The sequence below is a fragment of the Kocuria rhizosphaerae genome (assembly GCF_044462265.1).
GTDB classification, from domain to species: domain Bacteria; phylum Actinomycetota; class Actinomycetes; order Actinomycetales; family Micrococcaceae; genus Kocuria; species Kocuria rhizosphaerae.
The window spans coordinates 1-54621 of the sequence record NZ_JBISWL010000069.1 but is presented as its reverse complement, the minus strand read 5'-3'; the positions used below and the strand labels follow the sequence as shown (position 1 = coordinate 54621).

The 54621-nt window shown below is 72.3% G+C and carries 58 protein-coding genes and 1 pseudogene (1 of these 59 only partly in view); 31 read left to right on the top strand and 28 right to left on the bottom strand.

Going from position 1 to position 54621, the window contains the following annotated elements; translation table 11 throughout:
• On the bottom strand, positions 1-355 hold the 5' portion of the coding sequence (locus ACH9EU_RS07835) for a helix-turn-helix domain-containing protein (protein ID WP_396413377.1). It extends 314 nt beyond the left edge of the window; 355 of the gene's 669 nt are visible here — the first part of the coding sequence; the start codon lies at positions 353-355; the stop codon falls past the left edge of the window.
• A gap of 255 nt (positions 356-610) precedes the next feature.
• On the opposite strand from ACH9EU_RS07835, the gene ACH9EU_RS07830 reads away from it, so the two are divergent.
• On the top strand, positions 611-1126 hold the full coding sequence (locus tag ACH9EU_RS07830; RefSeq protein ID WP_396413376.1) for an NAD(P)H-binding protein: 516 nt from the start codon (positions 611-613) through the stop codon (positions 1124-1126).
• Positions 1042-1254 carry a hypothetical protein gene (locus ACH9EU_RS07825; RefSeq protein ID WP_396413456.1) on the top strand — a complete coding sequence of 71 codons (213 nt, stop codon included), beginning with the start codon at positions 1042-1044 and terminating at the stop codon, positions 1252-1254. The genes ACH9EU_RS07830 and ACH9EU_RS07825 overlap by 85 nt, the downstream gene beginning before the upstream one ends.
• Positions 1255-1274: 20 nt before the next feature.
• Here the strand turns inward: ACH9EU_RS07825 and ACH9EU_RS07820 are convergent, their stop codons facing one another.
• Together ACH9EU_RS07820 and ACH9EU_RS07815 are read right to left on the bottom strand one after the other, a co-directional pair.
• Complete coding sequence (locus ACH9EU_RS07820) at positions 1275-1475, bottom strand: LysR family transcriptional regulator (RefSeq protein ID WP_396413375.1); 201 nt, start codon at positions 1473-1475, stop codon at positions 1275-1277.
• Positions 1476-1497: 22 nt separating this feature from the next.
• The gene (locus tag ACH9EU_RS07815; protein ID WP_396413374.1) at positions 1498-2322 is read right to left on the bottom strand and encodes an MBL fold metallo-hydrolase; all 825 of its coding nucleotides are present in this window, start codon (positions 2320-2322) and stop codon (positions 1498-1500) included.
• 105 nt (positions 2323-2427) lie between these two features.
• Here ACH9EU_RS07815 and ACH9EU_RS07810 point away from each other — a divergent pair, with 105 nt between their 5' ends.
• Together ACH9EU_RS07810 and ACH9EU_RS07805 are read left to right on the top strand one after the other, a co-directional pair.
• Positions 2428-2760, top strand: coding sequence for a metalloregulator ArsR/SmtB family transcription factor (locus ACH9EU_RS07810; protein WP_396413373.1), 333 nt, complete (start codon positions 2428-2430; stop codon positions 2758-2760).
• On the top strand, positions 2757-3530 hold the full coding sequence (locus ACH9EU_RS07805) for a cation transporter (protein WP_396413372.1): 774 nt from the start codon (positions 2757-2759) through the stop codon (positions 3528-3530). The genes ACH9EU_RS07810 and ACH9EU_RS07805 overlap by 4 nt, the downstream gene beginning before the upstream one ends.
• A gap of 21 nt (positions 3531-3551) precedes the next feature.
• Here the strand turns inward: ACH9EU_RS07805 and ACH9EU_RS07800 are convergent, their stop codons facing one another.
• From ACH9EU_RS07800 to arsB, 6 genes and pseudogenes are all read right to left on the bottom strand, one after another.
• On the bottom strand, positions 3552-3917 hold the full coding sequence (locus ACH9EU_RS07800; RefSeq protein WP_396413371.1) for a hypothetical protein: 366 nt from the start codon (positions 3915-3917) through the stop codon (positions 3552-3554).
• Between the two features lie 241 nt (positions 3918-4158).
• Positions 4159-5571, bottom strand: a complete 1413-nt coding sequence (locus tag ACH9EU_RS07795) for an NAD(P)-binding protein (RefSeq protein ID WP_396413370.1) — start codon at positions 5569-5571, stop codon at positions 4159-4161.
• Entirely contained in the window at positions 5564-6559 is a 996-nt protein-coding gene (gene trxB, locus ACH9EU_RS07790; RefSeq protein ID WP_396413369.1) for a thioredoxin-disulfide reductase, read from the bottom strand. Before trxB ends, ACH9EU_RS07795 begins: the two co-directional genes overlap by 8 nt.
• Positions 6560-6573: 14 nt before the next feature.
• Positions 6574-7023, bottom strand: a complete 450-nt coding sequence (locus ACH9EU_RS07785; RefSeq protein WP_396413451.1) for an arsenate reductase/protein-tyrosine-phosphatase family protein — start codon at positions 7021-7023, stop codon at positions 6574-6576.
• 21 nt (positions 7024-7044) lie between these two features.
• A pseudogene (locus ACH9EU_RS07780) lies at positions 7045-7455 on the bottom strand (arsenate-mycothiol transferase ArsC); the annotation flags it as partial.
• Between the two features lie 10 nt (positions 7456-7465).
• Positions 7466-8557 (bottom strand): ACR3 family arsenite efflux transporter, encoded by a 1092-nt coding sequence (gene arsB, locus ACH9EU_RS07775; RefSeq protein ID WP_396413368.1) that lies wholly within the window; start codon positions 8555-8557, stop codon positions 7466-7468.
• 84 nt (positions 8558-8641) lie between these two features.
• On the opposite strand from arsB, the gene ACH9EU_RS07770 reads away from it, so the two are divergent.
• Both ACH9EU_RS07770 and ACH9EU_RS07765 read left to right on the top strand, forming a co-directional pair.
• Positions 8642-9031, top strand: coding sequence for a metalloregulator ArsR/SmtB family transcription factor (locus ACH9EU_RS07770; RefSeq protein WP_396413367.1), 390 nt, complete (start codon positions 8642-8644; stop codon positions 9029-9031).
• Positions 9032-9103: 72 nt separating this feature from the next.
• Positions 9104-9640, top strand: coding sequence for a DinB family protein (locus ACH9EU_RS07765; RefSeq protein WP_396413366.1), 537 nt, complete (start codon positions 9104-9106; stop codon positions 9638-9640).
• 31 nt (positions 9641-9671) lie between these two features.
• Here ACH9EU_RS07765 and ACH9EU_RS07760 read toward each other — a convergent pair whose 3' ends face one another.
• Positions 9672-10202 carry an SRPBCC family protein gene (locus ACH9EU_RS07760; RefSeq protein ID WP_396413365.1) on the bottom strand — a complete coding sequence of 177 codons (531 nt, stop codon included), beginning with the start codon at positions 10200-10202 and terminating at the stop codon, positions 9672-9674.
• Between the two features lie 165 nt (positions 10203-10367).
• Here ACH9EU_RS07760 and ACH9EU_RS07755 point away from each other — a divergent pair, with 165 nt between their 5' ends.
• Both ACH9EU_RS07755 and ACH9EU_RS07750 read left to right on the top strand, forming a co-directional pair.
• Positions 10368-10892, top strand: coding sequence for a flavodoxin domain-containing protein (locus ACH9EU_RS07755; RefSeq protein ID WP_396413364.1), 525 nt, complete (start codon positions 10368-10370; stop codon positions 10890-10892).
• Positions 10893-10925: 33 nt separating this feature from the next.
• Positions 10926-11447 carry a hypothetical protein gene (locus ACH9EU_RS07750; protein ID WP_396413363.1) on the top strand — a complete coding sequence of 174 codons (522 nt, stop codon included), beginning with the start codon at positions 10926-10928 and terminating at the stop codon, positions 11445-11447.
• Positions 11448-11489: 42 nt separating this feature from the next.
• Here ACH9EU_RS07750 and ACH9EU_RS07745 read toward each other — a convergent pair whose 3' ends face one another.
• Positions 11490-11714 carry a hypothetical protein gene (locus ACH9EU_RS07745; RefSeq protein WP_396413362.1) on the bottom strand — a complete coding sequence of 75 codons (225 nt, stop codon included), beginning with the start codon at positions 11712-11714 and terminating at the stop codon, positions 11490-11492.
• Between the two features lie 240 nt (positions 11715-11954).
• On the opposite strand from ACH9EU_RS07745, the gene holA reads away from it, so the two are divergent.
• The gene (holA, locus tag ACH9EU_RS07740) at positions 11955-12956 is read left to right on the top strand and encodes a DNA polymerase III subunit delta (protein WP_396413361.1); all 1002 of its coding nucleotides are present in this window, start codon (positions 11955-11957) and stop codon (positions 12954-12956) included.
• A gap of 102 nt (positions 12957-13058) precedes the next feature.
• Here holA and rpsT read toward each other — a convergent pair whose 3' ends face one another.
• The 3 genes from rpsT to ACH9EU_RS07725 all read right to left on the bottom strand — a co-directional run bounded on the left by rpsT (position 13059) and on the right by ACH9EU_RS07725 (position 15012).
• Entirely contained in the window at positions 13059-13319 is a 261-nt protein-coding gene (rpsT, locus tag ACH9EU_RS07735; RefSeq protein ID WP_396413360.1) for a 30S ribosomal protein S20, read from the bottom strand.
• 215 nt (positions 13320-13534) lie between these two features.
• Positions 13535-14065: a type II toxin-antitoxin system PemK/MazF family toxin gene (locus tag ACH9EU_RS07730; RefSeq protein ID WP_396413359.1), complete on the bottom strand. Its 531-nt coding sequence runs from the start codon at positions 14063-14065 to the stop codon at positions 13535-13537.
• A 137-nt stretch (positions 14066-14202) separates the two neighbouring features.
• Positions 14203-15012, bottom strand: a complete 810-nt coding sequence (locus ACH9EU_RS07725; protein ID WP_396413358.1) for a methyltransferase domain-containing protein — start codon at positions 15010-15012, stop codon at positions 14203-14205.
• A gap of 330 nt (positions 15013-15342) precedes the next feature.
• Between ACH9EU_RS07725 and lepA the strand changes: the two genes are divergently transcribed.
• The gene (gene lepA / locus ACH9EU_RS07720; protein ID WP_396413357.1) at positions 15343-17196 is read left to right on the top strand and encodes a translation elongation factor 4; all 1854 of its coding nucleotides are present in this window, start codon (positions 15343-15345) and stop codon (positions 17194-17196) included.
• Positions 17196-18440, top strand: coding sequence for a radical SAM family heme chaperone HemW (gene hemW / locus ACH9EU_RS07715; protein ID WP_396413356.1), 1245 nt, complete (start codon positions 17196-17198; stop codon positions 18438-18440). The genes lepA and hemW overlap by 1 nt, the downstream gene beginning before the upstream one ends.
• 45 nt (positions 18441-18485) lie before the next feature.
• Here hemW and ACH9EU_RS07710 read toward each other — a convergent pair whose 3' ends face one another.
• Together ACH9EU_RS07710 and ACH9EU_RS07705 are read right to left on the bottom strand one after the other, a co-directional pair.
• The gene (locus tag ACH9EU_RS07710; protein ID WP_396413355.1) at positions 18486-18950 is read right to left on the bottom strand and encodes a DUF4870 domain-containing protein; all 465 of its coding nucleotides are present in this window, start codon (positions 18948-18950) and stop codon (positions 18486-18488) included.
• 142 nt (positions 18951-19092) lie between these two features.
• Entirely contained in the window at positions 19093-19956 is an 864-nt protein-coding gene (locus tag ACH9EU_RS07705) for a DUF3097 domain-containing protein (protein ID WP_396413354.1), read from the bottom strand.
• Between the two features lie 195 nt (positions 19957-20151).
• Here ACH9EU_RS07705 and hrcA point away from each other — a divergent pair, with 195 nt between their 5' ends.
• The 3 genes from hrcA (at position 20152) to ACH9EU_RS07690 (ending at position 23194) form a co-directional block, all read left to right on the top strand.
• On the top strand, positions 20152-21165 hold the full coding sequence (gene hrcA, locus ACH9EU_RS07700; RefSeq protein WP_396413353.1) for a heat-inducible transcriptional repressor HrcA: 1014 nt from the start codon (positions 20152-20154) through the stop codon (positions 21163-21165).
• Positions 21166-21272: 107 nt separating this feature from the next.
• Positions 21273-22424 (top strand): molecular chaperone DnaJ, encoded by a 1152-nt coding sequence (dnaJ, locus tag ACH9EU_RS07695; RefSeq protein WP_396413352.1) that lies wholly within the window; start codon positions 21273-21275, stop codon positions 22422-22424.
• Positions 22421-23194: a 16S rRNA (uracil(1498)-N(3))-methyltransferase gene (locus tag ACH9EU_RS07690; RefSeq protein ID WP_396413351.1), complete on the top strand. Its 774-nt coding sequence runs from the start codon at positions 22421-22423 to the stop codon at positions 23192-23194. The genes dnaJ and ACH9EU_RS07690 overlap by 4 nt, the downstream gene beginning before the upstream one ends.
• Before the next feature lie 32 nt (positions 23195-23226).
• Here ACH9EU_RS07690 and ACH9EU_RS07685 read toward each other — a convergent pair whose 3' ends face one another.
• Positions 23227-24156, bottom strand: a complete 930-nt coding sequence (locus ACH9EU_RS07685) for a hypothetical protein (protein WP_396413350.1) — start codon at positions 24154-24156, stop codon at positions 23227-23229.
• A gap of 312 nt (positions 24157-24468) precedes the next feature.
• On the opposite strand from ACH9EU_RS07685, the gene ACH9EU_RS07680 reads away from it, so the two are divergent.
• The 8 genes from ACH9EU_RS07680 (at position 24469) to ACH9EU_RS07645 (ending at position 33689) form a co-directional block, all read left to right on the top strand.
• Positions 24469-25578 (top strand): PhoH family protein, encoded by a 1110-nt coding sequence (locus tag ACH9EU_RS07680; RefSeq protein WP_396413349.1) that lies wholly within the window; start codon positions 24469-24471, stop codon positions 25576-25578.
• Entirely contained in the window at positions 25578-26084 is a 507-nt protein-coding gene (gene ybeY / locus ACH9EU_RS07675) for an rRNA maturation RNase YbeY (protein ID WP_396413348.1), read from the top strand. The genes ACH9EU_RS07680 and ybeY overlap by 1 nt, the downstream gene beginning before the upstream one ends.
• A 6-nt stretch (positions 26085-26090) precedes the next feature.
• Positions 26091-27413, top strand: coding sequence for a CBS domain-containing protein (locus ACH9EU_RS07670; protein ID WP_396413347.1), 1323 nt, complete (start codon positions 26091-26093; stop codon positions 27411-27413).
• The gene (locus ACH9EU_RS07665) at positions 27406-28464 is read left to right on the top strand and encodes a GTPase (protein ID WP_396413346.1); all 1059 of its coding nucleotides are present in this window, start codon (positions 27406-27408) and stop codon (positions 28462-28464) included. Before ACH9EU_RS07670 ends, ACH9EU_RS07665 begins: the two co-directional genes overlap by 8 nt.
• A gap of 143 nt (positions 28465-28607) precedes the next feature.
• Positions 28608-30101, top strand: coding sequence for an LCP family glycopolymer transferase (locus ACH9EU_RS07660; protein WP_396413345.1), 1494 nt, complete (start codon positions 28608-28610; stop codon positions 30099-30101).
• A 174-nt stretch (positions 30102-30275) separates the two neighbouring features.
• Positions 30276-32021: a 2-isopropylmalate synthase gene (gene leuA, locus ACH9EU_RS07655; RefSeq protein ID WP_396413344.1), complete on the top strand. Its 1746-nt coding sequence runs from the start codon at positions 30276-30278 to the stop codon at positions 32019-32021.
• A 118-nt stretch (positions 32022-32139) separates the two neighbouring features.
• Entirely contained in the window at positions 32140-32892 is a 753-nt protein-coding gene (recO, locus tag ACH9EU_RS07650) for a DNA repair protein RecO (protein WP_396413343.1), read from the top strand.
• A gap of 2 nt (positions 32893-32894) precedes the next feature.
• Positions 32895-33689: an isoprenyl transferase gene (locus tag ACH9EU_RS07645; protein ID WP_396413342.1), complete on the top strand. Its 795-nt coding sequence runs from the start codon at positions 32895-32897 to the stop codon at positions 33687-33689.
• On the opposite strand, the gene ACH9EU_RS07640 is transcribed toward ACH9EU_RS07645, so the two are convergent.
• Complete coding sequence (locus tag ACH9EU_RS07640; RefSeq protein WP_396413341.1) at positions 33620-34699, bottom strand: alpha/beta fold hydrolase; 1080 nt, start codon at positions 34697-34699, stop codon at positions 33620-33622. The genes ACH9EU_RS07645 and ACH9EU_RS07640 overlap by 70 nt on opposite strands.
• A gap of 90 nt (positions 34700-34789) precedes the next feature.
• Here ACH9EU_RS07640 and ACH9EU_RS07635 point away from each other — a divergent pair, with 90 nt between their 5' ends.
• Positions 34790-35869: a quinone-dependent dihydroorotate dehydrogenase gene (locus ACH9EU_RS07635; RefSeq protein WP_396413340.1), complete on the top strand. Its 1080-nt coding sequence runs from the start codon at positions 34790-34792 to the stop codon at positions 35867-35869.
• Between the two features lie 136 nt (positions 35870-36005).
• Here ACH9EU_RS07635 and ACH9EU_RS07630 read toward each other — a convergent pair whose 3' ends face one another.
• On the bottom strand, positions 36006-36611 hold the full coding sequence (locus ACH9EU_RS07630; RefSeq protein WP_396413339.1) for a DUF3043 domain-containing protein: 606 nt from the start codon (positions 36609-36611) through the stop codon (positions 36006-36008).
• A gap of 60 nt (positions 36612-36671) precedes the next feature.
• Here ACH9EU_RS07630 and ACH9EU_RS07625 point away from each other — a divergent pair, with 60 nt between their 5' ends.
• The 5 genes from ACH9EU_RS07625 (at position 36672) to ACH9EU_RS07605 (ending at position 41918) form a co-directional block, all read left to right on the top strand.
• A complete protein-coding gene (locus ACH9EU_RS07625) occupies positions 36672-38156 on the top strand; it encodes a dipeptidase (RefSeq protein ID WP_396413338.1) in 1485 nt (494 codons plus the stop codon).
• 84 nt (positions 38157-38240) lie between these two features.
• Complete coding sequence (locus ACH9EU_RS07620) at positions 38241-38612, top strand: iron-sulfur cluster assembly accessory protein (protein WP_396413337.1); 372 nt, start codon at positions 38241-38243, stop codon at positions 38610-38612.
• Between the two features lie 298 nt (positions 38613-38910).
• Positions 38911-39789 (top strand): aa3-type cytochrome oxidase subunit II, encoded by an 879-nt coding sequence (gene ctaC / locus ACH9EU_RS07615; protein ID WP_396413336.1) that lies wholly within the window; start codon positions 38911-38913, stop codon positions 39787-39789.
• A 9-nt stretch (positions 39790-39798) separates the two neighbouring features.
• Positions 39799-41511, top strand: a complete 1713-nt coding sequence (gene ctaD, locus ACH9EU_RS07610) for an aa3-type cytochrome oxidase subunit I (RefSeq protein ID WP_396413335.1) — start codon at positions 39799-39801, stop codon at positions 41509-41511.
• 2 nt (positions 41512-41513) lie between these two features.
• On the top strand, positions 41514-41918 hold the full coding sequence (locus tag ACH9EU_RS07605) for an aa3-type cytochrome oxidase subunit IV (RefSeq protein WP_396413334.1): 405 nt from the start codon (positions 41514-41516) through the stop codon (positions 41916-41918).
• Positions 41919-42735: 817 nt separating this feature from the next.
• On the opposite strand, the gene qcrB is transcribed toward ACH9EU_RS07605, so the two are convergent.
• The 4 genes from qcrB to ctaE all read right to left on the bottom strand — a co-directional run bounded on the left by qcrB (position 42736) and on the right by ctaE (position 47058).
• Positions 42736-44397: a cytochrome bc1 complex cytochrome b subunit gene (gene qcrB, locus ACH9EU_RS07600; RefSeq protein ID WP_396413333.1), complete on the bottom strand. Its 1662-nt coding sequence runs from the start codon at positions 44395-44397 to the stop codon at positions 42736-42738.
• Complete coding sequence (qcrA, locus tag ACH9EU_RS07595) at positions 44397-45491, bottom strand: cytochrome bc1 complex Rieske iron-sulfur subunit (protein WP_396413332.1); 1095 nt, start codon at positions 45489-45491, stop codon at positions 44397-44399. Before qcrA ends, qcrB begins: the two co-directional genes overlap by 1 nt.
• A gap of 72 nt (positions 45492-45563) precedes the next feature.
• Positions 45564-46355, bottom strand: a complete 792-nt coding sequence (gene qcrC / locus ACH9EU_RS07590; protein ID WP_396413331.1) for a cytochrome bc1 complex diheme cytochrome c subunit — start codon at positions 46353-46355, stop codon at positions 45564-45566.
• A 64-nt stretch (positions 46356-46419) separates the two neighbouring features.
• Positions 46420-47058: an aa3-type cytochrome oxidase subunit III gene (ctaE, locus tag ACH9EU_RS07585; protein ID WP_396413330.1), complete on the bottom strand. Its 639-nt coding sequence runs from the start codon at positions 47056-47058 to the stop codon at positions 46420-46422.
• A 240-nt stretch (positions 47059-47298) separates the two neighbouring features.
• On the opposite strand from ctaE, the gene trpD reads away from it, so the two are divergent.
• Positions 47299-48357, top strand: a complete 1059-nt coding sequence (gene trpD, locus ACH9EU_RS07580) for an anthranilate phosphoribosyltransferase (RefSeq protein WP_396413329.1) — start codon at positions 47299-47301, stop codon at positions 48355-48357.
• A gap of 84 nt (positions 48358-48441) precedes the next feature.
• On the opposite strand, the gene ACH9EU_RS07575 is transcribed toward trpD, so the two are convergent.
• Positions 48442-48720, bottom strand: a complete 279-nt coding sequence (locus ACH9EU_RS07575) for an Lrp/AsnC ligand binding domain-containing protein (RefSeq protein ID WP_396413328.1) — start codon at positions 48718-48720, stop codon at positions 48442-48444.
• 60 nt (positions 48721-48780) lie between these two features.
• A complete protein-coding gene (locus ACH9EU_RS07570) occupies positions 48781-49194 on the bottom strand; it encodes a DUF3054 domain-containing protein (protein ID WP_396413327.1) in 414 nt (137 codons plus the stop codon).
• A 205-nt stretch (positions 49195-49399) separates the two neighbouring features.
• Here ACH9EU_RS07570 and ACH9EU_RS07565 point away from each other — a divergent pair, with 205 nt between their 5' ends.
• Positions 49400-49963 carry a dihydrofolate reductase family protein gene (locus tag ACH9EU_RS07565; RefSeq protein ID WP_396413326.1) on the top strand — a complete coding sequence of 188 codons (564 nt, stop codon included), beginning with the start codon at positions 49400-49402 and terminating at the stop codon, positions 49961-49963.
• Positions 49964-50563: 600 nt separating this feature from the next.
• The gene (locus ACH9EU_RS07560) at positions 50564-51046 is read left to right on the top strand and encodes a hypothetical protein (RefSeq protein ID WP_396413037.1); all 483 of its coding nucleotides are present in this window, start codon (positions 50564-50566) and stop codon (positions 51044-51046) included.
• A 323-nt stretch (positions 51047-51369) separates the two neighbouring features.
• Here ACH9EU_RS07560 and ACH9EU_RS07555 read toward each other — a convergent pair whose 3' ends face one another.
• From ACH9EU_RS07555 to ACH9EU_RS07545, 3 genes are read right to left on the bottom strand one after another with little or no spacing between them, the layout of a single operon-like run.
• The gene (locus tag ACH9EU_RS07555; RefSeq protein ID WP_396413036.1) at positions 51370-52926 is read right to left on the bottom strand and encodes a hypothetical protein; all 1557 of its coding nucleotides are present in this window, start codon (positions 52924-52926) and stop codon (positions 51370-51372) included.
• Positions 52919-53260, bottom strand: coding sequence for a helix-turn-helix domain-containing protein (locus ACH9EU_RS07550; protein WP_396413035.1), 342 nt, complete (start codon positions 53258-53260; stop codon positions 52919-52921). The genes ACH9EU_RS07555 and ACH9EU_RS07550 overlap by 8 nt, the downstream gene beginning before the upstream one ends.
• Entirely contained in the window at positions 53257-54369 is a 1113-nt protein-coding gene (locus tag ACH9EU_RS07545; RefSeq protein WP_396413034.1) for a tyrosine-type recombinase/integrase, read from the bottom strand. The genes ACH9EU_RS07550 and ACH9EU_RS07545 overlap by 4 nt, the downstream gene beginning before the upstream one ends.
• Between the last annotated feature and the right edge of the window lie 252 nt (positions 54370-54621).

The following is a 54621-nucleotide window of genomic DNA, read 5'->3' as shown; positions in this document are numbered from 1 at the left end:
CCCGGCCCGCCCGCTCGGTCATCGCCGCCGATCCCGGCACCTGACGGTCCAGGACTCCCGCCAGCAGCTGCGCCAGATCCTGGAGGTCACGGCCTTCGCGATCGGGCTGCGGGACGGCCGTGAACCGCAGCGAGGGCCGACCGGGAGTGTCGTGGTGCGCCAGCTGACGCCGGACGAGCCCGTGGTGCTCCAGCCGGCCGAGGTGGAACCGCACCGTGTTGGGGTGCAGGCCGACGTCGTCGGCCAGCTCGTCCACGCCCCGGGCCTCCGATGCGCGCCGCACCGCCCACAGCACCCGCATCCGGCTCGACGGCGCACCGGAGGGCCTGTCGTTCGCGTCCGCGCTCGCGTCCATCCGGCCATTGTCCCACTTCCCGCTGCCGGAGAACGGGGCGGTGCCCCGGCCCGGGCACGGCAGCCCGGGGACCACGGGACGCGAGGAGCTCACGGCCCGCGAGACGAAGCCGCGGCCCGGGACCACGGTTCCGACGGCCCGGCGGGCCCGCCTCGATGACGCACACGGGGCCATATCGCGCATCCGGCCCGAAATCCATGCACTATCGGCTAGTGTGCGACCAGAACCCGGGGGGACGAAAGGGGCGCGGAGCACATGCGAGTGACGGTGTTCGGGGCGAGCAACGACGTGGGGCAGGCCGTCGTCGACCATCTGGTCGGCCGGGGGTTCGAGGTCCTGGCGCACATGGCCGATCGGGCACCGGGGCCCCGCCGCTGGGGACCGGACGTCGCGGTGACGACGGGGGAGATCACCGACGCGGCGTCGGTGGCGGAGGCCGTGGCACGGGGCGACGTGGTCGTCAACGCCCTGGATCCCCGCCTGGACCGGCGCGCACGGGACGGCGACCTCGTGGAGGGCACCGGCCACATCGTGGCCGCGATGCAGGCCCACGGAGTGCGCCGCTACATCGGCCTGGGGGGCCGGTCACGGGACTGTACTCCCACGAGCGGCCCTCCGCGTGGCTGCGCACCCACCGTGCCCTGGCGACCACTCTCCACCCCCGACGGTGCCGGCAGAAGCACCAGATGCTGGCCGTGGTCACCGGCGCGGACCTGGACTGGACGATCGTGCGCTTCGCCCACTGCTTCCCAGGATCGGGGCGAGGGGTGAACTATGTCGGCTACTTCGGTCGTGACCACGTGGGGAGCTGGGCCACGGCCGCCGACATCGCCGGTTTCGTCGCCGCGCAGGTGCTGAGCACCCGCTTCATCGGCGCCGCCCCCGCCATCAGCCACTGAACGGAGCGGGCCGGCGCACCTCAGGAGGTGTTCGGCGCCCCGGCCAGGGCCTCGACGACGGCCCGGGTGACCTCTGCGGTTGCGGCGGTGTCCACGACGCGGTGCCCGTCGAGGTCCTTGACGGTCTGGGACAACGACGGCTGGGCGATGAGCAGGTGCTCGGCGGCCCGGGTGAACCCGCCGTGGTCGACCACGGCCAGGAAGTACGTCAGCTGCCTCACGTCCGTGCCGGTCCCCCGGGGGTCACGTCAGATCGTCGTGGTCGCCGCGGACCCACGCCACGTGCCGCCGTGCCGAGCGGTGCACGGCTTCCCGGGCCCCGGTGTCGATGACCCCGCCCGTGTTGGCGTAGATCCGGTCGAAGGACAGGTCGCCGACGGCTCCGGCGATCCGCTCCACGACCGCCGCCGAGAGCGGGTAGGGGTTGACGTAGCTGCGCATGAACGCGACCGTGCGCCGGTCGGGGTTCACGAACAGGGTGTCCCCGGACAGCAGGACCCCGCGCCCCTGGGCCCCGGCCGGCCAGTGGACGACGGCGCTGCCCGGGAAGTGCCCGCCGAGGGTGTGGAGGGTGAGGCCGGGCAGCGGCCGGCGCCGCCCGGTCCAGTACTCGACCTCCGGGCCCGACCGCTGCAGCCAGTGGCGGTCGGCCTCGGCCACGAGCACGGGGATCCCGCCCAGGGCCCGGGACCACTCGATCTGGACCCCGTACATGTGGGGGTGGCTGGCGACGATGCAGTCCGCCCCGCCCAGGTCCCGCACGCGCTCGACCGCGGACCGGTCCAGGTAGCCGGTCGGGTCCCACAGCAGGTTCCCTTCCGGGGTCCGCACCAGCAGGGCCCGCTGGCCGATCCCGAACCGGGGGACGACCCTGATGCCGTACAGGTCCGGCTCGAGCTCCTCGACCCGCGTCTCGTGACCGGCGTCGCGCAGCTGGTCCGGCGTCGTCCACCGCGGGCCCTCGAGCAGTTTGTCCTCCCGGTCGTCGGCGCAGATCGCGCACTCCTCGGGCGGATCGGCGGCGGGGGCGTGCTCCACGCCGCACGAGCGGCAGATCCAGACGGGCACAGGTCCTCCTCCGGCGACTCGACGCTGCCCACAGGGTACAGGCCCGACCGCTGCGGGCCGCGGGCGTGGTTCCGGACGGTACACGACGGCGTGTACCGTGGGGGCATGACCACGGTGACCCTCGCTCACACCGCCGCCCTGACCCGGCTCGGCCACGCCCTCTCGGAGGGCGTGCGCACCCGGATCCTGCTCTCGCTGCGCGGCGCCCCCGCCCGGCCCTCCGAGCTGGCCGAGGAGCTGGGAGTCTCCCGGCAGGTGGTCTCCAACCAGCTGGCCTGTCTGCGCGGCTGCGGTCTCGTGGAGGCCGACCGTCAGGGCCGCTGCACCTGGTACCGGCTGGCCGACCCCCTGCTGGGCGAGGCGCTGGACCACCTGCTGCAGCTCGTGGTGACCGTGGATGCCGACTGCTGCTCGCCGGAAGGATGCACCTGCACATGAGTTCCCTCTCGATCGGGTCCCGCCCGGTCTCCGTCGCCCGCCGGGCCGTGCTGCACCGGCGCGTGCGCCTCATCGTCGGTGCGACGATCGCCTACAACGTGGTCGAGGCCGTCGTCGCCCTGACCGCCGGATCCATCGCGTCCTCCTCGGCGTTGATCGGCTTCGGCCTGGACTCCGTCGTCGAGGTCCTCTCGGCCGCCGCGGTCGCCTGGCAGTTCGCCGCCCCCGACCACCATCGGCGCGAGCGGGCCGCCATGCGCCTGATCGCCGTCTCCTTCGTCGGTCTGGCCGTCTTCGTCACGGTGGACGCGGTCCGCGCGCTGACCGGGGCCGCCGAGCCGGAGCACTCGCCGGTCGGCATCGGCCTGGCCTCCGTGAGCCTGGTGGTCATGCCGTTCCTGTCCTGGTTCGAGCGCCGCACGGGCCGGGAGCTGGGCTCCGCCTCCGCGGTGGCCGACTCCAAGCAGACCCTGCTGTGCACGTACCTCTCCGGAGTGCTGCTCGTGGGCCTGGTCCTCAACAGCACCCTCGGCTGGTCCTGGGCGGACCCGCTCGCCGCGCTGGTCATCGCCGGGTTCGCCCTGAAGGAGGGGCTCGAGGCCTGGCGCGGGGACGCCTGCTGCTCCCCGGTGGCGGTGCTGGTCGGCGACGAGGACGGCCACGCGAACGGCGGCGACGCGGGCTGCTGCGTCCGGAACGCCGACCCCGTGCGCGGGGCGGCCGCGCAGGACGACGGGTGCGGCCCCGGCTGCACGTGCCCCCACGACTGACCCGCCCGGCGCCGGGGACGCTCAGGGCGCCAGGGCCTCCAGGGCCTCGGGGCTGATCATCCCCAGCTTCCTGACGGCGGCCTTCAGCGCCGCGACCTGCCGGTCGGCGGCGTCCGGCACGGCGGCCGCCGTCCCGGTCAGCCGGAAGCCGATCACGTGCCCGGGGACGCTGACGCCCGGCACGTGGGAGGGCACCGGCAGTGGCGCCAGCGGCACGGCCATGTGGACGGGGTCCACACGCTCCGTGAGGATCCGGAGGTGCCGGGCGGCGTCTTCGTAGGCCTCGAACACGAGACGGGACCCGATCGCGCCCAGGTCACCGGCCGGTCCGTCGTCGGGCACGGGCCGGACGTAGAAACCGGGGTCCAGGAGCAGCACAGGGCTCATGACTGGAAGTCTAGGGCCCCGCCGGGACCTGCGCCGCGCACGCAGGGCAGTGGCCCGGCGCCGAGGACCACCACGTCCGCCTGCGGTCCCGACGCGGCGGGCGCCGGCTCCCCGGTCGAGGCCGCGCGTGCGCGCGTACCGCTGCGCGAGGGGGCCCCGGCTGTGCACCGCAGGACATGCGTGTCCACGGTGCCGGAGGCGAGAACGCGACCGCCCCTTCGGGGGAGCGCTCGGGACGCGGTCAGCGGCAGGGTGCGGGCACGGGGGCCGGGGCCGGCCCGGCGTCGAGGGGCTCGGCGCCCGGGCAGCAGGCCCCGGCAGGTCGGCCGGTGTCGGTCGCGCCCGGCCGCTCGCTCCCGGGGCGGGGGGTGCTTCCCCGCTCGGGCGGATCGCAGGAGCCGCCCAGGTCCGTGGCGCAGACCCCCGTCTCGGGCAGCTCCAGCCGCACGTCGTCGGCCGCGGCGCGGTCCCCGGCCAGGGCCGCGGCGACGGAGCGGACCTGCTCGTAGCCGGTGGCCATGAGGAAGGTCGGCGCCCGCCCGTAGCTCTTCATCCCGACGACGTAGAACCCCGGCTCCGGATGGGCCAGGAGGCGCTCCCCGTGCGGGGGCACCGTGCCGCAGGAGTGGAACTCGGGATCGATCAGCGGCCCGAGCCGCCTCGGGGCCTCGACGGCCGGGTCGAGCTCCAGGCGCAGCTCCGAGAGCATCGTGAGGTCGGGGCGGAACCCGGTGGCCGGGACCAGCACGTCCACGGTCAGCTCCCGCGGCCCGCCGGGGGTCTCGGCGCGGACGGTGAGTCCGTCGTCGGCGGAGGCGAAACCGGTGATCCCGAAGGAGGTGTGCACCTCGACCGCCCCGGAGGCCACGAGGAGCCGCAGGCGGGTGCCGAGGGCGCCGCGGGCCGCCAGCTCGTCCCGCTCCTGCCCGCCGTAGGCACGGGTGACGCCGGCCGAGCGGAGGGCCCAGCCGATCCTCGTGCCGGGCTCCCGCCGGGCCAGTTCGCCCAGCTCGAGCAGCGCGTTGGCCGCCGAGTGCCCGCCGCCCACGACCAGCACCCGCCGGCCGGCGAACCGGTCCCGGTCCCGGCCGCTGATGTCGGGCAGCGGGGCGGTGATCCGGTCGGCCGCCTCTGCCTCGCCGAGAGCGGGCAGACCGGCCCGGCCCAGCGGGTTGCGCCGGCCCCACGTGCCGGAGGCGTCGAGGACCGCGGCCGCCAGGAGGTCCTCGACCGTTCCGTCGGGACGCCGGACCCGCACCAGGAACGGCGCGCGCTCGCGGCCGGCGGTGCGGGTCCTGTCGAGGCCCGCGCGGCTGACGGCGAGGACCCGGGTGCTCGTGCGCAGGTGCGGGGCGAGCAGGGCGGACAGAGGAGCGAGGTAGTGCGCGACGAGCTCGGCGCCGGTCGGCAGGACGGCGGGGTCCGGGGCGGTCCAGCCGTGCCGGCGGAGCAGGCGGACCGCGGCGTCGTCGACGTCGTAGCGCCACGGGGAGAACAGCCGGGTGTGGCCCCACGCGCGGACCGCCGCGCCGGCCCCGGCGCCGGCCTCGAGGACGAGCGGGTCGAGCCCGCGCTCCAGCAGGTGCGCGGCGGCGGCGAGGCCGACGGGCCCCGCCCCGATGACGACCACCGGCCGGCCCGCGGTCTCAGCCATGGGTGTCCTCCTCCACGAGGGCGGTGGCGATGGAGTCGGCGTCCTCGAGGGCGGCGAGGTAGCGCTCGGCGTCGAGGGCGGCCGCGCAGCCCGTGCCGGCCGCGGTGATGGCCTGCCGGTAGCGGTGGTCCACGGCGTCCCCGCACGCGAAGACGCCCGGCCTGTTCGTGACGGTCGTGGGGGAGTCGACGACGATGTACCCCTCCTCGTCCAGCTCCAGCTGCCCCTTGACGAGGTCCGTGCGCGGGAGGTGGCCGATGGCCACGAACACTCCCGTGGCCTCCAGCTCACGGGTCGCCCCGTTCGTGGTGTCGGTCAGCGTCACGCCGGTGACCTTGTCCTGGCCGTGGACGGCGGTGACCGCGCTGTTCCACGCGAAGCGGATCTTGTCGTGGTCGTGCGCGCGCTGGGCCATGATCCGCGAGGCGCGCAGCGTGTCCCGGCGCACGACCACGGTCACGGAGGCGGCGAAGCGGGTCAGGAACAGGGCCTCCTCCATGGCGGAGTCCCCGCCGCCGACGACGACGATGTGCTGGCCGCGGAAGAAGAACCCGTCACAGGTGGCGCACCAGGAGACGCCGTGGCCGCTGAGCCGCTTCTCCTCCGGCAGGCCCAGCTCCTTGTAGGCGGAGCCGGTGGCCACGATGACCGCGGGGGCCCGGTAGGCCGCGCCCTCCAGCGTGGTCACCTCCTTGAGGTGGCCGGTGAGCGTGACGGTCGCGGCGTCGTCGTACTCGACGGCCGCGCCGAAGCGCTCGGCCTGCTCGCGCAGTCCCTCCATCAGCTCCGGGCCCTGGATGCCTCCCGGGAAGCCGGGGAAGTTCTCGACCTCGGTCGTGGTCATCAGGGCGCCGCCGTGGCTGACGGAGCCGGCGATGACCCGCGGCGCGAACCCTGCCCGTGCGGCGTAGATCGCCGCGGTGTAGCCGGCGGGGCCGGACCCCACGATGATCAGCTGGTCCGTGGCCGCGGTGGTCTCCTGGCTCATGGTGCTCTCCGTTCTCAGTGGGCGGTCGTGGTGCCGGCGGGCAGCAGCTCGGTGATCAGCGCCTGCACGCGGGCCCTGATCTCGTCGCGGATGGGCCGGACGGCCGCGACGCCCTTGCCGGCCGGGTCCTCCAGCTTCCAGTCCTCGTAGCGCTTGCCGGGGTGGAACGGGCAGGCGTCGCCGCAGCCCATGGTGATGACGACGTCGGAGTCCTGGACCGCCTCGTCGGTGAGCACCTTGGGGGTCTCGGCGCTCAGGTCGATGCCCTCCTCGGCCATGGCCTCCACGGCCGCCGGGTTGACGGCGTCGGCGGGGGCGGAGCCGGCCGAGCGGACCTCGATCCGGCCCCCGGAGAGGTGGGTCAGGTAGGCCGCGGCCATCTGGGAGCGGCCGGCGTTGTGCACGCAGACGAACAGGACCGACGGCTTCCCGCCGGCGGGCTCCTCGGGGGCCGTGCGGGTCAGCTCCGCGAGCAGCCCCCGCACGCGGGCGTCGATGTCGTCGCGGACGAGCCGCATCCGCGCGGCGCCCTCGATCCCGCGTGCCGAGGGCTCGTCGGTCCGCCAGGTCTCGATCGTGCCGGCCATGCCCTCGACCGGGTCCACCGTCGCCTCGTCGCCGAGGACGACGACGCGATCGACGCGGCGCAGCAGCACGGGGTCGATCGGCTTGGGGAAGCCCCCGGACATGTCGGCGCCGAGCTCGGCGACCACCTCGGCGGACAGGGCGTTGATCGCCCGGCCCGGCCTGGTGCCGGCGGAGTGGACCTCCACCGCCCCGTGGGCGCGGTGCTCCATGAGGGCCGCGGCCATCTGGGACTTGCCCCCGTTCTTGGCGCAGACGAACAGGACGGACGGTGTGGACCGGGGCACGGGGAGCTCCTGACTCGTGGACATCGGTGCTGGATCAGCGGGTCGGGACGGTGGCGTCGTCCGGGAACAGTCTGCGGGCCGTCCACAGGGACACGTAGACGAGGCCCACGAGGACCGGGACCTCGATGAGCGGACCGACGACCCCGGCGAGGGCCTGTCCGGAGGTCACGCCGAACGTGGCGACGGCAACGGCGATGGCCAGCTCGAAGTTGTTGCCCGCGGCGGTGAACGCGACGGTCGTGGAGCGGGCGTAGTCCAGGCCCAGGGCCCGGGAGGCCAGCAGGCCCACGCCGAACATCAGCACGAAGTAGACGAGCAGCGGCAGGGCGATCCGCACGACGTCCATCGGGCTGGAGGTGATGGCCTCGCCCTGCAGGGCGAACAGCACCACGATGGTGAACAGCAGGCCGTACAGCGCCCACGGACCCAGCCGGGGGAGGAACCGGTTCTCGTACCACTCCCGGCCCCTGGCCTTCTCCCCGAGGGTGCGGGTGAGGAATCCGGCGACCAGGGGGATGCCCAGGAAGACCAGCACGGAGACGACGATCGACCACACGGAGAACTCCGCGGACGTGGTGGGCAGGTCCAGCCAGCCGGGCAGCACCTGGAGATAGAACCAGCCCAGCGCGCCGAAGGCGAAGACCTGGAAGACGGAGTTGATCGCCACCAGCACGGCCGCGGCCTCGCGGTCCCCGCAGGCGAGGTCGTTCCAGATCAGGACCATGGCGATGCAGCGGGCCAGTCCCACGATGATCAGGCCCGTCCGGTATTCGGGCAGGTCCGGCAGGAAGACCCAGGCGAGGGCGAACATGAGGGCCGGTCCCACGATCCAGTTCAGGACCAGGGAGGCGCCCATCAGGCGGCGGTCCCCGGCGATCCGGTGGGTCTCGTCGTAGCGGACCTTGGCCAGGACCGGGTACATCATCACCAGCAGACCGATGGCGATGGGCAGGGAGACCTCCCCGATCCGCACGGCCTCCAGGGCGGTGTCCAGGCCGGGGACGAGCCGTCCGAGCAGGAGCCCGGCGGCCATGGCCAGCAGGATCCAGGCGGGCAGCCAGCGGTCGAGGAAGGACAGCTCCTTCATCACCGCCTGGTGGGCGGGGGGTGTGGTGGTGGTGCTCATCGGCGGCATCGGCCCTTCGTATTGACGGTCATCTATCGATAACACTATGGGTCACATCGACGGGCGTCAATGTACAATGGGGTGATGACTCTCGCACGCGACGTCGACCTCGAGGCCTCCGCCGACCGTCCGTGCGCGCCGTGCGCGCCGTGCGCGCCGGACGAGCGGTGCTGCGCGCTCTCGGGCGGACCGGTGGACACCGGCGACGCCCAGCGGATCGCCGGGGTGCTCAAGGCCCTGGCCGACCCCATGCGCCTGCGCCTGCTCTCCCACGTGGCCGCCCAGGGCTGTGAGGCGGTGTGCGCCTGCGACCTCACCGACGAGCTGGGCATCAGCCAGCCGACGGTCAGCCACCACATGAAGAAGCTCGTCGACGCCGGCCTGCTCGTCCGGGAGCAGCGCGGCCGGTGGGCGCACTACAGTGTGGTCCCGGAGGCCTTCGCCGAGCTGAGGGCGTTCCTGGACCTGCGCTGAGTCCGGCGCCCCGGGCCCTGCCGGGGCACGCCGGCGTGGCCGTCCGGGCCGCCGTGGGAGAGGACGAGGACGATGGACGAGGCCGCGGACATCCGCAGGACGATCCACCTCGAGCTGGACCGGGCCCGGGACGACTTCCACGCCCTCGTCGCCGCTGCCGGCCCGGCCGATCTGCGCCGCCGGTCGGCGGGCACCCGGTGGACCAACGGGCAGCTGCTCTTCCACATGTACTTCGGCCACCTGGTCGTGCGCCGGCTGCTGCCGCTCGTGCGCCTCCTGGGACGGCTCCCACCGGTGGTCGGCCGCGTGTTCTCCCGGGTGCTGGACGCCGGGACCCGTCCCTTCCACGTCATCAACCACCTCGGCTCCTGCGGCGGGGCCCTGGTCGTCCGGGGCCCCCGCCTGACCCGGTGGTTCGACCGCACCGTCGACGTCCTGCACGACCGGATCGAGCACGAGTCCGCCGACGCCCTGGCGCGGGGGATGCACTTCCCGGTCCACTGGGACCCGTACTTCCAGGACTGGATGAGCCTGGCCGACGTCTACCGCTACGCAGCGGTGCACTACGACCACCACCGTCGGCAGCTGACGCTCCACGGGCACTCCTGAGCTCGCCCCGGCACGCCGAGCGGATCCCGGCTCACGTCCGGCGCTCCGACCGTCCGGTGCCTGCCGGCCGGACGCGCCGTCCCGGTGGCGCGGCGGGCCCGTGGCGCTCGACGTGGCGGGCCAGGTTCGCCAGGGAGGAGGCGAGGCCGGCCGCGTGGTCGGCGGCGGAGATGCCGGCGGGCACGTCGTCGGCGCGGACCTCGACGCGCGTGCCGGTGCCGGCGGGAGCGAGCTGCCACGTGAGGGTCATGGTCCCGGCGTACGCCGGGTCCGCGGCCACGAACTCCACGGCCTGGACGATGCGCACCCCGGGCACGATCTCCGCGAAACGTACCTCCACGACGTCGGTGTCCGCCGAGGCCTTGCCCGGGCTGCCGGAGGAGTCCGCGTAGGTCAGGACCAGTCGGTAGGAACCACCCGGCCGGGGGTCGAAGTGCTCGAACCACCCGCTCATGCCTTCCGGCGGGAGCCACTCGGCGAGGGCGTCCTCGTCGAGGAGGGCCGCCCAGACGTCTCCGGCCGGGGCGGGGATCACCCGGGATGCGGTGTCCGTGCGGGTCATGGCGCCATCGTAGGGCATGGAGTCGGGCCCGGAGCGGACGCCCCGGACCGCTCGCACCGCCCACCGTCTCCGTGGCCGACGTGACACTCGGTCACAGATGGCTCGGGCCGGGGAACGGTCTTACGCTGGGGCCACGCCCGAGGGGAGGCACGGATGCGGGTTTTGGTGGCACATGCCAGCGCACACGGATCGACGACAGAGATCGCGCAGCGGATCGCCGACGTGCTGCGGCACGAGGGGGCCGTGGCCGATGTCGTGCCGGTCGGGCGGATCGAGGAGCTGGAGGCCTACGACGCCGTCGTGCTGGGCAGCGCCGTCCACGGACAGGCCTGGCTGCCCGCGGCCACGGAGTTCGTCCACCGCCGTGCGGCGGAGCTGCGGGCCCGCCCGGTGTGGCTGTTCAGTGTCGGGATGTCCGGCGGACTGCCCCGCATCGTCCGCGGAGCGGCTCGCTCGGGGCAGGACCGTCGCCTGGCGGACGCGCTGCGCGACGTCGCGCGCCCGCGAGGGCACCGCCTGTTCTCGGGGGTCTGCCGCCAGGACCAGCTGCCGCGCTGGGGCGGCGTCCTCTTCCGCGGGATGGGCGGACACTTCGGCGACTACCGCGACTGGACCGCGATCGAGGCCTGGGCCCGGGAGATCGCCGAGGAACTGGCACCCGGTCCCGCGACGCCCCCCGGCAAGCCCTGACCGCGGCACCGGCCGTACACGGAAGGACAGGCCATGACCGCAGCACCGGCTCCGCCGACCGCGGGGCGATACCGCCACGAGCTCTTCGCCCTCGTCGTCGGCGTCAACCGCTGGGTCTACCGAGTGCTGGCCCACATGCTGCTGCTGCGCCACGAGTACCCGCCGTTCCGCCTCGACCAGGGCCCCGTGGACCCGCGCGCGCCGTCGGGCCACGGCTCCCCGGGCGGGCCCGGGGTGGGGAGCCGACCCGGGACCGGCCCGTCAGGAGGCCGATCGGGCACGACCAGGAGGAGCATCATGAACGCGAACAGGAAGCACGCCGTCCGGTGGCAGGACCTGAGCCCGGGACGGCGGACGGCGCTCCTGGCCCTGGCCTCGGTGGAGATCTCGCTGGCCGCCACGGCGTGGGCCGACCTGGCGCGGCGCCCGGCCTCGGAGGTCAACGGGTCCAAGGCGAAGTGGGCGGCCGTGATCGCCGTCAACTTCGTGGGACCGGTGCTCTACTTCCGTCGCGGACGCCGCAGGACGGACCGCCGTCCGGCCGGACGCGCCTGACCCCGAACCGCAGGCCCCGGCGCCCGCCGCCCGTCCGGACGGTCAGCGGGCGCCGTCGCCGCGGCGTCGTGCCACCACGGCGGAACCGACCACGGCCAGCACGCCGGCCCCGGCCACGGCGATCCCCGGAGCGCTGGACGGGGCGGGGGCCGTCTCGGTGATGGACTCGGTGGCGGATCCGCCCTGGTCGGCCACAGCGGGGGAGGCGGTCATGCCCAGGAGTCCGAGCGCCAGAGCGGGCACGGCGAGGCGGGGAAGTGTGGTCATGGGGTGTCCTTCCGGTGGGGGTGACGGGGATCACACATGCCGTTCCCGACCGTACAGCAAGGCGACTGTCCATTCCACCGACACCGGGGAGCGAACCCCCGGGTCCACGTCCGGCCGGCCCTCCCGGGGCCCCGCCCGCGCGGCGGACCGCGCGGACCGGTGTCCCCGGGCCGTGAGAAGCTGGGGACCATCCCAGGAGAGCACGCGGCCGCCGGGTCGCCAGCACAGGAGGACGCGGCCATGACCCCAGCCCGACGCCCAGCCCCCGCCACCGGCCCGACGTGGCGGGACGTCGGGCCCGCGCCCCTCGTCCTGCTCACGGGCCCCGAGGAGTACCTGGCCGGCCGGGCCCGCGACCGCGTCCGCGAGGTCCTCAAGGAGCAGCGGGGCCCGGTCGAGCTGTCCGTGGTCGACGCCTCGGCCTACGTTCCGGGGCAGCTGGCCGCGCTGGCCAGCCCGTCCCTCTTCGACGAGGCCAAGCTGATCCACGTGACCAACCTCGCGGCCATGAACGACGACTGCCTGGCCGACGGTCTCGCCTACGTCCGGGCCCCGGACCCCGACGTCGTCGTGCTCTGGGAGCACGCGGCCGGCAACCGCGGCAAGAAGCTCCTCGACGCGCTGAGGGCCGCCGGCGCCGTCGTCGTCGAGTGCAAGCCCCTCATGAACGACCGTGACAAGACCGACTTCATCGTCACCGAGTTCCGCGCACACCGCCGCCGCATCGACCCCGACGCGGCCCGCGCTCTGGCCGCCGCCGTGGGGAGCAGCACCGCGGAGCTCGCCGCCGCGTGCGCCCAGCTGCTCTCCGACGGACCGGAAACCATCACCTTCGACGACGTCGAGAAGTACTACGGCGGCCGGGTCGAGGCGACCGCCTTCAAGGTGGCCGACGCCGCGCTGGCCGGGCGCGCCGAGACCGCCCTGAAGCTGTGGCGACAGGCCCTGGACACCGGTGTGGACCCCGTGCCCATGGTCGGGGCGCTGGCGGCGAAGCTGCGCACGATCGCCCAGGTGCACGGCACCCGGGGCGGGGCGGGGCAGCTGGCGCAGCGGATCGGGGCGGCCCCGTGGCAGGTGGAGCGGGCGCAGGACGAGGCGCGCCGTTTCTCCGAGGCGGACCTCGTGCGCGCCCTGCGCGCCCTGGCGGAGGCCGACGCCCAGGTCAAGGGCGAGGGGCGGGCCCCGGCCTATGCGGTCGAGCGCGCGATCACGACCATCGCGCTCTCCGGCCACCGCTGAGGGCGGCCGCTCCCGCACACGACGGAGGCCCCGTCCCTGAGCGGGACGGGGCCTCCGGACGGTGCCGCCCGTGGGGCGGGTGCCGTTCGCGACGGACGCGGATCAGATCTTGGCGACCAGCTTGGCCAGGCCGGACTTCTTGTTGGCCGCGTTGTTCTTGTGCAGCACGCCCTTGCTGACGGCCTTGTCCAGCTTGCGGGACACCACGCGCAGCGCGTCCTGGGCGGTCTCCTTGTCCGAGGTCTTGACGGCCTCGTCGACCCGGCGGACCAGGGTCTTCAGCTCGGACTTGTAGGCGTTGTTGCGAAGACGCGCCTTCTCGTTCGTGAGGTTGCGCTTCTTCTGGGACTTGATGTTGGCCACGTGAAACTCCTTGGCGGTGAGTGCGGAATTCGGTCAGTGAGGGCAAACAGGCCGGCCATGAGACTGATCGGGAGCGGGGACACCCTTGTGGCGACCGTCCTGCAGTGCCCGACGACCAGCGCGGACACACAGCAGGACAGTCTAGCAGACGATCGCCCGCGGCCCGGGGTTGCCGTGCGGCGTCCGGCCCCGGGCCCGGTGACGGACGCGCGGCGTCACTCCCTGCGCCGCCGGAGGGCCTCGGCCACCCGGCGGAAACGGTCCTCCGGGAGGACGGCGCCCTCGCGGCGGACGTCGGCGGGCAGCACCCGCACGACGCGGTCGAGCCTCACCTCCGAGGGGCGTCCCCTCGGGTCCCAGGCGCCGGTGCCGATGTCGAGGTGGTCCGGATCCTGCTCGAACCGGTTCGACCGGTCCCGGGACGTGAGCATCAAGCACAGGAGGTGCTCGCCGTGGCGGTCGACGACCAGGACGGGGCGGTCCTTCCCGCGACGGTGATCCTCCTCGTAGGGCACCCAGGTCCACACGATCTCCCCGGGGTCCGGCTCGCCGTCGGCCAGGGGCCGGTGGACGGGCCGGACGGGACCGTCCCAGTCGCCGGCGTAGGGCCGGGAGGTCCCTCCCGCCGCGTCGGGCGGGACGGTGTCTCCCGTGCGGGAACGCACGCGGCGGGTCGCCGCGGGGCGCCGCCAGGCGTCGGCGGCCCGCGCCGCGAGCCGCGCGAGGGCGCGCAGGTCGGGTCTCATGGCGGCCACTCTACCCACGGGCCGGTCCGCTCGGCCGTCGGGGCCCCGGCGGCCGGTCCCTGGACGGCCCGTCCGGTCGGCGGCGGGTCCCCATCGACGGGGCCGACGGTGCAGCTGCCTCCGCGAGGACGGGTCACTCAGCGGGGGCCGGGCTCCGCGCGGGCCGTGACGATGTGCCCCCGGATCGGCAGCTCCAGGCGTCCCTCCGCGGTCCGCCAGGGGCCGAGGGCGTCCTCCGCGCCCTCGAGGATCCGGGCGTAGGCCTCGTCCGTGAGCCGGCTGCGCAGGGGCGTGCCACCGACCTCTGTCGCGACGAACTCCTCGACGGACGGGAAGTCCGCCGTGTCCGTGCGGGTCAGCGTGTCGAGCGTCCGCAGGCCGGCGCCCGCGAGGCCCTCGTTGAGCTCCACGAGGTCGCCCAGCCGCCAGTAGGAGCCGATCAGGTCGACCGCGTCCGGGCCCGCGTGGCGCTCGACGACCCCGTAGAAGGGCGTCCACGCCGTCTGTTCCCGCAGCTCGTCCCAGACCTGCACGGCGACCGTCCCCCCGGCCACCGCCACGCGGGCCATCTCCCGCAGTGCGCGGCCCGGGTCCGGCAGGAACATCAGCCCGGCCTGGCAGAGGACCACGTCGAAGGAGCCGTCCGGGAACGGCAGGGCGACGGCGTCCGCCTCGACCCACTCGAGCTCGGGGGCGACGCGCCGTGCGACGGTGAGCATGCCGGCGTTGACGTCCAGGCCCACGACGCGTCCGCGCCCCTGCAGGAGCCGCGCCGCCTCGCGGGCCACGACGCCGGTCCCGCAGGCGACGTCGAGCACGGACTGCCCGGGCCGCACACCGGCCGCCCGCACGAGGTGCGGGGCCCAGCGACCGAACATGGCAGGCACGAACTTCGCCTCGTAGACCTCCGCGGCGTCCACGGAGAGCCGGAAGTCCTCGCCGCCCATGACACTGCCCCCTCGCCTCGTGCTGCCGAGCCCGGGGCCCATTCTCCCACCGTGACACTCCGGCGGCCAGGGCGGCCCTGCGGTCACGGCGCCCCGGCCGCCGGGGCGCTCCGGCGGTCACGGCACGCCGGCGGCCAGGGGGGCTCCCGGGCGCGCGGACCGGGAGACGGGGCCGGGGAGCGCGGGGAGGCACTGCCGGGGCGGCGCGTCCGGTCAAATGGCCCCCCACCGCCAAACGTGGGAAACTGGGCAGTTGAATCCCCGGCGCTCCTCCCGCCGGTAGCCCCAGGACCTGCCGGAAGCGACGTTCTCCCGGAGAAAGGACCGCCCGTGTCACCGCTGGCCGTCAATGCCCCGGTTCCCGCCTCGACCGATCCGGGGATCATCCGGAACTTCTGCATCATCGCCCACATCGACCACGGCAAGTCCACACTCGCGGACCGGATGCTGCAGGCCACGGGCGTGGTCACCTCCCGGGAGATGAAGGCCCAGTACCTGGACCGGATGGACATCGAGCGCGAGCGCGGGATCACCATCAAGTCCCAGGCGGTGCGCATGCCCTGGAACGTGGCGGGCACGGACTTCGCGCTCAACATGATCGACACGCCGGGCCACGTGGACTTCACCTACGAGGTCTCCCGCTCCCTCGCGGCCTGCGAGGGCACCCTCCTGCTGGTGGACGCGGCGCAGGGGATCGAGGCGCAGACCCTGGCCAACCTCTATCTGGCCATGGAGAACGACCTGACGATCATCCCGGTGCTGAACAAGATCGACCTGCCCGCGGCGCAGCCGGAGAAGTACGCCGAGGAGCTGGGCAACCTGATCGGCGTGGACCCGGGCGACGTGCTGCGGGTCTCCGGCAAGACGGGTGAGGGCGTGGAGGCGCTCCTGGACCGCATCGTCCAGGAGGTCCCGGGGCCGGTGGGCGACGCCGACGCGCCCTCCCGGTCGATGATCTTCGACTCCGTCTACGACACCTACCGCGGCGTGGTGACCTACGTGCGCGTGGTGGACGGCAAGCTCACCCCGCGCGAGCGGATCCGGATGATGTCCACCGGGGCCCAGCACGAGCTGCTGGAGATCGGCGTCATCTCGCCCGAGCCCAAGCCCACGCAGGGGCTGGGCGTGGGGGAGGTGGGCTACCTGATCACCGGGGTGAAGGACGTCCGCCAGTCCCGCGTGGGCGACACCGTCACCAACGCGCAGCGGCCCGCCACGGTGTCCCTGGGCGGCTACCAGGACCCCAAGCCGATGGTCTTCTCCGGCCTGTTCCCGATCGACGGCTCCGACTACCCGGTCCTGCGCGACGCCCTCGACAAGCTGCAGCTCAACGACGCCGCCCTGGTCTACGAGCCCGAGAACTCCGCGGCCCTGGGCTTCGGCTTCCGGTGCGGATTCCTCGGCCTGCTGCACCTCGAGATCGTGCGCGAGCGCCTGGAGCGCGAGTTCAACCTGGACCTGATCTCCACGGCGCCGTCCGTGAGCTACAACGTCACGCTGGAGGACCGCTCCGAGCGCGTGGTCACCAACCCGTCGGAGTTCCCCGAGGGCAAGCTCGCCGAGATCCGCGAGCCCATGGTCACCGCCACGGTCCTGGCCCCGTCCGAGTTCATCGGCGCGATCATGGAGCTGTGCCAGTCCAAGCGTGGCCAGCTCCAGGGCATGGACTACCTCTCGGAGGACCGGGTTGAGCTGCGCTACCGCCTGCCGCTCGCCGAGATCGTCTTCGACTTCTTCGACCAGCTCAAGTCCCGCACCAAGGGCTACGCGTCCCTGGACTGGAAGGCCGACGGCGAGGAGGCGGCCGACCTCGTGAAGGTCGACATCCTGCTGCAGGGTGAGCCCGTGGACGCGTTCAGCGCGATCACCCACCGGGACAAGGCGTACTCCTACGGTGTGATGATGACCGGGAAGCTGCGGGAGCTCATCCCGCGCCAGCAGTTCGAGGTCCCCATCCAGGCCGCGATCGGCTCGCGCGTGATCGCCCGCGAGAACATCCGGGCGATCCGCAAGGACGTGCTCTCCAAGTGCTACGGCGGTGACATCTCCCGCAAGCGCAAGCTGCTCGAGAAGCAGAAGGAGGGCAAGAAGCGGATGAAGATGGTCGGCCGCGTCGAGGTCCCCCAGGAGGCGTTCGTGGCGGCACTGTCCTCCGACGAGGCCGCGGACAAGAAGAAGAAGTAGTGGCCCCGGCCCAGCCCGAGGGCCTGCCCGCCCCGCTCGACGGGCGGCTGCCGTCCTCGGCCGCGCCGGGATCCGCGGAGCGCACGCTGAGCCTGTACGTGCACGTGCCGTTCTGCGCGGTCCGCTGCGGCTACTGCGACTTCAACACCTACACCGCCACGGAACTGGGGCCGGGTGTCTCGCAGGACGCCTACGCCGGCGACGCCGCGGCGGAGGTCCGGTGGGCCCGCCGGGTCCTCGAGGACTCGGGCGCGGCCGTCCGCCCGCTGCACAGCGTGTTCCTCGGCGGCGGCACCCCCACGCTGCTGCCCGCCGAGGACCTCGCCGCGGTCCTGGCCCAGGCCCGGGAGAGCTTCGGGCTGGCCGAGGGCGCCGAGGTGACGACGGAGGCGAACCCCGACTCCGTGACGCCCCGCTCCCTGCGGCTGCTCGCCGCGGCCGGCGTGACGCGCGTGTCCTTCGGGATGCAGTCCGCGGTCCCGCACGTGCTCGCGGTCCTGGACCGCACCCACGACCCGGAGAACGTCCCGCGCGCCGTGGCGTGGGCGCGCGAGGCCGGTCTGGGCGTGAGCGTCGACCTCATCCACGGGACGCCGGGGGAGTCCCTGGCCGACTGGGAGCGCTCCGTGCGCACGGCGGTCTCCTACGAGCCCGACCACGTCTCGGCGTACTCGCTGATCATCGAGGAGGGCACGCGGCTGGCGGCGCGCATGCGCCGCGGCGAGGTGCCACCCGTGGACGAGGACGACCAGGCCGACAAGTACGAGCTGGCCGACCGTCTCCTCGCACAGGCCGGTTTCGAGTGGTATGAGGTGAGCAACTGGGCCCGGCCCGCGCCCGGCGCGGATCCGCAGGCCCACCGGAGCCGGCACAACCTCGCCTACTGGCACAACCAGGACTGGTGGGGGATCGGTCCCGGGGCGCACTCGCACGTGGGCGGGACCCGCTGGTGGAACCTCAAGCACCCCGTGCCCTATACGCGCCGGATCCGGGCGGGCGAGTCGCCGGCCGCGGGTCGCGAGATCCTCGACGCCGGAACGCGCCGCCTGGAGCGCGTGATGCTGGAGACGAGGACCCGGGAGGGCCTGCCCCTGTCCGCCCTCGACGAGAACGGGCGCACCGCGGTGGCCGGGCTGATCGCGGACGGGCTGGTGGAGCCGCGGGAGGCGCTGCGCGGTGCCGTGGTGCTGACCCTGCGGGGCCGGCTCCTGGGCGACGCCGTGGTGCGGCGGCTACTGGGCTGAGGCCTCCGCCGGGCCCCGGTCGTCCGCGGGCCCGGAAGGGACGGCTCAGCGGCGGCCGGTGCGGTTCACGGACCGCTCGCGCAGCTTCTCCTCGAGCCGGTCGTAGAGCCGGGTGTTGAAGCGGTAGACGTGCGGGTCGCCGCGGTTCACCCCGATGCCGCCGGCGAGCGAGCCCACGGCCAGCAGCAGCCAGGCGGCGGTGGCCGCGAGCGCGAAGAACCAGCCGATGTAGGGCACCGGCGCGAGCAGCACACCGACGACGACCACGAGCGTCGGCAGCAGGGTGAAGTTCATGGCCTCCTTCGACTCCTGCTCGGTGAACCGGCCCCGGCCGCGGAAGACGCGGTGGATCAGGAACGAGGGCAGGAAGCCGGCGACGCCGCCGAAGTGGGCGAGGGTCGCCCACTGGTGGTCCTCGGTGACGCTCAGCGGCTGCGCCACGGGGGAGAGGCCCTCGAAGGGGGCTCCGGAGCTGTCGCGGCTCGAGCGGGGATCGGTCTGCACGGGCACGTGGCATCCTTCGGCAGTGGGACCGCTCGGGGGCGGCGGTCGGTGGTCGGCGTGGGTCGAGTCTACCGGCCGGTCACGTCGTTCGCCGCCCGCGGCCCGGGCGCGTGTGCTTTTGTGACGACCCGGGCGCCGTGCCGGGGGCTCAGGCGCCGGGCGCGGTGAGGAAGTCGATGAGCTCCTCGACCCTGCCCAGCAGCGCCGGCTCCAGGTCGGCGTAGCTGTCCACCCGGGAGAGGATGTGCTGCCAGGCCCGGCCGAGGTCGCCGGCGGTGCGGTGCGGCCAGCCCAGGGCGGCTGCCGTGCCCGTCTTCCAGTCGGTGCCGCGCGGCACCACGGGCCACGCGTCGATGCCCAGGACCGCCGGCTTGACCGCCTGCCAGATGTCCACGTAAGGGTGGCCCAGCACCAGGACGTTGCGCTCCGCGCCGGGCAGGCGCATCGTCTCCGCGGCGATCCGGGACTCCTTGGAGCCGGGGACGAGGTGGTCCACGAGGATCCCGAGCCGCCGCCCCGGCCCCGGGGCGAACTCCCGCACGGCGGCCGGCAGGTCGTCGATGCCGTGCAGGGGTTCCACCACGACGCCCTCGACGGCGAGGTCGTGTCCCCAGACCTTCGCGACGAGCTCGGCGTCGTGGTAGCCCTCGACCCACACGCGGGAGGCCTTGGCCGTGGCGGCGCGCAGGCCTTCGACCTCGACGGAGCCCGACCGGGTGCGCGCGGGCTTCCGGGCGGCCGGGGCCGTGCGCGGCTCGACCACGACGACGGGCTCGCCCTCGAGCAGGAAGCCGGGTCCGAGCCGGAACGCCTTGACGCGGCCCCGGCGGTCCTCGAGGCCCATGACCCGCACGCCGCCGATCGTCTCGAGCGAGACGACGGCGCCGACCCAGCCGGTCGTGGCGTCCTCGAGGAGCAGGCCGGGGGAGGCCGGCACCTCGGCCGCGGCGGGCCGGCGGCGGGCCAGGGCGTCGTCGTCGAGGCTGCGCGGGCCCCAGCCGTAGGTGCTCATGGACGTCCTCCCGGTCGCGGTGCCGGTGCCCCGGCGCGGATCAGCCGGAAGCGTACCAAACGGGGGGCGTCCCACCCGGTCGACACGGAGGCTACACTGGACCGGCTGGCACTGTGGCCGCCAGAGTGCCAGCCGCGGGGAGTTTCCCGGGCACAGGGAGCACCGAGGAGACGGGACCGACCGGGAAGGAGCGACGTGAACCATCCGAGACGACTGCAGATCCTGCAGGCCATCGTGGAGGACTACGTCCACTTCCGGGAGCCGGTGGGCTCCAAGGCGCTCGTGGAGCGGCACCAGCTCGGCGTGTCCTCGGCGACCGTGCGCAACGACATGGCCGCGCTCGAGGAGGAGGGGCTGATCGTCGCTCCTCACACGAGCTCCGGGCGGATTCCGACCGACAAGGGCTACCGCACGTTCGTGGACCGGATCGCGGCCGTGAAGCCGCTCTCGGGCCCGGAGCGACGGGCCATCCAGAGCCTGCTCGACGACGCCGCGGACATCGACGACGTCATGGAGCGCACGGTGCGGCTGCTGGCCCAGCTCACCCACCAGGTGGCGGTGGTGCAGTACCCGCACGCCTCCGGGGTCACCGTCCGGCACGTGGAGGTCGTGGACGTCGGCGGGGGCCAGGTGCTCGTCGTGCTGATCCCCACCAACGGCCGGGTGGCGCAGAGGGTCGCCGTGCTGCACGGGGAGCTCGAGGAGTCGCACCTCCTCGAGCTGCGCGCCCGCGTGCTGGCCGCCGTCGTGGGGCGGCCCCTCACCGCCGTGCCGGAGGTGCTGGCCGTCATGACGGACTCCGTGGCCCCGCAGCTGCGGCCCGCCGCGGCGGCCGTGTCCGAGGCGGTCTCGGCCCTGGCCGCCGGGGGCACCGAGCACCGGCTGGTCATGGCCGGGACCGCCAACCTGGCCCGCTCGACCGGGGACTTCCACCTGAGCATCGGACCGGTCCTCGAGGCCCTCGAGGAGCAGGTGGTGATGCTGCGGCTGCTCTCCGAGATGGAGCAGGACGCCCGCGGCGTGGCCGTGCGGATCGGCGCGGAGAACGCCGAGGGTCCGCTCGCCGAGGCCTCGGTCGTCGCGACCGGCTACGGACCCGAGTCCCAGTCCAAGGTGGGCGTGGTGGGCCCGATGCGCATGGACTACCCGTCCACGATGGCGGCCGTGCGGGCCGTCGCCCGCTATCTCTCCCGTATCCTCGGGGGCTGACCCGGGCACCGCAGACGCCGTCACGTCCCGGCACCACGTCCTCCGCAGATTCCGCCACAGATTCCTCCACAGACCTTTCGACAGAACTCTCGACAGAACGGACCACGGTGAGCGATCACTACGAGACCCTGGGCGTGTCCCGGGACGCCAGCATGGAAGAGATCAAGAAGGCCTACCGCAAGAAGGCCCGCAAGCTCCACCCCGACGTCAACCCCGAACCGGGGGCCGACGAGGAGTTCAAGCGTCTCTCCCACGCCCACGACGTCCTCTCCGACCCCGAGAAGCGGCGGGTCTACGACGCCACGGGCAACGAGAACGGCACGGACACCGGGTTCGGCGGCGGCTTCCCCGGATCGGGGTTCGGCTTCCAGGACATCTTCGACACCTTCTTCCAGGGCGCCGGGGGCTCCGGGTCCGGGCGCCGGGGCCCCGCCTCCCGGACCCGGCAGGGCCAGGACGCGCTCATCAACGTGCGCGTCTCGCTCCAGGACGCCGTGTTCGGCACCGAGAAGCGGATCACCGTGGACACGGCCGTGGTCTGCCCCACGTGCGACGGCACGTGCTGCCAGGAGGGCACCCGCCCCGAGACCTGCGACGTGTGCCACGGCACCGGCCAGGTCCAGCGCCAGGTGCAGTCGATCCTCGGCACCGTGGTCACCGCCGCCCCGTGCGGCACGTGCCAGGGTTTCGGGACGGTCATCAAGCACCCGTGCCACGAGTGCTACGGCGAGGGCCGGGTGCGCGATCGCCGTCCGCTGACCGTCAAGATCCCCGCCGGCGTCTCCACCGGCAACCGCATCCGGCTCTCGGGCCAGGGCGAGGCCGGGACCGCCGGCGGGCCCAACGGTGACCTCTACGTGGAGCTCAAGGTGGACCCGGACCCGACCTTCGAGCGGCAGGGGGACGACCTGCACGCCCGGGTGCGGCTGCCCATGACCTCCGCGGCGCTCGGCACCACGGTGACGCTCGAGACCTTCGACGGCGAGCGCGAGGTCCCCGTGCCCCCGGGCACCCAGACCGGTCACACCGTGACCCTGCACGAACTCGGCGCCACGCGGCTGCGCGGGGGCGGCCGGGGCGACCTGTTCGTCCACCTCGAGGTCGAGACCCCGTCCGGACTCGACGACGAGCAGCGCCGCCTCCTGGAGCAGCTGTCCCGGCTGCGGGGCGAGGAGCAGTCGACGGGCACGACCCTGAGCACGCCGGCGGGCGCCGGGGGCTTCTTCTCACGGCTCCGGGACCGGTTCTCGGACCTGTGAGCCTGCCGGTCTTCAAGGTCGGACCCGGCGAGCTGCCGGGGCCCGGGGACGTGGTCACGGTCACGGGGCCGGAGGCCCGGCACGCCGTCACCGTGCGCCGTCTCGCCCCGGGCGAGCGGCTGGAGCTCGTGGACGGGTCCGGCACCCGGGCGGTGGGCGAGCTGCTGTCCGGGACGAAGGACAGCATGGAGGTCCGGGTCACGGGGGTGGTCAGCGAACCCGCCCGCCGGCCGCGGCTCGTGCTGGCCCAGGCCCTCGCGAAGGGCGACCGCGACCTGCTGGCCGTCGAGACGGCCACGGAGCTCGGCGTCGACGCCGTGGTCCCCTGGCAGGCGCAGCGCTCCATCGTGCGGTGGAAGCAGGAGCGCGCCGCGAAGAGCCACGAGAAGTGGGTGAGCACCGTGGCCGCGGCCGCCAAGCAGTCCCGCCGGGCGCTCTGGCCCGAGGTCCTGCCGCTGGCCGGCACCCCGGAGCTTGCGGCCGTGCTCGGGCAGCCCGCGACAGCCGGGCTCGTGCTGCACGAGGAGGCCACCGCCTCCCTGGCCGACCTCGCCGGGCAGGGGGACGCCCCGTGGGCGGACGCGGAACGGATCGTGCTCGTCGTCGGCCCCGAGGGGGGCATCGGGCCCGACGAACTCCAAGCCCTGACAGGTGCGGGCGGACGGGCCGTGCGGCTCGGCCCCGAGGTGCTGCGCAGCTCCACGGCGGGGCCGGCCGCCCTCGCCGTGCTCAGCGCGGCGCTCGGCCGCTGGGCGGGCACCACGGGCTGACCCGGCGCCCCCGCGGCCGAGCGTGGGGCCGGTCAGCGGGGCAGGACCTCGACGGTCCTGTCGTCGAGCACGGGCCGGCCCTCGGCGTCGCGGCCCTCGACCGTCAGGACGTACTCGCCCGGGGGCAGCAGGAGGCCGGCCCGGAACTCGGCCGAGCCGTCGTCCAGTGGGACGGTCTCGACCGTCCCGGTCGAGACCGTCCGTGCGGGACCGCCGTCCCTCGCCCTGGCGGTCCACCGGGCGCCGGCGACCCCCTCGAGCAGGCGCCCGGTGAGGACGAGCCGGCCCTCGGTGCGGGCCCCGTTCCGGGGGGTCAGGATCCACACGGGCGCCTCGAGCCGCTCGTCGGCCCGCAGGGGCTCGTCGAGCCGCACCGAGCCGAACACCACCTCCCCGGCGCGCCCGTCGACGAGCACGACGACCCGGGGCTCCGAGGTCCTGGACAGCAGCCCGGACGTCGTGGCGGCGGCCGTCACGGTGTGCGCGAGCTGCTGGAGGGCCAGATGCGCCTCGTGACGGCCCAGGCCGGGCCGGAAGGCCTCGGAGGGCATGTCCACGGTGATCGTCCCGTCGGGGGTCATCGAGCTGCCGACCTCGTCGACGGGGGACCACAGGGTCCTCTGGTCCGGGTCCCCGGGCCTGGCCGAGGTCATCAGCTCGGCCGCGGCGGCGATGGGATCCGCGGCCCCGGGGTCCTCGTCGTCGTCGCGGAACTCCCGGAAGAGCACCTGCTCGCCGTCGACGTCGCCCACCCAGTACACGGGCAGCTGGGTCGTGGCCACCGTCCCGTTAGCGACGCTCACCGTCGCGGCGGCGACGGGCTCGGTGCCCGTGGCCGGCCGGGCACCGCCCAGCACCCCGTCGCCCCCCGCGCCGCATCCGGCGAGCACGAGCGCGCACGCCACGGCCGGCACGAGCGCGCCGGCGGGCGTGGCGCGCCGCCGCGGGTGGGGGGTGGGCATGACGGGACGAGCACCTCTGCTTTCCGGGATCCGCGGGGGCGGAACGTGCGGCCAGGGGGCGGCCGGCGTCCCCCGGCCGAAGGACCCGACCATTCCAGCACAGCGGACGACGGCGTCCACAGCCGGAAGGGCCTCCTCGGGGTGACCGATACCAAATCGGAATGTGCACCCGGCGCGTCGCGGGGGCCCGCCCGCGCGGTACCCTGGAAGGACGACGAGCCGCGCCGTGGACGCCCGGAGCGCCCGTCCACCACACCTGCGACCGGCGTCCGTCACGAGAGAGCGAGAGCACGGCCCCGAGGGGCCGGACCCATGACTGAGACGCTGCCCGGCACCACGCACCCCCTGACGGCACGCACCGCCATCACCTTTCCCGACCGCGAGACGATGGTCCGCTGCCTCGGCCCAGGGGACGAGAACCTGCGCCAGGTCGAGGCCGCCTTCCCGGGCCTCGTCACCGGCCCGCGCGGCCTCGAGCTCGGCCTCGAGGGTCCCGGCGGGCCCGTGCGGATCGTCGCGACGCTGTTCGAGGAGCTCAAGGTCCTCGCCGGGCGCGAGACCACGATCACCCCGCAGGTCATCGGGCAGCTGCTGGAGATCATCGGACGGGACCTCTCGGCCCGGCCGAGCGGGGCCCTGACCCAGAACATCCTCTCGAGCCGCGGCCGCAAGATCAGGCCCAAGACGCTGCGCCAGAAGGCCTACGTCGACGCGATCGACGAGCACACCGTGGTGTTCGGCATCGGCCCCGCGGGCACCGGCAAGACCTACCTGGCGATGGCGAAGGCCGTGCAGGCGCTGCAGGCCAAGGAGGTCTCCCGGATCATCCTGACCCGCCCTGCCGTGGAGGCGGGGGAGCGGCTCGGCTTCCTGCCGGGGAGCCTCAGCGAGAAGATCGACCCGTACCTGCGCCCGCTCTACGACGCCCTGCACGACATGATGGATCCCGAGTCGATCCCCCGGCTCATGGAGGCCGGCACGATCGAGGTCGCGCCCCTGGCCTACATGCGCGGGCGGACGCTCAACGACGCCTTCATCATCCTCGACGAGGCCCAGAACACCACGCCGGAGCAGATGAAGATGTTCCTCACCCGGCTCGGCTTCGGCTCGAAGATGGTCGTCACCGGGGACGTCACCCAGGTGGACCTGCCCGGCAGCACCTCCTCGGGGCTGCGCCAGGTCCAGCACGTGCTCGGCGGCGTGGCCGACGTCGCGTTCACGGAGATGACCTCCGAGGACGTCGTGCGCCACGAGCTGGTCAGCCGCATCGTCAACGCCTACGACACGTTCGACACGACCAACCGGCGACGCACCGAGCGCCGGCAGCGCAAGGAGGGCGCCAGGACGGCGCGCGCCTCGGCGGGCGAACCGCGGAACGCTGCTCCGGGCCGCGCCGCCCCGCAGGGCGGGGAGGAGGCCTGATGGCCGTCGAGATCGACCTGCACGCCGCGCCCGCGGACGTCCCGGAGGCCGACCGGGAGGCCTGGGCGGCTGTCGACGTCGACCTCCTGCGCCGTCTGGCCGAGCACGTCCTGGCCCGGCTGCACGTCCACCCCGACGCCGAGCTGTCCGTCGCCGTCGTCGACGAGGAGGAGATGGCGCGCCTGCACGTGGACTGGATGGACCTGCCGGGGCCCACGGACGTCATGTCCTTCCCCATGGACGAGCTCCGTCCCGGCACCCCGGAGGAGCTCACGGAGGGCACCCTGGGGGACGTGGTGCTCTGCCCGACCGTCGCCCGCCGTCAGGCCGAGGCCGCCGGTCACCCGGTCGCGGACGAGCTGTGCCTGCTCACCACCCACGGGATCCTGCATCTGCTCGGCCACGACCACGCCGGGCCGGAGGAGCGCGCGATCATGTTCGCCCTGCAGCGGGACCTGCTCACCGACTTCCTCGGCCGGCCCGCGCCGGTCGAGACCATGGAGTAGCGCCGGATGACCACTGCCGTCCTGATCGTCGCGGCGTTCGTGTTCCTGTGCACGGCGTTCGTGCTCACCGCCGCCGAGACCGGTCTGACGTACCTGCCGCGGGCCGAGGCCGAGGCCATCGCCCGTGAGGAGCGCGGCTCCGCCGCCGCGCGCGTGCTCGCCACGCCGACCGCCCACCTGCAGGCGCTGCGCTTCTGGTCCGTGTGGTTCGAGACGGCGTCCGCGGTCGCCGTGGCCCTGGCGATGTTCCACGGGCTCGACCACGTGTGGCTCGCCGGGCTGCTGGCGACCGTGGTCATGGCCGCGGTCGGCTTCGTGCTCGCCGGGGTCTCACCCCGCCAGGTGGGGCGCAGCAACCCCGCCGGCACCGTCCGGCGCACCGCCGGCCTCGTCCGCGTGCTGCGCACCGTGCTGGGCCCGGTGCCGGGGATCCTCGTGCGCCTCGGCTCGTCCGTGACCCGGAACACCGGCCGTCCGGCGCCCGGGTTCCTCAGCGAGGAGGAGCTGCTCGAGTTCGTCGACCGCTCCACCGACCAGGACCTCATCGAGGACGACGAGGCCGAGCTGCTGCACTCGGTCTTCGACCTCGACGACACGAACGTCCGCGCCGTCATGGTGCCCCGCACGGACATGGTGACCATCGACGACGACGAGAGCGTGGACGACGCGCTGAACCTCTTCTTCCGCTCCGGCTACTCCCGGATCCCGGTCATCGGGGAGAGCTCCGACGACGTGCTGGGCATCCTGTACCAGAAGGACGTGGCGGAGCGCGTGCACCGCTCCGGCACCGGCCTGCGCCTGGACGGGCTGTGCGAACTGGCCCGCGAGGTCCGCTACGTGCCGGAGTCCAAGAAGGTCAGCGAGCTCCTGCGCGAGATGCAGCTCGAGTCCATCCACGTGGCCGTCGTCGTCGACGAGTACGGGGGGACCGCCGGGCTCGTCACCCTGGAGGACCTCATCGAGGAGCTGCTCGGCGAGATCGTCGACGAGTACGACCGGGAGAAGCCGGAGGTCGCCGAGCTGGCCCCGGGGCGCTACCGGGTCTCGGCGCGGCTGGGCGTGGAGGACCTGGGCGACCTGTTCGGGGTGGACCTCGAGGACGACGAGGTCGACACCGTGGGCGGGCTGCTCGCCAAGAGCATCGGGCGCGTGCCCATCGTGGGCTCGCGGGCCACCGTGGCGGGCATCGTCCTCGAGGCCGTGACCCTGGAGGGGCGCCGCAACAGGGTGGGCCAGCTCGAGGTCCACCGGGACCCGGACTGGGTTCCCCCGGGGTCCACCGCCGTGGACGCCGCCGCACTGGAGTCCGAGGAGGAGTCCCATGTCTGAGACCACCGAGAGCCACCCCCCGCGGGACGGCGCCGGGACGCCGTTCCGCGCCGGGTTCGCCGTGCTGGTCGGGCGGCCCAACGCGGGCAAGTCCACGCTCACCAACGCGCTCGTCGGGCAGAAGGTGGCCATCACCTCCACCCGGCCGCAGACCACCCGCCACACCATCCGGGGCATCGTGCACCGGCCCGAGGGGCAGCTCGTGCTGGTCGACACCCCGGGGCTGCACCGTCCCCGGACCCTGCTGGGACAGCGGCTCAACGACCTCGTGGCCGACACCCTCGCGGAGGTGGACGTCATCGGCTTCTGCGTTCCGGCGAACGAGAAGATCGGCCCGGGCGACCGGTTCATCGCCCAGCAGCTCGCCGCCTCCGGCAACAAGCCCGTGGTCGCGGTCGTCACCAAGACGGACACCGTCTCCCGGGCCGAGCTCACGGAGCAGCTGCTCGCCGTGACCGAGCTCGGCCGCTCCGTGATGACGGAGGAGCGCGCCGTGCGGCAGGAGCGGGAGTCGCGCAAGCCCCGCCACCGCTCCGGCGGGGCCCCCGCCGCGCCGGACGCGACCGGCGCCGGGGAGCCGGGCTGGGCGGACGTGATCCCCGTCTCCGCCGTGGACGGCTTCCAGGTCGAGGCACTGGCCGAGCTGCTCATCAGCCGGATGCCGGTCTCGCCGCCGCTGTACCCCGAGGGTGAGCTCACGGACGAGCCGGAGCTCACCATGGTCGCCGAGCTGGTCCGCGAGGCCGCGCTCGAGGGCGTGCGCGACGAGCTGCCCCACTCGCTGGCCGTGGTGGTCGAGGAGATGGTCCCGCGCGAGGGCCGGCCGGCGGACCGGCCGCTGCTCGACGTGCGGGTCAACGTCTACGTGGAGCGCCCCTCGCAGAAGGCCATCGTCATCGGCAAGGGCGGGGCCCGGCTGCGGGAGATCGGCACGCGTTCCCGCGGCGCGATCGAGGCCCTGCTCGGCACGAAGGTCTACCTGGACCTGCACGTGAAGGTCGCCAAGGAGTGGCAGCGGGACCCCAAGCAGCTCTCGCGCCTGGGCTTCTGAGCCGGCCGCCGGACGGGACCGCAGGTCCGCGCCCACACCGCGCGTCCAGGACGCGCGGCTACGATGACTGCCGGTGTTCCGCACCGGACGCCGTTGCCCGACCGTGGTCCGCGTGACCGCGGCCGTCCCAGGAGAAGATCACCGTGTCCCCAGACGCCCCCGAGGTCCGCGCCAGCCCACGCCACCGGCGTCGGTCCCGGAAGCGGTGGGCGGTCCTGGCCCTGGTCGTGGTGCTGCTCGCGGTGCTCGGACTCGGCGTGGCGGCGACGTGGCGGCTGCAGTCCAACCTGGACACCTCCCCGCTGGACCTCGGGGACGAGCCCGCCGCCGTCGAGCCCGGCCCGCTGGACATCCTCGTGATGGGCTCCGACACGCGCACCGGGGAGGGCAACGAGGACTACGGCGACGCGGAGGACAGCGACGGCTACTCGGACGTCATGATGCTCGTGCACGTCGCCGAGGACCGCAGCCGGGCCACGGTCGTCTCCTTCCCCCGGGACCTCGTGGCGGACATCCCCCGGTGCACGGATCCGGAGACCGGCCGCGTGCACGCCCCGGAGCAGGACGCCACGCTGAACTCCGCGATCGCGAACGGCGGCCCGGGGTGCACGGTCGCCACCGTCAACCGCATGACCGGACTGAAGATCGACCACTTCATGCTCGCGGACTTCCACGCCGTCGAGGAGCTCTCCTCCGCCGTGGGCGGCGTCGAGGTCTGCGTGAACGAGGCCGTCGACGACCCGAAGTCCGGCCTGAAGCTGCCGGCCGGCGTCTCGTCCGTGGAGGGCGAGCAGGCACTGGCCTTCCTGCGCAGCCGGGCGGCCTTCGGGGACGGCGGGGACGTGAGCCGGATCCGCTCCCAGCAGTCCTTCCTCGCCTCCCTGGCCCGCAAGGTCGAGGAGGAGGGCACGCTCTCGGACCTGCCCACCCTGTACCGGATCGCCGACGTCGCCACCAGGAACCTGCACGTCGACGAGGAACTGGGCAACGTGGCCACCATGGTCGGCCTGGCCACCGCGCTGCGGGGGATCGACCTCGCCAGCATGCTCTTCGTGACCGTTCCCACGGAGCCCTACGAGCCGGACCCCAACCGGCTCCGGCTCGAGGAGGAGAAGGCCGAGGAGCTCTTCGAGGCGCTGCGCGAGGACCGTCCACTCGCCGACGGCACGGAACCCTCGGCCACGCCCACCGCCACCCCCACCGCAGCGGATCCCTCGGCCGGGACGGGCCCCGGGTCGGGGCCCGACGCCGGGTCCGGGTCGGCCGTCGCCCCGGCCACGGTCCCGCTCACCGTCTCGAACGCCTCCGGCGTGCGGGACCGGGACGCGGAGGTCGCCGAGCTGCTGGCGGACGAGGGGTACGCGCCCGTGGAGAGCGGTCCGCAGGCGGCCGAGCTGCCCGGCACGCAGGTCTTCTTCGGGCCCGGCTGGTACGGGGCCGCCGAGCAGGTCGCCGAGCTGCTGGGCGTCCCGTCCGCGCAGATCGTGCCGACCACCGACGTCGCGGGCGTGCTGGTCTCCGTGGGCCGGGACTTCCGCGAGGGGGAGCGGATGGACGTGACCGCCAGGCTGCCGGACGGGCTCCACGGGCAGACCGCGGAGCAGCACACCTGCCAGGAGGCGGCCGGCGACTGGTGACCCCCGGCCCGGGGGTCGACCCGCGCCACGTGGTACTTTGGTCCCATGCGGACCGAGATGCTCCTCCTTACGTGCCGCAACGGGGCCTGACGCGACGACCTGTGGCCGGCCTCCCGTTGCGGAGTTCCTGATGCCCGGCCACCGCAGACGTCTCGAGCAGAACAGGCCAACCCCATGCGCAATCTCCAGCAGCCCTCCGGCATGCCCACCCACAAGTACGTCCCGTACCAGCGGCAGTTCCCCTTCGACATGTCCGACCGGACATGGCCGGACCAGGTCATCACGAAGGCCCCCCGCTGGTGCGCCGTGGACCTGCGGGACGGCAACCAGGCGCTGATCGACCCCATGAACTCGGACCGCAAGCTCAAGATGTTCGAGCTGCTCGTGCGGATGGGGTACAAGGAGATCGAGGTCGGCTTCCCCTCGGCCTCGCAGACGGACTTCGACTTCGTGCGCCGCCTCGTGGAGGAGGACCGGATCCCCGACGACGTCACGATCCAGGTCCTGACCCAGTCCCGTGAGCACCTCATCGAGCGCACCTACGAGGCGATCGACGGGGCCGGCCGGGCCATCGTCCACCTCTACAACGCGACGTCCACGCTGCAGCGCCGGGTGGTCTTCGACCAGGACATGGACGGCATCGTCGACATCGCCCTCTCCGGTGCCCGGCTGTGCATGAAGTACGAGGAGCAGCTGAGGAACACCGCGGTGACATACGAGTACTCCCCGGAGTCCTACACCGGCACGGAGCTGGAGTTCGCGGCACGGATCTCGAACGCCGTGGCCGAGACGTTCGAGATCGGCGGGGACCGGGAGATGATCCTCAACCTGCCCGCGACCGTGGAGATGGCCACCCCGAACGTGTACGCGGACTCCATCGAGTGGATGTGCCGCAACCTCTACGACCGGGACGCCACCGTCGTGTCCCTGCACCCGCACAACGACCGCGGCACCGGTGTGGCCGCCGCCGAGCTCGGCTACCTGGCCGGTGCCGACCGCATCGAGGGCTGCCTGTTCGGCAACGGCGAGCGGACCGGCAACGTGGACCTGGTGACCCTCGGCCTCAACATGCTCACGCAGGGCGTGGACCCGCAGATCGACTTCTCGGACATCGACGAGATCCGCCGCACCGTGGAGTACTGCAACCAGCTGCCCGTCCCCGAGCGCGCCCCCTACGGCGGGGACCTCGTGTTCACGGCCTTCTCCGGGTCCCACCAGGACGCCATCAAGAAGGGCTTCGACCGGATGGCGCGCGACGCCGAGGACCGGGGCTGCTCGGTGGACGAGATGGTGTGGGCCGTGCCGTACCTGCCGATCGACCCGAAGGACCTGGGCCGGACGTACGAGGCCGTGATCCGCGTGAACTCGCAGTCGGGCAAGGGCGGCGTGGCCTACCTGCTCAACAGCGACCACGGGCTGGACCTGCCGCGCCGCGCCCAGATCGAGTTCTCGAGGGTGGTCCAGGAGCACTCCGACACCGCCGGCGGGGAGATCTCCGGGGCCGAGCTGTGGAAGATCTTCGCGGACGAGTACCTGCCGACCGCCCACGACGGCGGTCCCGGTCGCTGGGGCCGGTACCGGATCACCAACATCACCACGAGCTCCGAGGAGGAGGGGGAGACGACCCTCGAGATCGGGCTCGACGTCGACGGCGTGCAGCACCACCGGACCGGGCACGGGAACGGTCCCATCGAGGCGCTGCTCCAGGTCTTCGCGGCGGAGGGCATGGACGTCCGCGTGCTCGACTACAGCGAGCACGCCCTCTCGGCCGGTGGCGACGCCCAGGCCGCCAGCTACGTCGAGGCGGCCGTGGGCGAGCGCGTGCTGTGGGGCGTGGGCATCGACGCCAACACGACCCGCGCCTCGCTGAAGGCGGTCGTCTCCGCGGTGAACCGGGCCGTGCGCGACGCCCAGCGCTGAGCCCCCGCGTCCCGACCACGGCGGCCCGACCCCCGCGGAGGGGGCGGGCCGCCGCCGTCCGGAGGTCCGCCCCGGCGCGGCCGTCCGCGGTGTCCGCCGCCCGTGGGAGAATGGGGCCGTGGCCAGGACGACCTTCGCATCGCGCAGCTATCGGGACGACGCCGTGGTCCTGCGCACCTACAAGCTGGGCGAGGCCGATCGGATAGTGGTGCTCCTCACCCGCGACCACGGCCAGGTCCGTGCCGTCGCGAAGGGCGTGCGCCGCACGAGCTCGCGGTTCGGCTCCCGGCTGGAGCCCTTCAACGTGGCCGAGCTGCAACTGGTCACGGGCCGGAACCTCGACATCGTCTCCCAGGCCCTGGGCCGGCGCGGCTACGGGTCGGTGATCGCCGCCGACTACGCCAAGTACACGGCGGCCACGGCCATGGTGGAGGCGGCGGAGAAGTTCACGGAGAACGACGACGAGGCCGCCGCCCAGCAGTACCGTCTGCTCGTGGGCGCGCTGTCGGCCCTGGCGCGCGGGCTGCACGAGCCCGGGGCGGTCCTCGACTCCTACCTGCTGCGTGCGGTCTCGACGGCAGGCTGGGCCCCGACCTTCACCGACTGCGCCCGGTGCGGCGTCCCCGGTCCGCACGAGGCGTTCTCGGCCCCGCTCGGCGGGGCGGTCTGCACGGCCTGCCGGCCGCCCGGGGCGGCGGCCCCGGACCCGGCCGTCCTCGAGCACCTCGCGGCGCTGCTCACCGGGGACTGGGAGCGGGTGGACGCCGCGGAGCCCCGCACGGGCCGGGCCGCCGCGGGGATCGTCGCGAGCTACGTACAGTGGCACCTGGAGAGGGCCGTCCGGTCCCTGAGCCTCGTGGAACGGAGCTGACCATGCCCGGCTTTGCCGCCCCGCCCCCGCACCCCAGCGGCGCCAGCGCCCCGCCGATCCCGGAGCGGTTCGTGCCGCGGCACGTGGCCGTGGTCATGGACGGCAACGGGCGCTGGGCCAACCAGCGGGGACTGCCGCGCAACGAGGGGCACAAGGCGGGGGAGGCCGCCCTGATCGAGGTCATGGCCGGGGCCATCGAGATGGGGATCCCGTACGTGAGCGCCTACGCCTTCTCGACCGAGAACTGGAAGCGGTCCCTGGACGAGGTCACGTTCCTCATGAACTACACCGCGGACGTCATGGCGCGGCAGCTGCCCACGTTCCAGGAGTGGGGGATCCGCATCCGGTGGGCCGGACGCCGGCCCCGGCTGTGGCGGTCGGTGATCGACCGGCTCGAGGAGGCCGAGCGCGCGACCCGCGACAACGACGTCGTCACGCTCACCATGTGCGTCAACTACGGGGGCCGGGCCGAGATCGCCGACGCCGCGGCGGCGATCGCCGCCGACGCGAAGGCCGGTCGGCTGAATCCGCGCAGCGTCGACGAGGACACCGTCCAGCGCTACCTCGACGAGCCGGACCTCCCGGACGTCGACCTGTTCCTGCGGTCCTCCGGCGAGCAGCGGATCTCCAACTTCCTGCTGTGGCAGTCGGCCTACGCCGAGCTGGTGTTCCAGGACGTGCTGTGGCCCGACGTGGACCGCCGCACGCTGTGGGAGGCGGTGGAGGTCTACGCCCGCCGGGACCGCCGGTACGGGGGCGCGGTCGACCGGGTCCGGGGACCGGTCACCCCCGCCTGAGGGCGGGTCCGCCGGACGGAGCGCAGCCAGGCCACCAGGTCCCGCTGCGTGGCCCGCCGCACCGGCCACCGGGAGAGGTGGACGTCGTGCACCGCCCCCTCGTAGGAGCGCACCGTGACGTGCGGTCCGAGGTCCCGGGTGTGCCGCCGGATCTGGCGGACGTCGAGCACGGTGTCCGCCGTGCGCATCCGCTCGGACCACCAGGGGCGGATCCACGAGCGCGCCGAGGCCTGGACCAGCACGGGAACGTCGAGTTCCAGGCCCTCCGCCACCACACGCTGGGCCTGGAGGACGGCGTTGAGCCAGCCGGGGGTGATGTCGAAGCTCGTCTCGGGGCGCCAGCGGGGGTCGATCGGCCACTCGCCCTCCGCGCGTTCGCTGATCACCCGGTAGTAGTGGCTGCGCAGGCGCGCGCGCACCGCGCGGTCCGGGCGCTGCTGGGCGAGACGCGCCATGACCGGTCGCAGCGCGGCGCCCACGGCGTCGGAGCCGTGGGGTCCCAGCCACGGCGCGTTGAGCGCGAGCCCGTCCAGCCGGCCCGGGTGGCGGGCCGCCCACAGGGCGGCGGTGAGCCCACCGGTGGAATGCCCCATCAGCACGAGCCGGCCCCGCCGGCCGGGCAGTCCGTCCTCGGCCATGACCGAGAACGCGGCCTCGATGTCGTCGTCGTACGCGGCGAGGTCCGTGGTGTGCCCCGGCTGCCCGGCCGCGTCCCGGAGGACGTCGTCGGTGAGGTTGCGCCCGTAGCCGTGCAGGTCCAGCGCGTAGAAGGCCCAGCCCGCGCCCCAGCAGGTGCGGGCGAGCTCGGCGTTGAAGAAGTAGTCGGACCAGCCGTGCAGGTACAGGACCGCGTCGCGGACCCGATCGGTGACCGCCGAGCGGCCCTCCGGGCGGTACCGGACCACCGTGGCGGTGGTGTGCGGCTCGGAGCAGGCTCCCAGCTGCACCGTGCGCGCGCGGAACCCGGGCCCCAGCACGTCGGGTACCCACTCCTCCGGGACTGATCCCATGCCGTCACCTCGCGCGGGCGGTCCCGGCACCGGGCCGCGGCGCCTCCCGGACCGCCCGGTCGGAGGAGCGCCCTGTGGAAGACTGGGCCCATGCGCTTCTACCCTACGTTCTTCCAGGCCGTCTTCGCCCGGATGGATCCCGAACGGGCCCACCGCGCCGGCTTCCTGGGCATCCGGGCGGCGCGGGCCGCGCGGGCCGGCACCGCCCTGCGGGTCTGCACCCGCCCCGACCCGGCGCTGGAGGTCCGGGCCATGGGCCTGCGGTTCCCCTCCCCGTTCGGGCTGGCGGCAGGGTTCGACAAGGGCGCGGAGGGGATCGGGGCGCTCACCGACCTGGGGTTCGGCCACGTCGAGATCGGCACCGTGACCGCGCAGGCCCAGCCGGGCAATCCCCGGCCCCGGCTGTTCCGGCTCGTCGCCGACCGCGCCGTCGTCAACAGGATGGGCTTCAACAACGAGGGGGCGGAGGTCGTCGCCCCGCGCCTGGCACGGGCCCGCCGCGAGCTCGAGGCCGACCACCGCGGCCGGGCCCGGCCCGTGATCGGCGTCAACATCGGCAAGACGAAGGTCGTCCCGCTCGAGGACGCGGTGGACGACTACCTGCAGAGCACCCGCACGCTCGCGCCCCTGGCCGACTACCTCGTGGTCAACGTGTCCTCGCCCAACACCCCGGGCCTGCGGCAGCTGCAGGAGATCGAGAGCCTCCGCCCGCTGCTCGCCGCGGTGGGGGCGGCCGCCGACGAGGCCGCGGACCGGCACGTGCCGTTGCTCGTGAAGATCGCCCCGGACCTCTCGGACGCGGACGTCCGGGCTGTCGCCGACCTCGCCCTGGACCTCGGGCTGGACGGCATCGTGGCCACGAACACGACCGTCTCGCGCGAGGGCCTCGTCTCGGACACCGCCGAAGTCGAGGCGTGCGGGGCCGGCGGCCTGTCCGGGGCTCCGCTGCGACGTCGCTCCCTGGAGGTCCTGCGGCTGCTGCGCGAGCGGGTGGGGGACCGGCTCGCCCTGGTCTCCGTGGGCGGGGTGACCACGGCCGAGGACGTCCGGGAACGGCTCGACGCCGGAGCCACGCTCGTCCAGGGCTACACGGCCTTCCTGTACGAGGGGCCCTACTGGGCGCGGCGGATCAACCAGGGGCTGGCGCGCGAGCTCGGCTCCCGGTCCTGACGGTCCGGGCCCCGTCCCCGCTGCACGAGTCCCCGCTGCACGAGTCCCCGGTGCACGACGAGAACCGCCCCCGGGCCCGAGGGCCAGGGGGCGGTTGCGGCCGCAGGAGTCCAGGACAGGCGCTCGGGACAGGAACTCAGGAGGGGCGCTGCCCCCGCGACACCTGCGGCTTGGGCAGGCGGGTGCGGCGCAGCGTCAGCGTCCGCATCGAGGCGTACCACCTCAGGCCCGGCTGCACGGTGCCGAACTTGGCCTGGGCCGCCTTCTTGAGCCGGGCGGTCATGAAGATCGTGTCGACGAGGGCGAGCACGGTGAACGCCCACACGACGTAGACGCCGTAGGTCTGCACGACCGGGTTGGGGAAGAACAGGACCAGGATGGCCGCCAGCAGGACGATCATCAGGAAGTCGCCCACGTTGTAGCGGGAGTCCACCCAGTCGCGGGCGAAGCGGCGCTGCGGGCCGCGGTCGCGCGGCCCGAGGTAGCGCTCGTCACCGGCGGCGAGGCCCGCCTGCGCCTTCAGCCGAGCCTCGCGGTTCGCGTCCCGGGACTGTGCCTTGGCGGCCTTGCGGTCCTCGGGCACCAGGGGACGGCGCCGGGCCGCCTCGCGCTCCCTGCGGCTCGGAGTGGGCCGGCCCTTGCCCGCGGTCCGCGGGCCGGGGGCCTCCGGCTCCGGGCGGGCGGGCTCAGCGGTCGCCGACGTGGAGCCCGCGCGGTCTGCATCCTTCTTGCGTCCAAACACCTGTCAAGGATAGCCGACGTGGCGGTGCCCCCGGTCGCGCCCCGTCGTAGGCTGGGCGGCATGGACGCGCCCGCCCTCCCCGTGACCGTCGAGCAGGTGCGCGCCGCCGTGCGCGCCGACCTGCCCCGGACCCTCCGGGAGCTCGTGGAGCTCGTCGCGATCCCGGGCATCGCGTGGGAGTCCTTCGACCCCCTCCAGCTCGAGCGCGGCGCCGAGGCCGTGGCCGGACTGCTCGCGGACGCGGGGATGGACGAGGTCGAGGTCCTCCGGGTGCCGCACGGGGACGCGCCGGGCCGGCCCGCCGTCGTCACCCGTGGGACACCCGCCGCGGGGCGCCCGACCCTTCTCCTCTACGCCCACCACGACGTCCAGCCCCCGGGGCGCCGGGAGCTGTGGGACTCCGACCCGTTCCGGGCCGAGGAGCGCGACGGCCGGCTGTACGGCCGCGGGGCCGCCGACGACAAGGCCGGGATCATGGTCCACGTGGCCGCCCTCCGGGCCGCGGCGGCGCTGCGGGGCGCAGGAGCGGGGGTGGGGGTGACCGTGTTCGTCGAGGGCGAGGAGGAGGCGGGGTCGCCCGGCTTCCGGGCCTTCCTCGAGGCCCACCGGGACCGTCTGGCCGCCGACGTGATCGTCATCGCCGACTCCGCCAACTGGGAGGTCGGCGTGCCGGCCCTGACCACGAGCCTGCGGGGGATGGTGGGTGCGGTCGTGGAGGTGTCCGTCCTCGAGCACGCCGTGCACTCCGGCATCTTCGGCGGGCCCGTCCTCGACGCCCCCACCCTCCTCTCGCGGCTGATCGCCACGCTGCACGACGAGGACGGGGCCGTCGCCGTCGAGGGGTTGCACGGCGAGGACAGCACCGGCCCGGTCTACGACGAGGACCGGTTCCGGGCCGACGCGGCCGTGCTCGACGGCGTGCGGCTGGCCGGCCGGGGCTCGCTCGCCTCACGCCTGTGGACGCGGCCGGCCCTGTCCGTCACCGGCATGGACGTGACACCCGTGGACGTCGCGTCCAACACCATCGCCCCCTCGGCTCGCGCCAGGCTGAGCCTGCGCGTGGCGCCCGGCCAGGATCCGCGGGAGGCAGCGGAGGCACTGCGCCGCCACGTCGAGGCCCACGCGCCGTTCGGCGCCCGGGTGCGTTGCACGGTGGAGGAGACCGGCCGGTCCTTCCGGACCGACACCGGGTCCGAGGCCGCCCGCACCGCCCTCTGGGCCCTGGGAGAGGCCTGGGGGCGCCCCGCCGTCGAGACCGGGATCGGCGGATCCATCCCCTTCGTCGCCGACCTGACCGACGCCTTCCCGCAGGCCGACATCCTCATCACGGGCGTGGAGGACCCGGACACCCGGGCGCACGGCCCGAACGAGTCGCTGCACCTCGGGGACTTCGAGCTCGCCGTGGTGGCGGAGACGCTGCTCCTTCTGGCCCTCGACGCGGCGGGCCGCGGCTCCGGGAACGTGTCCGGGCATGACGCCCCGGACGGCTCCGGGATCGACCCGGGCGGCTCGTCGGGCGACAATGAGGTCCTCACCGGGGAATGAACCCGGCCCGTCCGTCGTTGTGCCCCCTGGTAGACCACCGCCGGCCCGACGCCGCGCGGTCCCCATCCACAGAAAGTGAGCATCATGAGCGTCACGACCGAGAACGGCGCCGCAGTGGACGGCCTCCCGACCCACGGCGTCGACCTGACCGATGTCGCGTCCGAGAAGGTCCGCGCGCTGCTCGAGCAGGAGGGACGCACCGACCTCCGTCTGCGCGTGGCCGTGCAGCCCGGCGGTTGCTCCGGCCTCATCTACCAGCTGTACTTCGACGAGCGCATCCTGGACGGCGACGCCGTGCGCGACTTCAACGGCGTCGAGGTCGTGGTCGACAAGATGAGCGTGCCCTATCTCGAGGGCTCGACCATCGACTTCGAGGACTCCATCTCCAAGCAGGGGTTCTCGATCGACAACCCCAACGCGGGGGGATCCTGCGCCTGCGGCGACTCCTTCCACTGAGCCGCCCCGCACCCCGCCCCGAGAGGCCCGCTGTCCCGCCGGACAGCGGGCCTCTCGGCGTTCCGCGGCCATCGGCCAGGACCGTCCCCGGGCCCGCCGCCAGGCCGTCGGATCCGCCCGTCAGGAGGCCCTGACCGCCCCCGGAGGACGCCGCGCGGACGCTGACACTGTGTCACCAGATGTCACCGAGTAGGGGTAAGCTCGGAGGGAAACATTCCACATGACTGTGTCCGGGCTCTCGGTACCAGGGCCTCCGGCGCGCAGACGACGAGCACGACAAGAAGAGGAAGGGCCGTCTGTGAGTTCGCACACACGAACCGTCAGCCGCCGCCGCACGGCAATGGTGTCTGCGGTAGCAGTCCTGGCAGCAACCGCGCTGACGGGTTGTTCGGAAGAAGCGAAGCTCGGGTGGATGCCCACCGAGCGGGGCACCACCGACAATGCCGACATGATCCTGGACCTGTGGATCGGTTCCTGGATCGCGGCCCTCGTCGTGGGCCTCATCACCTGGGGTCTGATGCTCTGGTGCATGATCGCCTACCGCCGCCGCCGGTACGAGACGGGCTATCCGCGCCAGGTGGCCTACCACGCGCCCCTCGAGGTCTTCTACACGGTCGTCCCGGTCGTCATGATCCTCTCCCTGTTCTTCTTCACCGAGCGCGCCCAGTCCCAGATCGCCGAGCCGCACGACAACCCGGACGTCACCGTCCAGGTCTACGGCAAGCAGTGGGCGTGGGACTTCAACTACGTCAGCGACGACGTCTGGGACACGGGCATCCAGGCCCACCTCGACGGCGAGGAGGGCGCCCCCGAGCGCGTCCCCACCCTGTACCTGCCCGTCGACAGCGACGTCGAGCTGCAGGTCACCTCGCGCGACGTGATCCACTCGTTCTGGGTCCCCGCCTTCCTCGAGAAGGCCGACATGTTCCCCGGACGCACCAACCTCATCAGCATCACCACGGGTCGCGAGGGCTCCTACTACGGCAAGTGCGCCGAGCTGTGCGGGGAGTACCACTCCGAGATGCTGTTCAACGTCAACGTGGTCAGCCAGGCCGAGTACGACGCCCACATCCAGTCCCTGCGCGAGGCCGGCCAGACCGGGCAGCTCGGCGAGGAGTACAGCCGCGACTCCTACCCGGGCACCGCGGACCAGCACGACGAGACCTTTAACAACTAAGGAGTACCGGTGTCCACACTCGAGTATTCACGGGACGAGGCCGCCACAGTCGCTCCGCGCGTGGTGCCCCGGTCCAAGGGCCGGTTGGTCGTCAACTGGCTCACCACCACCGACCACAAGACGATCGGGTACATGTACCTGATCACCTCCTTCCTCTTCTTCTGCATCGCCGGCGTGATGGCCCTGCTGATCCGCGCCGAGCTCTTCGAGCCCGGCATGCAGATCCTGGAGACCAAGGAGCAGTACAACCAGCTGTTCACGATGCACGGCACGCTGATGCTGCTGATGTTCGGGACACCCCTGTTCGTCGGCTTCGCCAACGTCATCGTCCCGCTGCAGATCGGCGCCCCGGACGTGGCGTTCCCGCGGCTCAACGCCCTGGCGTTCTGGTTCTTCCTCTTCGGCTCCCTCATCGCCACGGCCGGCTTCATCACCCCGCAGGGCGCGGCGTCCTTCGGCTGGTTCGCCTACACCCCGCTGAGCAACGCCTCGTTCTCGCCGGGGCTCGGCGGCGACCTGTGGGTCTTCGGCCTGGCGCTGTCCGGGTTCGGCACCATCATGGGTGGCGTCAACTTCATCACCACGATCCTGGCGATGCGCGCCCCGGGCATGACGGTGTGGCGGATGGGCCTGTTCACCTGGAACATCCTCATCACGTCCCTGCTGATCATCATCGCCTTCCCGCCCCTGGCCGCGGCCCTCTTCGCCCTGGGCATGGACCGCACCCTCGGCGGGCACATCTTCGACCCCGCCAACGGGGGAGCGGTGTTGTGGCAGCACCTCTTCTGGTTCTTCGGGCACCCCGAGGTGTACATCCTGGCCCTGCCGTTCTTCGGGATCGTCTCCGAGGTCGTCCCGGTCTTCTCCCGCAAGCCGATCTTCGGCTACAAGGGTCTGGTCTTCGCCACCATCGCCATCGGCGCCCTGTCCGTGACCGTGTGGGCGCACCACATGTACGTCACCGGCGCCGTCATGCTGAGCTTCTTCGCGTTCATGACGATGATGATCGCGGTGCCCACCGGCGTGAAGTTCTTCAACTGGATCGGCACGATGTGGCAGGGTTCGATCACCTTCGAGACCCCCATGCTGTGGGTGCTGGGCTTCCTGTTCACCTTCCTGTTCGGCGGGCTGACCGGCATCATCCTGGCGACGCCGCCGCTGGACTTCCACGTCTCCGACTCCTACTTCGTGGTCGCCCACTTCCACTACGTGGTCTTCGGCACCGTGGTCTTCGGGATGTTCGCCGGCTTCTACTTCTGGTGGCCGAAGTTCACCGGCAAGATGCTCAACGAGCGGATCGGCAAGATCCACTTCTGGCTGCTGTTCCTGGGCTTCCACATGACGTTCCTCATCCAGCACTGGCTGGGCGTGGACGGGATGCCCCGCCGCTACGCCGACTACCTGCCCGAGGACGGCTTCACCTGGATGAACCAGATCTCCACGGTCGGATCGATGCTCCTCGGGGTGTCGATGATCCCGTGGTTCTGGAACGTCTACACGACCCACCGCAACGGCAAGAAGGTCGAGGTCGACGACCCTTGGGGCTTCGGCGGATCCCTGGAGTGGGCGACGTCCTGCCCGCCGCCGCGGCACAACTTCACCTCGCTGCCGCGGATCCGGTCCGAACGCCCCGCGCTGGACCTGCACCACCCGGAGCTCGCCGCGGAGTCCCCGCAGCAGTCCCCGGTCGACGACGCCGCCATCGCCACGCGGAAGGGCTGAGCATGAAACTGTCCATCAAGCTGTTCATCCTCCTCGGGGTCTTCGGCCTCGTGTGTGCCGTGGTCTACGGCTTCCTGACCCGCTTCGACGAGCTCGTGGGGTTCCCCGGACTGCTGGCCGTGGCCGCCATGTCCTTCATGCTGGCGGTCTACCTCTGGCTGGTCGACCGCCACACGGGCGGCGTCCTCCCGGAGGACAAGCTGGACGGGGAGATCGTGGAGTCGGCCGGCGAGTACGGTCACTTCTCCCCGTGGAGCTGGTGGCCGCTGCTCCTCGGCCTCGGCTGCGCCCTGGCCTTCGTGAGCATGGCCATCGACTGGTGGCTGCTGATGCTCGCCGGTCCGGTCGCGGTCCTCGGACTGCTGGGTCTCATCTTCGAGCACTCCCGCGGGGACCACGCGCACTGACGACCTCGAAGAGGCCCCGGACACCACCACGGTGTCCGGGGCCTCTCCCGTTCGCGGGCCGGCGGCCGTGGCGGCCTCCGCGCCGGCGTCTGCAGTGCCTCGCCGGCGACGGGTGGACCCGATGGCGGCGGTTGCTGTCTCCGCACGCCGCAGCTTCGACGGCACATCCACCGTCCACCCGGCCGGACTGGAGACGATCCCGCTCAAGGCCTGGCCACCGCCGCCGTCGAGGGCCTGGCTCCTGCTGCTCCAGGCCCACGCCATCAACATCGAGGACACCTCGCTGTGGCTCTTGTCCGATGCCGCCGCCGGACGAGGGAAAGTCTCACGGACCCGACGCCCCGCAGGGAGATCGGCTGACCGCGGACAGGGAGATCACCCGACCCCCACAGGGACGCCCCGCTGGCCGCTGGCAGGGAGATCACCTGACCGCCCCCCGGGAAGTCCCGCTGACCGTTGACAGCTGCACGGCCGGCCGGGTCCTGGAGTCCGTGTCAACGTCGTTGACAGTTCCCGGAGGCGACAGCAATCGATGGGGCGCTCGAGAACTGGCGGGGCGGCCCGCCCGATGACCGCCCAGGCCGGTGCGTGGGCTGCTGCCGGTGTCGGCCGGCACCCGGTTCACCCTCCAGTGCACCCCCGTCTCCGCTGTGCCGGCCACGCTCCGGGCCCAGAGCGTCCAGGGATGGCTCGGCTACCCACGATGCCGAGCTGCTCACGAGCCGTGAAAGCGCGCGGAACAGCCCGTACGCGGCGGCAGACGGGCAGGGCCCCGGAAGGATCGCTCCTTCCGGGGCCCTGCCCGTCTGCGCGCGACTCAGCGGACGAGCTCCCGGCCCTGGGGGCCCCCGGCCGACGCCTCGACCTCGTGGTGGTGGTGGGACGCCTCGAGCTCCGCCGGCGTCACGGGTGCCACTCGGTCCTCGAAGAAGACCCGGCTGATGCGGGCTCGCAGCTTCTCCGCACCCGTGATCTTGCCCTTGCCGTTCGGCTGCGGAGGCTGGACCTGCCGGTCGTGGAAGGCGACCAGACGGTACCGCTTGTACTCGTCGAGCGGCTCGTGCACCTCGATGAACTCGCCGTGGGGCAGCTGCTGGACACGACCGGTCTCACGGCCGTGCAGGACAATCTCACGGTCCTTGCGCTGCAGCGACAGGCAGACCCGCCGGGTGATCACGAACGCCAGGATGGGTGCGAGGAAGTACGCGGCCCGCAACCAGTAGATGACGTCGTTGAGCGACACCAGGAAGTGGGTCGCGATGAGGTCCCCACTGGCCGCGACGAGCATGACCGTGTAGAAGGCGACACCCGCCGCACCCATCGCGGTCCGGAAGGGCGCGTTGCGGGGACGGTCGAGGATGTGGTGCTCCCGGTCGTCCTTCGTCACCCAGCGCTCGATCCACGGCCACGCGGCCATGAGCCCGAAGAGCACCATGATCGGCATCATCGGCAGCAGCACGTTCATGGGGATCGCCATGCCCCAGAAGGTCCACTCCCAGTTGAACGGCCAGGTGCCGGGCATGAGGCGGACGGCGCCGTCGGTGAAGCCCATGTACCAGTCCGGTTGGGAGCCGGCCTGCACCGGGGAGGGGTCGTAGGGGCCGTAGTTCCAGATCGCGTTGATCGTGGTGGTGGCCGCCATCAGAGACATGATGCCAAAGACGATGCAGAAGAAGCCGCCGCCCTTGGCCGCGAAGATGGGCCCGATGGGCACACCCACGACGTTCTGCTCGGTGCGGCCGGGACCGGGGTACTGGGTGTGCTTGTGCACGACGACCAGAATCAGGTGCACCACGATCAGGCCGAGGATCGCCGCGGGAATCAGCAGCACGTGGATGATGTAGAGCCGCGCGATGATGTCGTGACCGGGGAACTCGCCCCCGAACAGGAACATCGACAGATAGGCGCCGACGATCGGGATGGCCTTGAGGATCGCGTCGGCGATGCGCAGGCCGTTGCCGGAGAGGACGTCGTCCGGGAGGGAGTACCCGGAGAAGCCTGCGACGATGGCCAGCAGGAAGAGACCCACGCCGATGAGCCAGTTCAGCTCACGCGGGCGGCGGAACGCGCCGGTGAAGAACACCCGGAGCATGTGCACCGCGATGGCCGCCGCGAACACGAGCGCCGACCAGTGGTGGATCTGGCGCAGGAACAGCCCGCCGCGGATGTCGAAGGAGATGTCGAGCGAGGACGCGTAGGCCGCGGACATCTCGACGCCACGCATCGGGACGTAGGAGCCCTCGTACTCCAGGGCGGCCATCGACGGCTCGAACCAGAGCGCGAGGAACGTGCCCGAGAGCAGGAGGATGACGAAGGTGTAGAGCGCGACCTCGCCGAGCATGAAGGACCAGTGGTCCGGGAAGATCTTCCGGCCGAACTCCTTGACGAGCGGCGACAGTCCCAGACGGGTGTCGGCGAAGTTCGCGATCCGGCCGGCACCGGTCTGCGGCTTGTACTGGTAGTCAGTGGACGTGGACATCAGTTCGCCTCACCCTGCATTTCTTCGACGTGGGTACCCCGCTGGGAGTAGGTCGGTCCGACCGGCTCGTGGAAGTCGCTGCGGGCGACGAGGTAGCCCTCGTCGTCCACGGAGATCGGCAGCTGGGGGAGGGGCCGGGCAGCCGGCCCGAAGATGACCTCGCACTCGTTGGCGAGGTCGAACGTGGACTGGTGGCACGGGCACAGCAGGTGGTGCGTCTGCTGCTCGTAGAGGGCCACCGGGCAGCCGACGTGGGTGCAGACCTTCGAGTAGGCGAAGATGCCGTCGACGTTCCAGTCGGCCTTCTCCGGGGAGACGTTGACGGTCTCCGGGTCGAGACGCATGAGCAGCACGACGGCCTTGGCCTTCTCGTCCAGGTAGCCCTCGTTGTGCCCGATGGCGCTCAGGTTCTCCGGGACGACGTGGAAGGTGGATCCGAGCGTGACGTCGGAGGCCTTGATGGGCGTGCCGGAGGGGTCGCGCACCAGTCGGACGCCGTCGTCCCACAGGGTGTGCTTGAGGACGTCGAGGTCGGTCGGGCCGAGGTCCTTGAGCAGACCGACGAAGGGGAGGGGAGCGAGGACCGCCGCGCCGATGAGGGTGTTGCGCAGCAGCGGACGCCGCCTGATGCCCGACTCGTCGTAGATCGTGGCCAGGATGCTCTGCGCCTCCGCGCGCTGCTCCTCGGTGCGGATCTCGTGCCGGCTCTGGACCAGTTCGTGGCCCGGCATCAGCGTCCGTGCCCAGTGCACGATGCCCAGCCCGATGCCGAACATGGCCAGGGCGATCCCGAGGCCGAGCAGCAGGTTCTGGAGCTGCAGGCGCTGTGTGGGAGCGGTGTTCGTCACGTCGTAGATCGGCCCCTCGACCCGGACGCCGAAGTAGCCCACGAAGAACAGGACGGAACCGAGGATCGAGATCAGGAACAGCAGGGCGATCTGCCGTTCCGCGCGCTTGGCGGCCTTGGAGTCGACGTCCGTCAGGCGTGGACGGTGCGGAGGCAGTCCGGGGTCGGGAAAACGCTCCATTGCCGTGGTGCCCGTGGTGGCAACGGATCCCGACTGGTGGGGAGTGCCGTCACTGTGGCTTCCCATGTGGTCCCTCATCCTTCTCTTGGTGCAGTTGATCGTAGCTTGGGGGGCCGACATCCGCTGCCGGCACGGGCGTCAGGCGGAACGCGACGTGATCCAGACGGTGAACCCGATGATGACGGCCAGTCCGACGGTCCAGACGAACAGGCCCTCGGAGACCGGGCCCAGGGCTCCGAGGCCGAACCCGCCGGGGTTGGGGCTCTGCTCGAGCGTCTTCAGGTAGGTGATGACGTCGCGCTTCTCCTCGGGGGTGATGTTCGCGTCGTTGAAGACGGGCATGTTCTGCGGGCCCGTCTGCATGGCCTCGTAGATGTGCTTCTCGGACACGTCCATCACCGTGGGCGCGAACTTGCCGCGGGTCAGCGCGCCGCCGGCGCCGGCGGCGTTGTGGCACATGGCGCAGTTGGCGAGGAATACCTTCGCTCCGTTGGCGGCGTTGCCCTCGGCGACGTCGAGGTACTGCTCCTCGGGGACCGACGGGCCCGCGCCGAAGGTGGCCACGTAGCCGGCGAGCTGGCGGACCTGCTCGTCGTCGAACTGGGGGGCCTTCTGCTGGGCCTGCGGTCCGTTGGCCTGCATGGGCATGCGCCCCGTGCCGACCTGGAAGTCGACGGCGGCGGCACCGACGCCCACCAGCGACGGGCCGGACGGGGTCCCCGCCGCGTCGAGACCGTGGCAGGTGGAACAGTTCGCGATGAACAGCTTCTCGCCCTCCTCGATGTCCTGCGCGCTGTAGGACTCGGTCTGGGCCTTGGCCTCATTGGTGGTTGTGGCGACTGCGTAGAGCCCACCGGTGAGGAGCAGGGCCAGGACCATCAGTGCGAGGACTGCGAGGGGGTGGCGCCGCTGTTGCGAAAGTGCCTTCACGTCAAACGTTCCTTTAACTCGGTGCTGCGGTGGTTTGTTCGGTGCGTCCCCGGGACGGCACGACCTACTTGAGGAAGTAGATCACCAGGAAGAGGACGATCCAGACGACGTCCACGAAGTGCCAGTAGTAGGACACGACGATGGCCGAGGTGGCCTCGAAGTGGCCGAAGCGTTTGGCGACGAACGCGCGGCCCATGATGAACAGGAACGCGATGAGGCCGCCGGTCACGTGCAGCGCGTGGAAGCCCGTGGTGATGTAGAAGGCGGAGCCGTAGGCGTGGGCCGGGATGCTGATGCCGTGGGCGACCAGCTCGGCGTACTCGAAGGCCTGCACGGCCACGAAGATCGCGCCCATGATGAAGGTCAGCGCGAACCACTCGACCATGCCCCAGCGGGTGAACTGGAGGATCCCGCCGGTGCGGCGCGGCTGGAGCCGCTCCGCGGCGAAGACGCCGAACTGACAGGTCACGGAGCTGGAGACCAGGATGATGGTGTTCACGAGGGCCAGCGGCACATTCAGCTTGGCGGACTCCTCCGCCCAGAGCTCCGGAGAGGTGGCACGCAGGGTGAAGTACATGGCGAAGAGGCCGGCGAAGAACATCACCTCGGAGGCGAGCCACACGATGGTGCCCACGGACGTGAGGTTGGGTCGGTTGAGAGACCCGCCTACCGGCTTGGCTGGGGTATGGGTTGCAGTCGTCACAGAGACATTATGTCGACAAAACTCCCGCCGGACCAACCAGGGGCGGGTCGGGCGGTTCGCGTGTCACCGCCGCCCCGACCGGGGGTGACGACGACGTCCGGCTCGTCACCCCCACGGGCGGCGCCCCGGCCGCGGCGCCCCGCACGCTCCGGCCGGGACGATGGTCCGCGTGACACCGGGACCGGCGGTCCCGACGGGCGTGTTCCGGGGCCCGTCCGGGCGGACGATACGATCAGGATCGTGAACACGACGACTCCGCCGACCGCGCCGCCCTACGCGTGGCCAGACCTCATCACCACCCTGATCGACGGGAGCGACCTCCGCCGGGAGCAGGCCTGGTGGGCCATGGACCAGATCATGTCGGGGGAGGTGCCGGACGTCGTCGTCGCGGGCTTCCTGGTGGCGCTGCGCGCCAAGGGGGAGACCGTCGAGGAGCTGACCGGCCTCGCGGACGCCATGGTCGGCCACGCCCGCCCGGTGGACATCCCCGGACCGGCCGTGGACATCGTCGGCACGGGGGGCGACCGGCTCGCGAGCGTGAACATCTCGACGATGGCGGCGCTCGTGTGCGCCGGCGCCGGGGCCAAGGTCGTCAAGCACGGCAACCGCGCGTCCTCCTCGAAGTCCGGCTCCGCGGACGTCCTGGAGGCCCTCGGGGTCAGACTGGACCTGCCGGTCGAGATGGTCGAGTCGGCCGCCCGTGAGGTGGGCATCACGTTCTTGTTCGCGCAGACGTTCCACCCCTCGATGCGTTTCGCCGCGGCGGCGCGCAAGCAGCTGGGTGTGGCGACGGCGTTCAACGTGCTGGGCCCGCTCACCAATCCCGCCCGGCCCGGGTCCTCGGCGATCGGCGTGGCCGACCGCCGGCTGGCGCCGCTGATCGCCGGCGTCTTCGCGGCGCGCGGCGACCGGGCCCTGGTCTTCCGCGGCGGCGACGGGCTGGACGAGCTCACCGTCACCGCGCCCTCCGAGATCTGGGAGGTGCGCGAGGGCCGGGTCGAGCACCACGACTTCGACCCCTCGGACCTCGGGATGCCCCGAGCGACCGTCGAGGACCTGCGCGGTCAGGACGCGCGGTACAACGCCCAGGTCGTGGAGCGCGTCCTGGCGGGGGAGACGGGCCCCGTCCGCGACGCCGTCGTGCTCAACGCCGCCGCAGGCCTCGTCGCCCTGGACCCCTCGGCCGGCGCGCCGTTCTTCGAGCGGATGACCGAGGCCGTCCGACGCGCCGAGGAGTCGATCGACAGCGGGGCGGCGCGCGCCGTCCTCGACCGCTGGGTTGCCCACACGACCCGCTGAGCGTCCGCACGACGACGACGGAGGCCGGCGAGCTGCGCGCTCACCGGCCTCCGGCCGTCGGCGGGCCCGGCCCGGGCCCGTGGATCACTCGATGCCGAGCGAGAACGCGGCGTCGAGGTCGTGCCTGCTGTAGGTCCGGAACGCGATGTTGGTGTTGGTGGCCACCACGCCCTCGACCTTGGAGAGGCGGTCGGCGATGACGTCGGCGAGGTCCTCGTGCCGGTGCACCCGCACCATCGCGATCAGGTCCCACTCGCCGGTCACGGAGTACACCTCACTGATGCCGGGGATGTCGGAGATCTGCTCGGCCACCTCGGGGATGCGGTCGGCGGTGGTCTTGACGAGGACGATGGCGGTGAGCATGGAGCACCTTTCGGGACGGGACCGGCGCGGCCGGCGGAACGGAGGGGTCGGAGGGGCTGCTCAGGCTGGACGCCGGCTCCGGGGCCTGCGCACGAGGACCGCTACGGCCCGGGGGACGAGCAGCAGGACGCCGAGCACCCCGAGCGTGACCAGCACGAAGCTGGGCGCGGTGCCCTGGCCGGTGAGCACGCGCAGCCCCATGCCCACGGCCACCGTGGTCGGCCACAGCGCGAGACCGCGCACCGGCGACCACGGATCCCGGGCGAGGCGCCAGACGGCCCAGCCGACCACCAGCCCCGCAAGGAACGGCCACGCCGTCTCCAGGACACCCACGACCCCCAGCGAGTGGGTCCTGCGCCCGGCGGCCGCGAACAGCAGGACGACGAACACGTCCAGCGCGAGCACCGCGGGCCACGCGCCGGAGACGGCGGTCCGCGCCACGGGCGGGGGATCGACGGGGGCAGAGGTGCGCATGCCCGCAGTCTAGTGGGCCGATGAAGCCGGTTGCGCGCAAGCGCAGGGCTTCCGGTTTCGATTCAGACTTGAAGGTATGCGGAGCCGAAAGCCTCATGTTTCAGGTCATGATCGAGGGCGGCGGCTCCGGGGTCCGAGTCCGGACCTGACGGGTCGTCGGGTGTGTGGCCTGTGGCCAGGACCGGCTCACCGGTAGGCTGACGCCGTGCGGAAACTGACCTTCGGGATGAACGTGAGTCTGGACGGCTACATCGCCGCGTCCGGCGACGACATCGGCTGGAGCGTGCCGAGCGAAGAGCTGTTCCAGTGGTGGTCCGACCGGGTGGGCGCGACGGGTGTGGCGCTGTACGGGCGCAAGCTGTGGGAGACGATGAGCACCTACTGGCCGACCGCCGGCCAGCAGCCCGGCGTCACACCGGCGGAGATCGAGTTCGCCCGCCGCTGGCAGGCCATGCCCAAGGTGGTGTTCTCCTCGACGATCAGTTCGGTGGACTGGAACACCCGCCTGGTCACCGGCGACGCGGTTGCCGAGATCACCCGGCTCAAGGCCGAGGACGGCGGGCCCATGGACATCGGCGGCGCCACGCTCGCCGCGGCGGCCATGCGGGCCGGTCTGATCGACGAGTACGTGTTGGCCACCGCACCGGTCCTGGTGGGCCGCGGCACGCCGTTTTTCCCAGCCCTGGACAACTGGGTGAACCTGGAACTGGTGGAGACCCGGACGTTCCCCGGCGGCGTGGTCCTGACCAGGTACGAGACCAAGCGCTGAGCCGCCGACGTCGGATCGGGGCGGGACTGAGAGTCGTCCATCTGCATCGGAACCCCCTAGACCCCGGTTGCAGCCAGTGATTCACTGTTGCATCCGGCGAGACACCAGGCGTGCCTGTGCATGTCATCGGCGCAGGTCAACGGCGCGTCGCCGAGACCGCGCCACGTGCGCCGATCCCGCCGTCGGCGCACGACGTCAGTGGCCCACCAAGACGCCGTACTGCCGCGTTCCCTCAGGTCAACGGCACTGTCGTGGCTGTCGGCGGGGCAGTGGAGCGCCGTGCATGGTTGATCCGTCGGACCGGGACGCAGACCGCTGATGGGGAAATGCGTTATCCGGTTCTTCAGTGATCGCAGGTCACGGCAGCCACAGACTGGCTGGGCGCCACGCACCTCTGCCGGGCGGTCGAGCTGACCGGCGCAACCGCCTCCGGTCCGACGACGCGTAAGCCTTATAACGATGCCACTTCAATTGGGGAACGGTTCGACTTCACTTGGGGTATGCACGTTGCACTCCGGGACCGGCCGCACCCAGCCTGGTTGTGTATGCAAATCCGAAGGTTACTGGGCGTTTCACGGCGAGTTGCCCGGTGCCCGATTGATGGGGGTAGACATGCGCGAACGTACTAAAGGACTGATGGGCGCGGCTTTGGGTGTCGGCGCTCTGACACTGGCCGGCTCCGTGCCGGCGCATGCCGCAGGCGCCGTCACCGAAGGGTCCCAGGCGTACCAGACTGACATTTGCTACGACGACTTCCTAGGCAATGAGATCTGCACCACGATGGAGGGCCGACAGTTGCAGGTGGTACTGCCCAACGGGCGGCAGCTGAACCGGGACAAGGGCACTGTTGTCTCCGAGGGGTACACCTGGGAGGGGACCCATTACACGGTAGAGAGTTCCTACAACTCCTTCACCGTTTACGAGGAGTACACCAGTCCGTGGGATTTCGACGATCAGGTGACCCGTGTCGACACCGCCAGGACGACCAGCGACGCCACCGGGGAGACCTGCGAGTCGACGCAGACATTCGTCGTGGTGGACGGCCAGGAGCGCAACTTCCGTACCGACGTCGTCTGCTACTGAGGCAGCCGTATTCAGCCGGTCGTCGCCACAGTGTGCTGTTGATTTGAGCGTAGCTGTTCTTCGAAGACCTCGGCCGGGGTGTGCCAATCGAGAATGCCTCGGGGCCGGCTGAGGGGAGCAGGGCCCGGGGACCAGGCGCACCGAGGGCGGGTTGAAGGTGTAGCGGTACAGTCGTGGCCGGTATGTCACCTGGACGGGGCGTGTGCCGTCATGGCGGCGCGGTGGTGCCCACATTTTGCCCACACTCCCTGGATCTTTCCCCGTGCCCATGTGGGCACGGGGCCAGTGCCTCAACCACGGTCATGGGATGTCAGGAGTTCGTGTCACCGGGGCCGTTGGCGCTTCATGTCGATGTAGTCGGACATGGGCGTGGCGGATAGGGCGGCGTGGCGGGCGATGATGCCGGGGCTGTAGCCGAGGGTGTCGATGAGGGTGCGTGCGTCGACTTCATGGGTGAGGTCGCGGAGTGTGGCGTTGCGGGCCCGTTGGGCGTCGATGCCGAGGACTTTGAGCCTGCGCGAAAGTGTGGCCGGGTGCAGGTGCTGGCCGGCCCGGGTGCCGGGGAACAGCCACGGGGTGCCGGTGTTGGCGGTGTTCTGGTTCCCGGGGTTCTGCAGGTGCTGCCAGAGCATGGCGGTCAGTGCCTCGGGGATGGCGGTCGGGGTGGCGCCGAGGGTGAGGAGCATGCCTTGCGGGGTCACCGTGAGGTGTTCCCGGCGGAGCATGACGATCTTGTTCAGCGGGTGGGCCCACAGCAGAAGGATCAGCCCGGCCAGGCGGGTCGAGCCGGTGACGTGGCGGTGTTCAAGGCAGTTCCGGACGAGCTCGAGACGCTCGGTGTGGGTGATCATGGGCGTGCTCTGGGCATTGCGGAAGGCCACGTCGATTACCCCGGTGCGGCGGCCCTGCTGGTGGTTGAGCCAGCGGACGAAGGTGCGGATCTGCTTGCGGGTGCTGGGGTCGTGACTGAGGTAGTCGTCGATGTGGAGCTGCTGGAGTTCCTCCGCGAGGGTGTGGTGGTGTTCTTGGAGCCAGATGAGGAACTTCCCGGCTTCGGTGATCTCCTGCTTGGCCGCGTGGGTGCTGGTCTCGAGGTCGGCGTCCGGATTGGTTGCCTGGGCGCGGATGCGCTCGAGGTGGTGCCAGGTGGCGAAGCGTTCGATGAGGTCGGCCGTGCCGTCCTCGGGGAGCTCTGTGATCCTGGTCGCGAGCCAGTGTTCGAAGCGTGCGAGGGTCTCGTTGCCGCGGGCGGGCATCATGCGGTGGTGGACGACCAGCGCGCGCAGGTGTTCGACCGCGGTCGAGCGGGGTAGACGGTCGAAAGCTTCGTGGGTGAGCGCCAGTTTGCGGGCGCCGATGGCTTCCAGCAGTGCCCTGGCCCGGGTGCCCGGGCGCATGTAGGTGTAGACGCTCTCGGGGCGCTGGGTTCCGGCGAACACTTTGATGAGCCGGTGCAGGCGGAGGTCGTCGCCGGGGTTGAGCACGGCGGTGAGGTCGTCGGTGAGGGCGCAACGGATGCAGAGGCCGGCGCGGAATCTCTCGGCTTCGCGGTGGCAGCCGGTGCAGGTCAGGGCGGTGGTGATGCCGGCGCAGTCACGGCAGAGGGGCTCTCGGCCGGGGGAGCGGCCGGGGAGCATGCGGTGTTCCCGGCAGTGCGGGCAGGTGCCGTAGGTGTGGGTGGCCTCGGTGAAGCAGGCCCCGCAGACGGCTCCGTCGGGCCAGTGGACGCGGATCTTGGCGACCTGCTGGTGGCAACGGTCGCAGGCATGCTGACCGGCCGAGCGGGGTCGGCCGCGCTTCTTCCGGGGGGCGAGGTCGGTGAGTGTGGGTGGGCGGACGGATCCGTTCCCGCCGGTGGCCGGGCGCCCAGGGTCAGTCATCGTCGTCGATGATCCGGGCGCGCACGGGGCGGTAGTCGCGCAGGTCGGGGAGGTTCTCGCCGGTGGCCGTGCGGCGTTGCCGGACGGTTTTGGCGTCGGTGGCCGTGTAGGTGATCAGGTCGTTGGGCGTGACCTCGAGGGCGTCGCAGAGGGCGACCAGGACCTTGAAGGAGATCCGCTCGGGCTGCTGGGTCACGATGCGCCAGACGGCGTTGGCGGTGAGGGTGATGCCGCGCTCGTGCAGCAGCTCGGCGAGGTCCTTGGCGGTGTGCACGCCCCGGCGTGCCATGACCTCGCGGACCCGCCAGGTGTAGGTGATCTCGCGTCGGCTCATGGGTCTCTCCTGGGTGCGGGCAGCCCGAGGGCCGCCTGGATGGTGCGGTCGTGGGCCCGTTCCAAGGCCAGGCGCTGGTAGTCGGGGGAGGGCAGGGAGTAGATCGAGGTCGTCGCGGCGTGCTCGTGGCCCAGCTGGAGTTGGACGAAGGTGACGTCGAAGCCCGCCCCGGTGATCAGCTGCGTCGCGTAGGAGCGGCGGAAGGAGTGCAGGTCGAGCCCGGGCGGGAAGCCCAGCTCGTCGACGAAGCCGCGCAGCCGCCCGAGCAGGTGGGACTCGCCGACGATGGCCCCGCTGCTGGTGGGGAAGAGATCGCTCACTGGGCGCCCGTAGCGGGGCAGCCCGTTGCGGATCCAGTCCTGGATCATCTGCGCCGACCACGGCCAGACGGTCAGCACGGAACGGACCTTCTTCGCCGAGCCGCGGTGGGGCTTGCCCCAGCGCACGCGCAGCACCCCGTGCTCACCCAGATAGGGCGCCCGGCTGTTGGACGAGAAGTCCACCACCTGCAGGTGCCGCAGCTCGTTGGCGCGCAAGCCCCAGCTGTAGGCCGTCTTGAACGCGATCGCGTCCCGCCAGGCGGCCACCGCGCCCTTGCGGCCGGAGTCCAGGATCCGTTCGACCTCCAGATCGGCCAGGTCGAATAACGCCTGCAGCTCGGCCTGGGTGAAAGGCCGTTTGGCCGGGCGCGCCTCGGTGGGCTGGGCGTGGGTGAGGCGATTGAGCTCGGTCACGACCTGGCCGAAGACCTGCCCGAACGACCTCGCGCTCTGCTCGCACCAGTCGTAGTGCGGATCGCAGGCGTAGTCGCAGAACAGCTTGATCGCCCCCTGGTAGGAGCGCACCGTCCCGTGGGAGAGGTTGCGCACCGCACGGGCGTGGGAGAAGAAGTCGTCCGCGTCCGCCAGCGTCCATTCCCACGGGTAGCGCCCCGAGAAGTCGATCAGGCTCATCACGACAGCACGCCGGGTCCGGATCGTGGCCGGCGAGAAGTCCTTCGCCCGCTGCTGAGCACCCCATCCGTCCAGGACGCTGGCCAGGAAGACCTCCGGATCGGGGGCCTGCCCACCGAAGGGAGCGAAGAGCACGTTCTCGCCGTCGTGGCCCATGGAGCGTCCTCAGAGTTCGAATCGTGATTGCGATAATCGCACACAAATTGCGTGCAACGCAATAACCGCCCGAGGACGTGCAGGTCAGAAGCCGGATCGACCTGGTCTGCGGAGCTCCTGTCCGCGCCAGGTGCCACACCCGTGCTGACGGTGCGCCAGGGGAATCGGTCCAGGTCAGAAGCCAGTCGGGGGAGCACCAGCACCGTTACCCAAAACTTCACGATGTGCAGAGCGCGCAGATGGAGTCGGTTC

Excerpts from the sequence above, each read along its gene's own strand:
- ACH9EU_RS07830 (WP_396413376.1), top strand. The coding sequence starts at position 611 with ATGCGAGTGACGGTGTTCGGGGCGAGCAACGACGTGGGGCAGGCCGTC.
- ACH9EU_RS07825 (WP_396413456.1), top strand. The coding sequence starts at position 1,042 with ATGCTGGCCGTGGTCACCGGCGCGGACCTGGACTGGACGATCGTGCGC.
- ACH9EU_RS07810 (WP_396413373.1), top strand. The coding sequence starts at position 2,428 with ATGACCACGGTGACCCTCGCTCACACCGCCGCCCTGACCCGGCTCGGC.
- ACH9EU_RS07805 (WP_396413372.1), top strand. The coding sequence starts at position 2,757 with ATGAGTTCCCTCTCGATCGGGTCCCGCCCGGTCTCCGTCGCCCGCCGG.
- ACH9EU_RS07800 (WP_396413371.1), bottom strand. The coding sequence starts at position 3,917 with ATGAGCCCTGTGCTGCTCCTGGACCCCGGTTTCTACGTCCGGCCCGTG.
- ACH9EU_RS07795 (WP_396413370.1), bottom strand. The coding sequence starts at position 5,571 with ATGGCTGAGACCGCGGGCCGGCCGGTGGTCGTCATCGGGGCGGGGCCC.
- trxB (WP_396413369.1), bottom strand. The coding sequence starts at position 6,559 with ATGAGCCAGGAGACCACCGCGGCCACGGACCAGCTGATCATCGTGGGG.
- arsB (WP_396413368.1), bottom strand. The coding sequence starts at position 8,557 with ATGAGCACCACCACCACACCCCCCGCCCACCAGGCGGTGATGAAGGAG.
- ACH9EU_RS07770 (WP_396413367.1), top strand. The coding sequence starts at position 8,642 with ATGACTCTCGCACGCGACGTCGACCTCGAGGCCTCCGCCGACCGTCCG.
- ACH9EU_RS07765 (WP_396413366.1), top strand. The coding sequence starts at position 9,104 with ATGGACGAGGCCGCGGACATCCGCAGGACGATCCACCTCGAGCTGGAC.
- ACH9EU_RS07760 (WP_396413365.1), bottom strand. The coding sequence starts at position 10,202 with ATGACCCGCACGGACACCGCATCCCGGGTGATCCCCGCCCCGGCCGGA.
- ACH9EU_RS07750 (WP_396413363.1), top strand. The coding sequence starts at position 10,926 with ATGACCGCAGCACCGGCTCCGCCGACCGCGGGGCGATACCGCCACGAG.
- ACH9EU_RS07745 (WP_396413362.1), bottom strand. The coding sequence starts at position 11,714 with ATGACCACACTTCCCCGCCTCGCCGTGCCCGCTCTGGCGCTCGGACTC.
- holA (WP_396413361.1), top strand. The coding sequence starts at position 11,955 with ATGACCCCAGCCCGACGCCCAGCCCCCGCCACCGGCCCGACGTGGCGG.
- ACH9EU_RS07730 (WP_396413359.1), bottom strand. The coding sequence starts at position 14,065 with ATGAGACCCGACCTGCGCGCCCTCGCGCGGCTCGCGGCGCGGGCCGCC.
- ACH9EU_RS07725 (WP_396413358.1), bottom strand. The coding sequence starts at position 15,012 with ATGGGCGGCGAGGACTTCCGGCTCTCCGTGGACGCCGCGGAGGTCTAC.
- ACH9EU_RS07705 (WP_396413354.1), bottom strand. The coding sequence starts at position 19,956 with ATGAGCACCTACGGCTGGGGCCCGCGCAGCCTCGACGACGACGCCCTG.
- ACH9EU_RS07685 (WP_396413350.1), bottom strand. The coding sequence starts at position 24,156 with ATGCCCACCCCCCACCCGCGGCGGCGCGCCACGCCCGCCGGCGCGCTC.
- ACH9EU_RS07680 (WP_396413349.1), top strand. The coding sequence starts at position 24,469 with ATGACTGAGACGCTGCCCGGCACCACGCACCCCCTGACGGCACGCACC.
- ybeY (WP_396413348.1), top strand. The coding sequence starts at position 25,578 with ATGGCCGTCGAGATCGACCTGCACGCCGCGCCCGCGGACGTCCCGGAG.
- ACH9EU_RS07670 (WP_396413347.1), top strand. The coding sequence starts at position 26,091 with ATGACCACTGCCGTCCTGATCGTCGCGGCGTTCGTGTTCCTGTGCACG.
- ACH9EU_RS07665 (WP_396413346.1), top strand. The coding sequence starts at position 27,406 with ATGTCTGAGACCACCGAGAGCCACCCCCCGCGGGACGGCGCCGGGACG.
- leuA (WP_396413344.1), top strand. The coding sequence starts at position 30,276 with ATGCGCAATCTCCAGCAGCCCTCCGGCATGCCCACCCACAAGTACGTC.
- ACH9EU_RS07645 (WP_396413342.1), top strand. The coding sequence starts at position 32,895 with ATGCCCGGCTTTGCCGCCCCGCCCCCGCACCCCAGCGGCGCCAGCGCC.
- ACH9EU_RS07640 (WP_396413341.1), bottom strand. The coding sequence starts at position 34,699 with ATGGGATCAGTCCCGGAGGAGTGGGTACCCGACGTGCTGGGGCCCGGG.
- ACH9EU_RS07635 (WP_396413340.1), top strand. The coding sequence starts at position 34,790 with ATGCGCTTCTACCCTACGTTCTTCCAGGCCGTCTTCGCCCGGATGGAT.
- ACH9EU_RS07625 (WP_396413338.1), top strand. The coding sequence starts at position 36,672 with ATGGACGCGCCCGCCCTCCCCGTGACCGTCGAGCAGGTGCGCGCCGCC.
- ACH9EU_RS07620 (WP_396413337.1), top strand. The coding sequence starts at position 38,241 with ATGAGCGTCACGACCGAGAACGGCGCCGCAGTGGACGGCCTCCCGACC.
- ACH9EU_RS07605 (WP_396413334.1), top strand. The coding sequence starts at position 41,514 with ATGAAACTGTCCATCAAGCTGTTCATCCTCCTCGGGGTCTTCGGCCTC.
- qcrB (WP_396413333.1), bottom strand. The coding sequence starts at position 44,397 with ATGTCCACGTCCACTGACTACCAGTACAAGCCGCAGACCGGTGCCGGC.
- qcrA (WP_396413332.1), bottom strand. The coding sequence starts at position 45,491 with ATGGGAAGCCACAGTGACGGCACTCCCCACCAGTCGGGATCCGTTGCC.
- ACH9EU_RS07575 (WP_396413328.1), bottom strand. The coding sequence starts at position 48,720 with ATGCTCACCGCCATCGTCCTCGTCAAGACCACCGCCGACCGCATCCCC.
- ACH9EU_RS07570 (WP_396413327.1), bottom strand. The coding sequence starts at position 49,194 with ATGCGCACCTCTGCCCCCGTCGATCCCCCGCCCGTGGCGCGGACCGCC.
- ACH9EU_RS07560 (WP_396413037.1), top strand. The coding sequence starts at position 50,564 with ATGGGGGTAGACATGCGCGAACGTACTAAAGGACTGATGGGCGCGGCT.
- ACH9EU_RS07555 (WP_396413036.1), bottom strand. The coding sequence starts at position 52,926 with ATGACTGACCCTGGGCGCCCGGCCACCGGCGGGAACGGATCCGTCCGC.
- ACH9EU_RS07550 (WP_396413035.1), bottom strand. The coding sequence starts at position 53,260 with ATGAGCCGACGCGAGATCACCTACACCTGGCGGGTCCGCGAGGTCATG.
- ACH9EU_RS07545 (WP_396413034.1), bottom strand. The coding sequence starts at position 54,369 with ATGGGCCACGACGGCGAGAACGTGCTCTTCGCTCCCTTCGGTGGGCAG.